Below are 57,671 nucleotides of genomic sequence, written 5' to 3'. Positions count from 1 at the left end.
GCGCAGGCGTAGTACCGGCTCTTGTAGACGCGCAGTTCACCGGTGGCGAACTTGACGGTCTTCAGGGGCCGGCCGGCGCAGTTGGACGCCACGGCCTCGGCCCGTGGCGTGCCCGGTCCGACGAGGGTGAGGGCCGCCACGGCCATGAGCAGGGCGAGGCCGTGCAGGAGCAGCCGCCGCCGATGTCGTTTGTTCCCCGCCCCACCGAACACTTTCGCACCCCTTCGCCACTGGCCCGTACATGCGTACGACGCAGTCGGCGTGAGAATGGTTGCGGCTCCCACGAATCCGCTCTCCGCAGGAGTCCGTACGGGCCCTGCGTCATACTGCGGCGGGCTCGTCCTCCCCTATGAAGGTGCGCCAGAGCGTGGCATAGGTGCCGCCCCGGGCCAGCAGCTCGTCATGGGTCCCGTCCTCCGCCACCCGGCCCGCGTCCATCACGACCACCCTGTCGGCGCGCGCCGCCGTGGTCAGCCGGTGGGCGACCACCAGTGTGGTGCGGCGGCCGGTCAGCCGGTCCGTGGCCTGGTTGACCTGGGCCTCGGTGGCCAGATCGAGGGCCGCTGTGGCCTCGTCGAGCAGCAGGATGTCCGGGTCTACGAGCTCGGCGCGCGCCAGGGCGATCAACTGGCGCTGCCCCGCGGAGAGGTTGCGGCCGCGCTCGGCCACCTCGTGCATATAGCCGCCGTCGAGAGTGGCGATCATGTCGTGGGCGCCGACGGCGCGGGCCGCGGCCTCCACCTCGGCGTCGCTCGCGCCGGGACGCCCGTAGGCGATGGCGTCGCGGACGGTGCCCGCGAAGAGGTACGCCTCCTGGGGGACGACGCCGAGCCGGTGCCGGTACGCCGTCAGATCCAGCTCGCGCAGGTCGGTGCCGTCGGCCGTGACCCGGCCGCTCGTCGGGTCGTAGAACCGTGCGACCAGTTTGACCAGCGTCGACTTGCCCGCGCCGGTCTCGCCGACGAAGGCGACGGTCTGGCCGGCCGGGATGCGCAGATCGATGGAGTTCAGGGCCGCTTCGGGTTCGTCGGCGGCCCCGTACGCGAAGTCGACGTTCTCGAAGGCGATCTCGCCGCGCAGTGAGAGCACATCGAGGGGTTCGCGCGCGGAGGCGGTCGAGGTCGGCTCCTGGAGCAGCTCCTGGATGCGCCCCAGGGACACCGTCGCCTGCTGATAGCCGTCGAAGACCTGGGACAGCTGCTGCACGGGTGCGAAGAACAGATCGATGTAGAGGAGATAGGCGACCAGCGCGCCGGTGGTGAGGGTGCCCGCCTCGACGCGGCCCGCGCCGACGATCAGTACGGCGGCCGCGGCCACCGAGGACAGCAGCTGGACGAAGGGGAAGTAGACCGAGATCAGCCACTGGCCGCGCACCCGGGCCTTGCGGTAGTTGTCGCTGCGGGCGGCGAAGCGGCCCGCGCCGTCGCGCTCGCGGCGGAAGGCCTGGACGATCCGCAGCCCGGACACGGACTCCTGGAGGTCGGCGTTGACGACGCTGATGCGCTCGCGGGCCAGCTCGTACGCCTTCACGCTCTTCCTGCGGAAGAAGTACGTGCCCACAATCAGCACCGGCAGGGTCGCGAAGACGACCAGCGCCAGCTGTACGTCGATGACGAGCAGGGCGACCATGATGCCGAAGAAGGTGACCACCGAGACGAACGCGGTGACCAGGCCGGTCTGCAGGAACGTGGACAGGGCGTCCACGTCCGTCGTCATCCGGGTCATGATCCGGCCGGTCAGCTCGCGCTCGTAGTAGTCGAGTCCGAGCCGCTGGAGCTGGGCGAAGATCTTCAGACGCAGGGAGTAGAGGACCCGCTCGCCGGTGCGGCCGGTCATCCGGGTCTCGCCGGTCTGCGCGGCCCACTGCACGACCACGGTGATCAGCGCGAGCACGGAGGCCGCCCACACGGCGCCGAGCGCCATCTGCGTGACGCCCTTGTCGATGCCGTGCCTGATCAGGATGGGAAGCAGCAGGCTCATGCCGGCGTCGACGGCCACCAGCAGCAGGCTGATCAGCAGCGGGAGTCCGAAGCCGCGCAGCAGCCGGCGCAGTCCGTACGACTCCTCGGGCCGCACGGCCCGTGCCTCGTCGATGTGGGGGATGTCGGTCGCCGGCGGCAGGGCCTCGACCTGGGCGAGCAGTTCGGGGGGTGCGCCGGGGGCCGCAGACTCCTCGGCGTTCTCCTCGCGCTCCCACAGGCGGGGCGTGATGCCGCGGTTGGCGTCGAACTCTGCCTCGAGCTCGTCGCGTACGGTGCGGTCCTCCTCGGGTTCGGCGGCCGGCGGCGGGGTGTGTCCGGGCGAGATCGCGCCGAGTTCGTCCGGGTCGGTCAGCAGCCTCCGGTACAGAGCCGAGCGACGCGTCAGCTCCTCGTGCGTGCCGATGTCGGCGAGCCGTCCGCCGTCCAGCACGGCGATGCGGTCGGCGAGACCGAGGGTGGAGCGGCGGTGGGCGATGAGCAGGGTCGTACGCCCGGCCATGACGGAGCGCAGGGCCTCGTGGATCTCGTGCTCGACGCGGGCGTCGACGGCGGAGGTGGCGTCGTCGAGGAGCAGCAGCCGAGGGTCGGTGAGGATCGCGCGGGCGAGCGCGATGCGCTGGCGCTGACCGCCGGAGAGGGTGAGGCCGTGCTCGCCGACCTTGGTGTCGTAGCCGCCGGGAAGCTCGGCGATGAAGCGGTCGGCCTGGGCGGCGCGTGCGGCGGTGTCGATCTCTTCCTGGGTCGCGTCCGGCTTTCCGTACGCGATGTTGGCGCGCACGGTGTCGGAGAAGAGGAAGCTGTCCTCCGGCACCAGCCCGATGGCGGCGCGGAGCGAGTCGAGGGTCAGCTCGCGCACATCGTGGCCGCCGACGAGGACCGCGCCGTGCGTCACGTCGTAGAAGCGTGGCAGCAGGAGGGAGACGGTGGACTTGCCGCTGCCGGAGGAGCCGACGACGGCAACGGTCTCGCCGGGCCTGATCTCCAGCGAGAAGCCGTCGAGAACGGGCCGTCCCTTGTCGTAGCCGAAGGTGACGTCGTCGAATTCGACGGTGGCGGGCGCGTCGGCCGGGAGCTCCTTGGTGCCGTCCTTCATCGTCGGCTCGGTGTCGATGAGTTCGAGTACGCGCTCCACGCCGGCCCGTGCCTGCTGTCCGACGGTCAGCACCACGGCGAGCATCCGGACCGGGCCGACGAGCTGCGCCAGATAGGTCGAGAAAGCGACAAACGTACCGAGGGTGATCTGGCCGCGGGCGGCCAGCCAGCCGCCGAGGGCCAGCATCGCGACCTGCCCGAGCGCGGGGACGGCCTGAAGAGCCGGGGTGTACTTCGAATTGAGTCTGACGGTCCGCAGCCGGCCCGCGAAGAGCTTCCTGCTGACCTCGCGCAGCTTGCCGGTCTCCTGGTCCTCCTGGCCGAAGCCCTTGACGACGCGTACGCCGGAGACGGCGCCGTCGACGACGCCCGCGACGGCGGCCGCCTGGCTCTGGGCATACCAGGTGGCGGGGTGCAGGCGGGTGCGGCTGCGCTTGGCGATGTACCAGAGGGCGGGGGCGACGGCCACGGCGATCAGGGTGAGCGGCAGCGACAGCCACGCCATGATCACGAGGGAGATGAGGAAGAGGAGGACGTTCCCGATGGTCATCGGGAGCATGAAGAGCAGGCCCTGGATGAGCTGGAGGTCGCTGGTGGCGCGGCCGACGACCTGGCCGGTGGAGAGCTCGTCCTGGCGTCGTCCGTCGAGGCGGGTGATGGTTCCGTACATCTCGGTACGCAGATCGTGCTGGACGTCGAGGGCGAGTCGGCCGCCGTAATAGCGACGGATATATGTCAGGACATATACGACGACGGCCGCGGCGATCAGCAGCCCGGTCCAGACGGCGAGGGGCTTCGTGCTGTCCCCGATCACATCGTCGATGACGACCTTGGTGATCAGCGGAACGAGCGCCATGACGGCCATACCAGCCAGGGAGGACCCGAGCGCGAGCAGCACATTGCGCCGGTACCGCCAGGCGTATCCGGACAGCCGCCGTGCCCAGCCCTGCTCTGCCGACGCCGCCACGTGGTGCCTCCCGATTGTTTTGATCCGCCGGAAGGCACCAACGCCGCGAGCAGCGGATTTCATCCCGCCGCAACAATTTGGGCCGCAACCGTTCGACGGGTTCAGCGGGTGGCGGGGACCGCGTCCCTCGGGGCCGTCTCCGGGGTGCCCGGCAGGGCCTCCTGCGGGACGGCGGGGGGCGTGAAGACCTCGGCCGTCGCGGTGGCGGCGGGGGCGAGGTGCTTGTGGACCGCGCGGGCGACCCGCTGGATGGTGTCGACGCCGTACTGCATGGTGCTGTTGTCGTGCGTCAGCACGGAGATCGTGTAGCTGTGACCGCCGCTGGTGAAGGCTCCGACGCTGTGGACGCGCCAGCCGTGGGTGGCCCGGGAGAGCCAGCCGTTCTTGATCTGGACGCGGGCCGTGCTGGGGGCGCCGGCCGAGACGCCCCAGCGCTGCGAGGCCACGACCTTGTACATCAGGCCGAGGGTGTAGCCGCGCGAGGCGTCGGTGAGGACGGTGTTCTTCAGGGCCAGCAGATTCAGCAGCAGCATCTGGTCGCCGGCGCTGATCTGGGTGAGGCCCCAGTAGCCGCCCGAGCCGGGGATCGTGCGGGACATCTTGGCGGCGTTGAGAAAGCCCTGGATCTTGGTGACGCCGAGCTGCTTCCACAGCGCGCTGGTCGCGGCGTTGTCCGACTTGGTGATCATGTCGGAGGCGAGCTGCTTCTCGCGGTCGGTCAGCTGACGACCGGTCTTCTGCGCGTCCCACAGGAGCGTCGTCAGGACGGTGACCTTGACGACGCTGGCGGAGTCGTAACGGTCGCCGATCCGCAGCCCGCAGGTGGTGTTGGTGGTGTTGTCGCGCACGGCGACGGCGGCCGTGGACGCGCGGCCCGCGAGCGACGCGGTGATGTCCTGGGTCAGCTTGGCCGCGAGTCCCGACTTGCCGGAGGTGCAGCCGACCGTCGGCGTGACGGCGGCCGCGGGCGTGGCGCCGGCGGCGAGCGGCACGAGCGTCGCGGCGGCGAGAACCGCGGCGGCGGCGCGGGCGCGACCGCTTATTCGGTGGTGAGTCATGGAGGCTTTCCCCGTCCCCTGTGTGCCCGGTGCGGGCGCGCCCTTTCCGGCGCGCCCGCCACTCATGACTCACGACTGGCCGAAAAGTTGTACGGATCAGTGGTGTGGCAACTGAATCGTCATCCGGTAGAGCCGGGTGATCTGGGCGGCGTTCTGGTTGTCGTCACTGGCGAGCAGGACGTGCAGCCGGCCGCCCGGACCTCGCGAAGTGACAGCCAGGGCCTCGATGTTGTCGAGCAGAGGATTGAGCTGGGGCTGCTTGGCGGGCGCGCCGAGGGAAGGGCAGTCGACGAGGTCGGCGAGCAGTGTCTTGCGTACGAGCCGGACGCCTTCCTGCCCCGGCTTCCCTGTGACGTATTCGACATCGCTGACGTCGGTGGCATGCCGCAGGTCGGCGAGGTAGAGCCGGACGGTGTTGCCGACCCCGGGGTTGAACCCGCGCTCGAGCACGAGCAGGCGCCCGTCGCCGGTCGCGGTGGTGTCGCTGATCCCGAGCGTGGCATCGGCTTGGTACGCGTACTGCGCGGAGAGCCGGAAGTCGTGTTGCCGGGTGGCTCGCCGCCAGGTCTGCATCCGTACGATCCCCGTGCCGTCTCCGGCGATCCGGCCTTCCATGGAGGCGACGAGAGTGCGGCCGCCGGGCTGCAGGGTCAGCCCCTCGAAGGTGAGGTTCCGGGCGGCCCGCCCGGCCGGAGCGACCTTGAGGGCATCGGGCACGGGCAGCCTGCCGAGAAGGGTCCCGTCCCGTCCGTACCGGCGTACGGACGGCTCGGTCTCCGAGGTGACGAGCCGACTCCCGTCGCGCTCGACGACGAGCCCTTCGGAGTCGAGCTGCCCGCCGGTCTCGTCGGCGAGGGGGACGACGGTGCGGGGCGCGTAGGTACGGGCGTCCAGCGTGAACAGTTCGGACCGGTCGGAGAGCGCGGCGATGCGACCGTCCCGGTCGACGGCGAGAGCGGAGAGGTTACCGACGAAGGCGTCCTGGAACTGGGTCTTGTCGAGCACGTCGGAGTAGCTGTCGATGCCGACGCGGGCCGAGCAACTGCCGGACGGGGGCTGCCCCTTGCCCGAGGGGGCGGCGGCCACAGAGCCGACGACGGCCAGCACGGCACTGACGGCGGCGAGTACGTTTCGCAGACGCATGCCGCCACGTTAGGCGACGCGGATTGAGCCTGGGCGGAACTCCCCATGAACGTCCGGCCGCACGGTCCGCACTCGCCGCAGCGAACGGCGTCAGCCGCGTACTACTGCTGCGCGGCGGCGAGTTCGCGCACCGTCGCCATGTCGCTGAAAGGAAGCAGCTGTTCGCCGACGATCTGGAACGGCTCGCTGCCCTTCCCCGCGACCAGGACGATGTCGTCCCGCTCCGCGGCGGACAGCGCGTAGGCGATCGCCCGGCGGCGGTCGGAGAACCGCTCGAACCGGGTGCCGGTCGCCGAGAGACCCGGCGTGATCTGGTCCAGGATCGTCTCGGGGTCTTCGTTGCGCGGGTTGTCCGAGGTGAGGACGACAAGATCGGAGAGGGTCCCAGCGATCTCGCCCATCCGCGCGCGCTTGGTGATGTCCCGGTCGCCTCCGCAGCCGAAGACGGTGATGACCCGGCCGGTGGCGAAGTCCCGGATGGCGCTGAGCACCTTGTCCAGGGAGTCGGGAGAGTGTGCGTAGTCCACGATCACGGACGTGCCGCGTGGAGTCTCGAAGCGTTCGAACCGCCCAGGGACCGGAGGCATCCGGTCGAGTGCCGCGACCAGCCCTGCCAGGTCGTGCCCCAGGAGATGGCAGGCCGCCACGGTGGCCAGCGCGTTCGCCACCGAGAACCGGCCGGGGACGCGGATCGCCGCCGGGTACTTGCGTCCGGCGTGGTGGAGGATGAAGCGCGAACCGAGGGCGCTCATGCTGAGGTCACTCGCCCGGTAGTCGGCCTCGGCGTCGAGCGCGTATGTGGTGACCGCACCGGGCATCATCGCCCGGATGCCGGCTCCCACCGGGTCGTCCGCATTGACCACCGCGCGCCGGCACAGCCCCTGGAACAGGCGCAGCTTGGCATCCCGGTAGTTCTCCATGGTGCCGTGGTCGTCCAAGTGGTCCTGGGTGAGGTTGGTGAAGATCCCCACGTCGAGGAACGCGTGGTCCACGCGGTGGGTAAGCAGACCCATGGACGTCGCCTCCAGGACCACGGTGCCCACCTCGCGGTCGCGCATGTGCCCCAGCAGGTACTGGAAGTCCGGCGACTCCGGTGTGGTCAGCACTGATCGCGGCATCGGGATCAGTTCGTCGCCGATCCGGCTACCGGCCGTCCCGATCACCCCCACCCGTGCGCCCTCGGCGATGCGCAGCACGGACTCGACCATGTACGACACCGATGTCTTCCCGTTGGTGCCGGTGACGGCCACCATGTCCATCTCCCGCCCGGGGTCGCCGTAGTAGCGGGAGGTGACGACCGCAGCGGCCTGCCGCGTGTCCGGCACCCGTACCACACACACTCCGGCGGCCGACGCCCACACGGCCGCCGGAAGATCGGGTACCGCCTCGTCGACGAGCACCGCCACCGCGCCACGCGCCAGAGCCGGTCCGACGAGCTCGGGGCCACCCTCACAGTGACCGGGCACCGCGATGAACAGCGAACCCGGCGAGACGCGGTGGGCGTCGAAGCATGTTCCCGCGGTGATCCTCGTCTCCGGATCGCCCAGAAGCACCTCATGGTCGTGCCCGGCCAGCAACTCGCTCAACTTCACAGGGGTCCTCTCGAGGGTGCGGCTCAGCCGGTCGCCGACCGTCGCCGAGGGCGATGCCGACGGCACGCCGAGAAGCCGCGGGGGTGGTGCTCAGAAAAGTGGTGCGGTGGTCCGCAAACCGGATGGAGACCCCGGCTGCGAGGAGGAAGCTCCAAGGGCGGGGCAGAAGCCGGGCAGGGCCCGTCGGGAACTGATCAGCCGTGGCCGTGCAACGCGCGGCAGCGGGCCCCGGGGCCGGTGGCGCACAGCGCGCGAGGTGCCTGTCGCAGGCCCTGCCTCACCGCATATGTGCAACCCATGGGTGGAGTGTACGTCCCACCGAGCGGTCGGGGCTCCGCCCCGCTGTCGCCCACGAGCGGACGGGGACAGTACGGCACTTCACCGTTTGCGTGACCTCAGGGACCTTGCGTCCCGCGGTTGCGCCGTCGATTCGCCCGACTACTAGCGGGCTCTGGCGCTGTACGAAGAGGCGGTGACGGGCCTGCGGACGGCCATGCGCAGGGACATCGGCAGCGCGCCTTCCGCCTGGCTCGCAGTCCGCCGAACAGCGCGGGGCTGCGAGGCGGCAGCCACCTTACAGCGCGGCGGGCCGCGCCACCCACATCGTGGGCTGATTGGTCGCTCTGGCCACGGTCTCGAAGTCGGCGTCGTAGTGGAGCACGGTGAGTCCGGACAGCTCCGCGGTGGCTGCCACGAGCAGGTCCACCGGTCCGGCGCTGCGATGTTCGCCCCGCTGCATCATCATCCGTTGCACGGTACGGGCCCGCCGGTATACGTCATCGGGTACGGGGACCCAGTTGAAGAGCTCGGCGAGGAGCTCCTCCTTGGCGATCCGGTCGCCCAGCGACTGCGCGGAGTAGAGCATCTCCATCTCGGTGATGTCACACAGGCCGATCACACCCTCGGCCAGATGCTCGCTCCAGCGCTCCCGCACCGCCTTGTTGGTCAGAATCCTGGCAGCGGCCGATGTGTCGATGAGGTGGGTGAGCGGACTCATCGACGGTAATTGCTCTTGTCCAGCAGGACGTCGAAGTCGCCTCGCTCACCCATCCCGGCGAGCTCCTCGAGCGCGTTCAGCCGCCGTCGGCGCTTCGCCACTTCGAGCAGGGCGGCGTTGACGGTGTCCTTCTTCGTTGTGGTGCCCAGTATCGACGCGGCCTCGCTCAGTGCGTCGTCGTCGACTTCCACGTAGAGATTCGACACGGCATATCCTCCATAGGTCATCAACATATGAAGCATGTATCGGTCACCCTATAAGGACAAAGGCCTGGCCCCGCTGCCCAGGGGGATGGGGCAGCGGGGCCAGGGATTCAGAGGGACGGCTCAGGCGTGCGTCGCGGCGAACATTCGCAGGAGTGCCGGGAGTACGACCACCGACGGGCCCGGCTCCATCAGCGCCTTGCCCAGGTCTTCCGTCAGGGACTCCGGGGTCGTACGAACCGCCGGCACCCCGAAGGACTCCGCCAGTGCCACGAAGTCCGGGCGGGACAGCTCCGTCGCCGTCGCCTCGCCGAACGCGTCCTCCATGTACTCGCGCAGGATGCCGTAGCCGCCGTCGTCCACGATCAGCCAGGTGACCGGGAGGTCGTACTGGCGGGCCGTCGCCAGCTCCGCGATCGAGTACATCGCGCCGCCGTCGCCCGAGACCGCGAGGACCGGGCGGGTGCGGTCCGCCGCCGCCGCGCCCAGGGCCGCCGGGAAGCCGTAGCCGAGGCCGCCCGCACCCTGGGCCGAGTGCATGGTGTTCGGGTGGCGGGCGTCGAAGGCCGACCAGGCCCAGTAGGCCAGGATCGTCATGTCCCAGAAGCTCGGCGAATCGTCGGGCAGGGCCTCCCGGACGGACGCGAGCACCTGCTGTTCCAGGGTGAGGGACTGGGAGTCGATGCGGGCACGGACCCCGGACAGGACCGTGCGGACCCGCTCCACCGCCGACTCGTCGGAGCGCTCCTCCACCGTCTCCAGCAGCGCCGACAGCGCGAGCCGCGCATCCGCGTGGATGCCGAGGCCCGGGTGGTTGGACTCCAGTTTGCCCGCGTCCGCCTCGATCTGGATGACCCGGCCGCGCGGCGCGAACGTGTGGTAGTTCGAGGACAGTTCGCCCAGGCCCGAGCCGACGACCAGCAGTACGTCCGCGGACTCCAGGAAGTCCGTGGTGTGGCGGTCCTCCAGCCAGGACTGGAGTGAGAGCGGGTGCTCCCACGGGAACGCGCCCTTACCGCCGAAGGTCGTGACGACCGGGGCGTGAAGTTTCTCGGCCAGCGCGAGCAGCTTGCCGGACGCGTCGGAGCGTACGACTCCGCCGCCCGCGATGATCGCCGGACGGGTGGCCCGGGACAGCAAGTCGGCCGCCACCGCGGTCAGTTCGGGGCGCGGTACGACCTCGTGCGGGGTCGCGTCCACCGCCGTGACGACCGGCAGTGTCGTCTCCGCCAGGAGGACGTCCTGAGGGATCTCCACCCACACCGGCCCGTGCGGAGCCGTCAGTGCCGACTGCCACGCCGCCGCGATCGCCGACGGGATCTGGGACTGCGTACGGGCCGTGTGGACCGACTTCACCACATCCCTGAACGACGCCTGCTGGTCGCGCAGTTCGTGAAGGTAGCCGTGGCGGCCGCCGCCGAGACCGGCGGTCGGAACCTGGCTGCCGATCGCGAGCACGGGCGCCGAGGCCGCGGCCGACTCCTGGAGCGCGGCGAGCGACATCAGCGCACCCGGGCCCGTGGAGAGCAGCAGCGGGGCCACTTCACCGGTCACTCGGCCGTACGCGTCGGCCGCGAAGCCCGCGTTGTTCTCGACGCGCAGTCCGATGTACTCCAGCTCCGAGCGGCGCAGCGCGTCGAACATGCCGAGCGCGTGCTGGCCGGGGAGGCCGAACACCGTGGTGGCACCCAGGCCGGCCAGGGTCTCGACGACGAGATCGCCGCCGTTGCGGCCGGGCGGAGGGGTCAGCGCGGCCGCCGTCTGTGCCTCGGTCGGGCGCAGTACGAGGTCGTGGTCGTGCGTCACTTGGCGCGGCCCTCCGCAATCTGGCGGGACATGATCGTCGTCAGCTCGTACGCCGTGTGCGACGCCGCGACCGAGGTGATCTCGGCGTGGTCGTACGCCGGCGCGACCTCGACGACGTCCGCCGAGACCAGGTTGCAGGAGGCCAGACCGCGCAGAATCTCCAGCAGTTCGCGGGAGGTCATGCCGCCCGCCTCGGGGGTGCCGGTGCCGGGGGCGTGGGCCGGGTCGAGACAGTCGATGTCGATGGAGATGTAGAGCGGGCGGTCACCGATGCGCTGGCGCAGCTGGTCGGCGACCTCGTCGGCGCCCCGGCGGTAGACGTCGGAGGAGGTGACGATGCCGAAGCCCATCTTCTCGTCGTCGGTCAGGTCCTGCTTGCCGTACAGCGGGCCGCGGATGCCCACATGGGACAGGGCGGAGGTGTCGAGGATGCCCTCCTCGACGGCCCGCCTGAAGGGAGTTCCATGGGTGTACTCCGCGCCGAAGTACGTGTCCCAGGTGTCCAGGTGCGCGTCGAAGTGCAGCAGCGCGACGGGGCCGTGCTTCTTGGCCACCGAGCGCAGCAGCGGGAGCGCGATGGTGTGGTCGCCGCCGAGCGTCATCATCCGCGCGCCGGTGCCGAGCAGGTCGTCGGCCGCGGCCTCGATCGTCTCGACGGCCTCGTTGATGTTGAACGGGTTCGCGGCGATGTCACCCGCGTCCGCGACCTGCGCGAGCGCGAAAGGCGATGCGTCCTGTGCCGGGTTGTACGGGCGCAGGAGCCTCGACGCCTCGCGGATGGCGTTACCGCCGAAGCGTGCGCCGGGACGGTAGGAGACCCCGGCGTCGAAGGGAACTCCGACGACGGCGACGTCGGCGCGGCCGACCTCGTCGAGCCGGGGCAGCCGGGCGAACGTCGCGGGTCCGGCGTACCGCGGAATACGGGACGAGTCGATCGGGCCGCGCGGCTGCTCGTTGCTGCTCATGTGAATTGCCTTCTTTCGTACGCTTCGTTGCGGTAATTCGACTTTAGCCCGGGACGGCCACTGGTTCGGCCGCGGCCTCTTCGTCCTCGGTGGACCGACCGGCCAGGCGCTCGCGCCAGTTGGCCAGGATCGCGGGGTCCGTCGGCTTGGTCGCGAGAGAGCCGATCACGTACGCCGCCAGCGACAGCAGCAGGCCGTAGTAGACGGGCTCGTTGGCGAGGATCCCGTACGTCGCCATCAGGCCGATGACCGCGAGGCCGCCGACGACCACCGAGGCGAGCGCGCCGTACACGGTGCCGCGCTTCCACAGCAGGCCGCCCAGGATGGGCACCAGCAGACCGCCGACGAGCAGGTTGTACGCAACGGTGAGCGCCTCGATGACGTTGTTGAGCGCGATGGCCGTACAGATCACCCCGACGCCCATGATCAGGATGAAGGCACGGTTGCCCTTCACCTCGTCGTGGTCGTTACCGCGCCGGGAGGCAACGCCGCGCAGTCGCGACCAGATGTCGTTGTTGGCGACGGTGGCGCAGGCGATGAGCGCGCCGGAGGAGGTGGACATGACGGCGGCGAGCGCCGCGGCCAGCACCAGACCGCGCACACCGATGGGCAGTTCGTCCTTGACGATGGTGGCGAAGGCGTCGTCGGCGTTGGGCAGCTTCGGGTAGAGGACCCGGGCGGCGGTGCCGATGACGGCGCCGGCCAGGGCGTAGACGAGGCAGTAGGTGCCGGCGACCGTGCCGCCGTAGCTCGCGACCTTGTCGCTGCGCGCCGTGAACACCCGCTGCCAGATGTCCTGGCCGATCAGCATGCCGAAGGTGTAGATCAGGACGTACGTGAAGATCGTCTCGCCGCCGATGCCCAGGGGAGAGAAGTACTCGGTGGGCAGCTGCGCCTTCATCTCGGCGAAACCGCCCGCCTTGACGACCGCGATCGGCAGCAGGAGCAGGAGCACGCCGACCGTCTTCACGACGAACTGCACCATGTCGGTGAGGGTGATCGACCACATGCCGCCGAGCGTCGAGTACGCGACGACGATGGCGCCGCCGAGGATGATCGAGGCGGTGCGGTTGATGTCGAAGAGGACGTCGAAGATGGTCGCGTACGCGATGGTCGAGGTGACCGCGAGCATCAGCGTGTACGCCCACATCACGACGCCCGAGATGAGGCCCGCCTTGCCGCCGTAGCGCAGGTCGAGCATCTCGGAGACGGTGTACACCTTGAGGCGGGCGATGCGGGCCGAGAAGAAGATGCTCAGCGCCAGCAGGCCGAGGCCGATGGCGAAGACCATCCAGGCACCCGAAAGGCCGTACTTGTAGCCGAGGCCCACGCCGCCGATGGTGGAGGCGCCGCCGAGGACGATGGCGGCCATGGTGCCGGAGTACATCGTGGGGCCGAGGCGGCGGCCCGCGACCAGGAACTCGCTCTTGGACTTGGCGCGGCGCATGCCCCACCAGCCCATGCCGAGCATGCCGGCCAGATAGACAACGATCACTGCGTAGTCGACAGCCATCGGCTTTCCTTCCGTCTCGTCCCCCGGGGTTCTCAGGTCTTGTGTCTGACGACGCTAGGTGGCCGGAAAGAAACGCTGAAGTGTACGTTTCATCCATTGTTGATACCGCCTATGGATGGACTGTCCATGCCGGAGACCGCCGCAGCCCCGCCCACCCCACCGATCCCTCTCGTCGCACTGCTCGGCCGCGAGGAACTGGGCCTGCGGCAGATCGCCGGGCCGGTGGAGGCGGGCGCCGCGGTGCACATGGTGCACACCTCCGAGATGGAGGATCCCTATCCGTATCTGCTCGGCGGGGAGCTGCTGCTGAGCGCGGGCGTGCTGCTGAAGGACCCCGACAGATATGTGTCACGCATCGTGCAGGCGGGCGCGACGGCGCTGGGCTTCGGTCTTGCGCCGGTCTACGACACGGTGCCCGCGGCCCTGATCGAGGCGTGCGACCGGCATGGGCTGCCGCTGCTGGAGGTGCCGCCGCAGACCACGTTCACGGCGGTGGCGCGGGCGGTGTGGCGGCTGATGGCGGAGGCACGCCACCGGGAACTGCGCCGGGTGACCCAGGCCCAGCAGGGCCTCGCCGCGGCGGCGGCCCGCCCGGACCCGGTCCCGGCGGTCCTGCAGCAACTGGCGTCCCGCCTGGAGGGCCGGGCGGTCCTGCTGGGCCCGGACGCCGCGGAACTGTCCTCGGCGGGCCGCGCGCCCGTCCCGGAGGCGGCGGCGGCGCTGACGCGCCTGGCGCGCGTGGTGAACCCGCCGTCGGGCGGCACGGAAGGGCCCGCGCCCGCGTCCGCCAGTGACAGCATCCCGGGCGCGCATCTCGCCGCATACGCCCTCGGGGGCAGCCAGGGGTTCACCCTCGGGCTTGCCACCCCCGCGCGGGAGGCCGGGGATCACACCGTCGCCGGGGTCGCCGTCGTGCTGCTCTCGTTGCTGACCGCGCCCCACCAGGGCACCAACGGCAGCGGGCGCAGTGCCGCACTCGTACGGCTGCTGCTCGGCGCCGGGCCCGCCGAGGCCGCGCGGCTACTGGGGGCCGAGCGGTGGACCGTCGTGCACGCGCGTGGCGGCCGCGGCACCCGCCTGGACGCGTCCGCGCTCGGCGCCGCCCTCGGCAGCGCACTCGTCGACCCCGCCGACGACGGGACCGTACGCATCCTGCTCCCCGCCGACCACGAGGTCACCCCGCAGCCGGGCTGGATCCTCGGCGTCAGCGCCCCCGTGAGCCCGCAGGAACTTCCCGCCGCCGACACCCAGGCGGCCAGAGCGGTGCACCGCGCCGCGGCCACCCGTACCGACCTGGTCAGACACCGCGGGACCTCGCTGTCCGCGCTGCTCTCCCCGGAGGAGGCCGCTGCCCACGCCCGCCTGCGGCTCGCCCCTCTCGCGGACTCCCCCGCCCTGCTCGACACCCTGCGCAACTGGCTTTCACTGCACGGCAGCTGGGACCGCACCGCCGCCGCGATGGAGGTCCACCGCAACACCGTCCGCCAGCGCATCGCCCGCTGCGCGACGCTGCTGGAGGAGGACCTGGACGATCCGGACGTACGGATGGAGTTGTGGTTCGCGCTGCGCTCGCTGTGACGCGGATGACCACTCGCGCCCCTGGACAGCCCTTGCGACTGCCCGGTAACTTAGAGCTGAGCAAGCGCTTAGACAGCGCAGCGTACCCACATAGTCACGAGGAGGCGTCCGTGCGCCGTACCGTTTTCAACGAGGACCACGAGGCGTTCCGCGAGACCATACGCGCCTTCATCGAGGCCGAGGTCGTTCCCGTCTACGACGAGTGGTTCGCGGCCGGCCAGGCGCCCCGCGACTTCTACTACAAGCTCGGTGAGCTGGGCATCTTCGGCATCAACGTCCCCGAGGAATTCGGTGGCGCAGGGCTGGACACGCACAAGTTCGAGGCCGTGCTCTACGAGGAGACCTCGCGCGCGGGCGTCAACTTCGGCGGCTCCGGCGTACACGTGCTGCTCGCTCTCCCCTACATCAAGCTGCTCGCCACCGACGAGCAGAAGAAGAACTACCTGCCGAAGTTCGTCACCGGCGAGGAGATGTGGGCGCTGGCGATGACCGAGCCGGGCACCGGCTCCGACGTCGCGGGCATGAAGACCACCGCCAAGCTCTCCGAGGACGGCACGCACTACGTCCTCAACGGCGCCAAGACCTTCATCACCGGTGGTGTGCACGCCGACCGCGTGATCGTGTGCGCGCGTACCTCCGCCCCGCGCGAGGACGACCGCCGCTTCGGCATCTCGCTGTTCGCGGTGGACACCAAGTCGGAGGGCTACTCGGTCGGCCGCAAGCTGGACAAGCTCGGCCTGCGCACCTCCGACACCGCCGAACTGGCCTTCGTCGACGTCAAGGTCCCGGTCGAGGACCTGCTCGGCGAGGAGAACAAGGGCTTCTACTACCTCGGCCAGAACCTGCCGTCCGAGCGCTGGGGAATCGCGTTCGGCGCGTACGGGCAGGCCAAGGCCGCCGTCCGGTTCGCCCAGCAGTACGTGCAGGAGCGCACGGTCTTCGGCAAGCCGGTCGCGTCGTTCCAGAACACCAAGTTCGAGCTGGCCGCCTGCCAGGCCGAGGTGGACGCCGCCGAGGCCGTCGCCGACCGTGCCCTGGAGGCGCTGGACGCGGGCGAGCTGTCCGCCGCCGAGGCCGCGTCCGCGAAGCTGTTCTGCACCGAGGTCGCCCACCGCGTCATCGACAAGTGCCTCCAGCTGCACGGCGGTTACGGCTACATGAACGAGTACCCCATAGCCCGGCTGTACGCCGACAACCGTGTCAACCGCATCTACGGCGGCACCAGCGAGGTCATGAAGTCGATCATCGCGAAGTCCATGGGCCTGTAAGGCAGTTGCGTAAGCATTCAACTACCTTCACTCCATGAGCTCAGCACTTGACGCCCTGCTCGATCTGCTCGACCTCGAGCGGATCGAGCAGGACATCTTCCGGGGGCGGTCGCGCTCCGCCCTCGTACCGCGCGTCTTCGGTGGCCAGGTCGCCGCGCAGGCGCTGGTCGCCGCGGGCCGCACCGTCCCCGAGGACCGCACGGCCCACTCCCTGCACGCGTACTTCCTTCGCATGGGCGACCCCGGGGCGCCGATCGTCTACACGGTCGACCGCATCCGCGACGGCCGCTCGTTCACCACACGCCGGGTCGTCGCCGTCCAGCACGGCCAGCCGATCTTCCATCTCTCGGCGTCCTTCCAGACGTACGAGGAGGGCCTGGAGCACCAGACGGCGATGCCGTCCGCGCCGGCTCCGGAGACGCTGCCGACCGCGGCGGAGATGCTGCCCCGCCATCTGCCACCGGACGTCGCCAAGCGGCTGGTGGAGGCGCGGGCCGCGGTGGATCTGCGCTATGCCGACGTGCCCCCGTGGGGCAGCGTCGGACAGCCGCGGGAGCCGCGCTCGCAGGTGTGGTTCCGTACGAACGGCAAGCTTGCCGACGACCCCCTGCTGCACGTCTGCCTCGCCACATACGTCTCGGACATGACGCTGCTCGACTCGGTGCTGCTGGCGCACGGGCGCGGCGGCTGGGCCCTCGGCGACGTGGTGGGCGCGTCGCTGGACCACGCGATGTGGTTCCACCGGCCTTTCAGGGCGGACGAATGGCTGCTGTACGACCAGGAGTCGCCCTCGACGTCCGGCGGCCGGGGCCTGGGGCAGGCCCGGATCTACACGCAGGACGGGCGTCTTGCGATCACGGTCATCCAGGAGGGCCTGGTGCGCGTCCCCCGCTGACGGGTCGGCGCGTCCCCCGCCGATGGGTCAGGCGAGTCCCGCCTCGCCCAGCAGATAGGCGGTCAGGGGGTCGTAGTAGCGCGGGTCGGTGACATGGTCGTCGAGCGGCACGGTCACCTGGATGGTCCCTTCGGCCTCGCCGATGAACAGCGCCGGGTCGTTGCTGTCCGCGTACCCGACCGAGTCCAGGCCGCGCTGCCCCGCGCAGCCGGCCCAGCCGTGGTCGGCGACCACGAGGTCGGGCTGGGGTCTGCCGTCCCGCTCCAGGCCGTCCAGGATCGCGGCCATGGGCGCCGGGGAGTGCGTGTGCCACAGGGTCGCGCCGCGCTCCAGCATCGCGACGTCCGCGAACTGGAAGACCATGCCCTCGTCCGCCGTGAGCCCGCCCGGAATCCTTACGATCTCGCACCCGGCCGCCCGCAGCGCGTCAGCCGTCTGCCGGTGCACGTCCAGCAGCCCGCCCGGATGCCCGGTCGCGAACAGCACCCGCTCCTGAGCGGCGGCCGCCTTGCGCAGCCGCGCGGCGAGCCGTTCCAGCGCGTCGACGGTCAGCTCCGGGTCGATGGTGTCCTGCCCGCTCCGGTGCTCGGGGTCGTCGCTGACACCGCACCGCTCGGCCATCACTGCCAGTACGTCCTGCTCATCGGTCCAGCGGTCCCCGAGCTCCAGGCCGAGCCAGTAGTGGCGGTCGCCGTTGGCGAGCTTGCGGTAGTGGGAGAGGTTGTTGTCGCGGGGGGTGGCGACGTCTCCGGCGATACGTGAGCGGACGAGATGATCGACGAGGGCGGCACGGCTGGATATCGGCATGCAGCCCATTGTGCCGTCAGGTGCCCGCCCGGCACCCGGCGTCCCGAACCCTGGACGTGTCGCGCGCGGACCTGCGGCGCGCCACGGGTGGAACCCGCCGTCAGCCCGTGAGCGAGGCGAAGGCACCGTGCGCCAGACGGCGCAGCAGCATCTCCGTCGCCGCGCGGCCCGGCAGTCCGCTGCCGTACGAGCCCAGGTGGGGCGTCGAGTTGAGCAGGCCGAAGACCGCGTGGACCGCCGCGCGGGCTTCCGATTCCGCGACCTCCGGGTGCACCTCACGGACCGCCGTGACCCACAGTTCGACGTACTGCCGCTGAAGCTGACGCACCAGCTTGCGGTCGGTGTCCCGCAGGCGGTCCAGCTCCCGGTCGTGCAGGGTGATCAGTGGACGGTCGTCGAGCGCGAAGTCGATGTGACCGTCGATGAGGGAGGCCAGCAGCACCTCGGGGTCGGCCGCCGCCTCCTCGACCCGCAGCCGGCCGCCGCTCAGCAGGCGCTCGCTGATGCCCACGAGCAGTTCCGCGAGCATCGCGTCCTTGCCCGGGAAATGGCGGTACAGACCCGGGCCGCTGATACCGACCGCGGCTCCTATCTCGTCGACCCCCACGCCGTGGAAGCCGCGCTCGGCGAAGAGGCGCGCGGCCTCCTTGAGGATCTGCTCGCGTCGCGTCGGTGCCGCGGTCCTGGTGCTCATGAGAATTCATTCTAGACAGAGGTGTTAGCGGTCGTTAACCTAGATGAAACACGTTAACGCTCATTAACCGAGCAAGGGAGCTCGAGCGATGCAGCAGGCACCTGTGCTGGCGAGCGCGGCAGATCCCGCCTCCCCGGCCTGGCAGGCCAATGAGGCGGCGCACCAGGAGCTGGCCGACGCCCTGCGCGCCAGGCTCGCCGCGGCCCGCGAGGGCGGTGGCGAGAAGGCCCGCGCGCGCCACACCGCGCGCGGAAAGCTGCTGCCGCGCGACCGCGTGGACACCCTCCTCGACCCGGGCTCGCCCTTCCTGGAGCTGGCGCCCCTCGCGGCCGAGGGGATGTACGGGGGCCAGGCCCCGGCGGCAGGCGTCATCGCGGGCATCGGCCGGGTCAGCGGCCGCGAGGTCGTCGTCGTCGCCAATGACGCCACCGTCAAGGGCGGCACGTACTACCCGATGACGGTCAAGAAGCATCTGCGCGCCCAGGAGGTGGCGCTGGAGAACCGCCTGCCGTGCGTCTATCTCGTCGACTCCGGCGGAGCCTTCCTGCCCATGCAGGACGAGGTCTTCCCCGACCGCGAGCACTTCGGACGGATCTTCTACAACCAGGCCCGGATGTCCGGCGCCGGCATCCCCCAGATCGCCGCGGTCCTCGGCTCCTGCACGGCCGGCGGGGCGTACGTCCCGGCGATGAGCGACGAGGCCGTCATCGTGCGCAACCAGGGCACGATCTTCCTCGGCGGCCCGCCCCTCGTGAAGGCCGCGACCGGCGAGGTCGTCACGGCCGAGGAACTCGGCGGCGGCGAGGTCCACTCCCGCGTCTCCGGCGTCACCGACCATCTCGCCGAGGACGACGCCCACGCGCTGCGGATCGTACGGAACATCGTGGCGACGCTCCCCGGGCGCGGCCCGCTGCCCTGGTCGGTCGAGCCGGCCGAGGAGCCCAAGGTCGACCCCGCCGGGCTGTACGGCGCGGTGCCGGTGGACTCCCGCACCCCCTATGACGTACGCGAAGTGATCGCCCGGGTCGTCGACGCCTCCCGGTTCCAGGAGTTCAAGGCCGAGTTCGGACAGACCCTCATCACCGGCTTCGCCCGCATCCACGGCCACCCCGTCGGCATCGTCGCCAACAACGGCATTCTGTTCTCCGAATCCGCCCAGAAGGGCGCGCACTTCATCGAACTGTGCGACCAGCGCGGCATCCCCCTGCTCTTCCTGCAGAACATCTCGGGCTTCATGGTCGGCCGGGACTACGAGGCGGGCGGCATCGCCAAGCACGGAGCCAAGATGGTCACGGCGGTGGCCTGCACGCGCGTGCCGAAGCTGACGGTCGTCATCGGCGGTTCGTACGGCGCGGGGAACTACTCGATGTGCGGCCGGGCGTACTCCCCGCGCTTCCTGTGGATGTGGCCCAACGCCAAGATCTCGGTGATGGGCGGCGAGCAGGCCGCCTCGGTGCTGGCCACGGTGAAGCGCGACCAGCTGGAGGGCCGCGGCGATCAGTGGTCCGCGGAGGACGAAGAGGCCTTCAAGAGCCCGATCCGGGCCCAGTACGAGACCCAGGGCAATGCGTACTACGCGACGGCCCGGCTCTGGGACGACGGTGTGATCGATCCGATGGAGACCCGCCAGGTGCTTGGTCTCGCGCTCACGGCCTGCGCCAATGCCCCGTTGACCGACCCCGCCTTCGGCGTCTTCCGGATGTGAGACGGACCATGACGATGTTCAGCACAGTACTGGTCGCCAACCGGGGCGAGATCGCGGTGCGCGTCATCCGCACTCTGCGCGCGATGGGCGTCCGCTCGGTCGCCGTCTTCAGCGACGCGGACGCGGATGCCCGGCATGTACGGGAGGCGGACACCGCGGTCCGCATCGGCCCCGCACCCGCGGCCGAGAGCTATCTCTCGGTGGAACGCCTGCTGGAGGCGGCGGCCCGCACGGGCGCGGAAGCGGTCCACCCGGGCTACGGCTTCCTCGCGGAGAACGCGGGCTTCGCGCAGGCCTGCGCGGATGCGGGCCTGGTCTTCATCGGCCCGTCCGCCGAAGCCATCTCCCTGATGGGCGACAAGATCCGCGCGAAGGAGACGGTGCGGGCCGCGGGGGTGCCGGTGGTGCCCGGCTCCTCGGGATCGGGCCTGACCGACGATCAACTGGCCGATGCCGCACGGGAGATCGGCATGCCGGTGCTGCTGAAGCCCTCGGCGGGCGGCGGCGGCAAGGGCATGCGGCTCACCCGGGTCGAATCGGCGCTGCTCGAGGAGATCGCGGCCGCCCGCCGCGAGGCGCGCGCCTCGTTCGGCGACGACACGCTGCTCGTGGAGCGGTGGATCGACCGGCCCCGGCACATCGAGATCCAGGTCCTGGCGGACGGCCATGGCCATGTGGTCCATCTCGGCGAGCGCGAATGCTCCTTGCAGCGCCGCCACCAGAAGATCATCGAGGAGGCGCCGTCCGTTCTGCTCGACGAGAAGACCCGCGCCGCGATGGGCGAGGCGGCGGTCCAGGCCGCCCGCTCGTGCGGCTACCGGGGCGTGGGCACGGTCGAGTTCATCGTCCCGGGCAATGACCCGTCCGCGTACTACTTCATGGAGATGAACACCCGCCTCCAGGTCGAGCACCCGGTGACGGAGCTCATCACCGGCCTTGACCTGGTGGAGTGGCAGCTCCGGGTCGCGGCGGGCGAGCAACTGCCGTTCGCCCAGGAGGACATCACGCTCACGGGCCATGCGATCGAGGCCCGTATCTGCGCGGAGGACCCGGCGCGGGGCTTCCTGCCCTCCGGCGGCACGGTGCTCGCGCTGCACGAGCCGCAAGGTGACGGTGTGCGCACCGACTCGGGCCTCACCGAGGGCACGGAGGTCGGCAGCCTCTACGACCCGATGCTTTCGAAGGTCATCGCGTACGGCCCGGACCGCGCGACGGCGCTGCGCCGGCTGCGGGCGGCCCTCGCGGACACGGTGACGCTCGGCGTCCCGACGAACGCGGGCTTCCTGCGGCGGCTGCTCGCCCATCCGGCCGTGGTCGCGGGCGACTTGGACACGGGGCTGGTGGAGCGGGAGGGGCCGGGCCTGGTGCCGGAGGGGGTGCCCGACGAGGTGTACGCGACGGCGGCGCTGCTGGCGCAGGGGGAGTTCCCCCACCACCCTGCCGGGGGCTGGACGGACCCCTTCGGCGTGGCCAACGGCTGGCGCCTGGGCGGCGTCCCCGCCTGGACGGTCCACGACTTCCGGGTACCGGGCCACGACCCGGTGACGATTCGCGTGCGCGGCAAAGCGACGGCCGCGGAACTCCTGCCCGGCGCGCCCGGCGGGGCGGAGGCAGCGCCCGGCGGGGCGGAGGCGGCAGTCTCCGCTGCCCCCCTTCCGGGGGGCCATGGGGCAGCGCCCCGGTCCGCGGCCGGCGGCGAAGCCGCACCGGACCGGGGGGCCGCGGGCCTGTCCCCGGTTCAAGGAGGGAGCGGGGTGGGGGAAGAAGTCCCCGCCCGCACCCGGCTCGTCCACGCCGCCCAGGGCCACGTCACCGTCGAACTCGACGGCGTCACCCACACCTTCACCCACGCCCCCTCCCCGGAGGGGACCTGGCTCGGGCGGGACGGCGACACCTGGCACGTCCTGGACCACGACCCCGTCGAGGCGAGCCTCACCGGCGCCGCCCGGGCCGGTGCGGACACGCTCGCCGCGCCCATGCCCGGCACCGTCACCGTCGTCAAGGTCGCCGTCGGGGACGAGGTCGACGCGGGCCAGAGCCTGCTTGTCGTCGAGGCGATGAAGATGGAGCACGTCATCTCCGCCCCGCACGCCGGCACCGTCACCGAGCTCGATGTCGCACCCGGCACGACCGTGGCCATGGACCAGGTCCTGGCGGTTGTCACCCCGAGGGAGGAGGAGGCATGACCGACGGGCTGCCCATGGAGGTCCCCGCGGGGGATCTGCCGCCCCGCGTCCGTATCCACGAGGTCGGCGCCCGCGACGGGCTGCAGAACGAGCAGTCGGTGGTCCCCACCGAGGTCAAGGCGGAGTTCATCCACCGGCTCGCCGACGCCGGGCTGACCACGATCGAGGCCACCAGCTTTGTGCACCCCAAGTGGGTGCCCCAACTCGCGGACGCCGAGCAGCTGTTCCCCCTCCTCGGCGACATCGGCGGCGTCGCCCTGCCCGTCCTCGTGCCGAACGAACGCGGCCTGGAGCGGGCCACCGCCCTCGGTGCGCGCCGGATCGCCGTGTTCGGATCCGCGACCGAGACCTTCGCGCGGCGCAATCTCAACCGCAGCGTCGACGAGTCGCTCGCCATGTTCGAGCCGGTCGTCGCCAAGGCGCGCGACGACAAGATCCATGTCCGCGGCTATCTCTCGATGTGCTTCGGCGACCCGTGGGAGGGCCCGGTCCCGGTCCACCAGGTCGTGCGGGTGGCCAGAGCGCTCATGGATCTCGGCTGCGACGAGCTGAGCCTCGGCGACACCATCGGTGTGGCCACGCCCGGCCATGTGCTGGCCCTCCTGGCGCAGCTCAACGAGGAGGGCGTGCCCACCAGCGCCATCGGTGTGCACTTCCACGACACCTACGGCCAGGCCCTCGCCAACACCCTCGCCGCACTCCAGCACGGAGTGAGAACCGTGGACGCCTCCGCGGGCGGCCTCGGCGGCTGCCCGTACGCGAGGAGCGCGACCGGAAACCTCGCCACCGAAGACCTCGTGTGGATGCTCCACGGCCTCGGCATCGAGACCGGGGTCGACCTTGGCCGGCTCACCGCCACCAGCGTGTGGATGGCCGAACAGCTGGGTCGTCCCAGCCCCTCCCGCACCGTGCGTGCCCTCTCCCACAAGGAGTCGTAGCAATGTCGCTCGACCATCGCCTCACCCCTGAACACGAGGAACTGCGCCGCACCGTCGAGGCGTTCGCGCACGACGTCGTCGCGCCGAAGATCGGCGACTTCTACGAGCGCCATGAGTTCCCGTACGAGATCGTCCGCGAGATGGGCCGCATGGGCCTGTTCGGACTGCCCTTCCCCGAGGAGTACGGCGGCATGGGCGGCGACTATCTCGCCCTCGGCATCGCCCTGGAGGAGCTGGCCCGCGTCGACTCGTCCGTCGCGATCACCCTGGAGGCGGGTGTCTCGCTGGGCGCGATGCCCGTGTACCGCTTCGGCACCGAGGAGCAGAAGCAGGAGTGGCTGCCCCGGCTCTGCTCCGGCGAGCTGCTCGGCGCGTTCGGGCTGACCGAGCCCGGCGCCGGCTCGGACGCGGGCGGCACGCGGACGACGGCCGTCCGCGACGGCGACGAGTGGGTGATCAACGGCTCGAAGTGCTTCATCACCAACTCCGGCACGGACATCACCGGACTGGTCACGGTCACCGCGGTCACCGGTCGCACGCCCGAGGGCAAGCCGCTGATCTCCTCGATCATCGTCCCGTCCGGCACTCCCGGCTTCACGGTCGCGGCCCCGTACTCCAAGGTCGGGTGGAATGCCTCGGACACGCGGGAGCTGTCCTTCGACGACGTCCGGGTACCGCTGGCCAATCTGCTGGGCGAAGAGGGCCGTGGATACGCCCAGTTCCTGCGCATCCTCGACGAGGGCCGGATCGCCATCTCGGCGCTGGCGACCGGGCTCGCGCAGGGCTGTGTGGACGAGTCCGTGAAGTACGCCAAGGAGCGGCACGCGTTCGGACGGCCGATCGGTGACAACCAGGCCATCCAGTTCAAGATCGCCGACATGGAGATGCGGGCGCACATGGCCCGGGTCGGCTGGCGGGACGCGGCCTCGCGTCTGGTGCTGGGCGAGCCGTTCAAGAAGGAGGCGGCGCTCGCCAAGCTGTACTCCTCCACGGTCGCGGTGGACAACGCCCGGGAGGCCACCCAGATCCACGGCGGCTACGGCTTCATGAATGAGTACCCGGTGGCCAGGATGTGGCGCGACTCGAAGATTCTGGAGATCGGCGAGGGCACCAGCGAGGTGCAACGGATGCTGATCGCCAGGGAGTTGGGCCTGACCGGCTGAGGCCGTCAGGTAGGGGGACGGCCGGCTTCGGGTCGTCCCCGGTGCGGTCTTGGGCCCCCCGACCACCGGACGTGCCTGGTTTCCGGCTACCCACTGGACAGGAGATAAGGTTAGGCTAACCTAGCTTCGAACTGCCAGTGGCCGAACCGGCACGTACGAAAGCGGACATCATCATGCCCAACGCCCGCCCCTCCCATCTCACCCGTCGCGGCCTGCTCGCCGTCGGCAGCGCTCTTGGGCTCGGCGCCGCGCTGGCCGCCTGCGGCAGCGGGGACACAAAGGACGGCACGGGCAAGGCCGCCGACAAGTCCGGCCCCTGGTCCTTCAAGGACGACCGCGGCACGGATGTGAAGCTGAAGTCCACGCCGAAGAACATCGTCGCCTTCACCGGCACCGCCGCCGCGCTCCACGACTACGGCGTCGAGGTCAAGGGCGTGTTCGGCCCGACCAAGACCAAGGACGACAAGCCCGACGTCCAGGCCGGCGACCTCGACATCACCAAGGTCGAGATCCTCGGCAACGTCTACGGCAAATTCAACATCGAGCAGTACGCGGCGCTCAACCCCGAGCTGCTCATCACCAACATGTGGGCCAAGAACGACCCGTGGTACGTCCCGCCGCAGTCCAAGGACAAGATCATGAAGCTGGCCCCCAGCGTTCTGCTGTGGGCGGCCGAGACCACCATGGCCAAGGCCCTGCAGCGCCACGCCGAGCTCGCCGAGTCGCTCGGCGGTGACGTCAGGGGCAAGAAGGCGACCGATGCCAAGGCCCGTTTCGAGAAGGCCGCGGCCCGGCTGCGCGCCGCCGCCAAGGCCCGGCCGGACATCAAGGTCCTGATCGGATCCGGCAGCCAGGACCTGCTCTATGTCTCCGTGCCGAAGATGTCCGCCGACACCCTGTACTTCCAGGAGCTGGGCGTGAAGTTCGTCGAGCCCAAGCCGAACGCACAGGGCTTCTTCGAGGAGCTCAGCTGGGAGAACGCCGGCAAGTACGGCGCCGATCTCATCATCCTGGACAACCGCACCGGAACCCTGCAGGCCGAGTCGCTGAAGAGCAAGCCGACCTGGGCCGGGCTGCCCGCCGTCAAGGCCGGTCAGGTCATCCCGCGCGTCACCGAGCCGATCTACTCCTACGACAAGTGCGCGCCGATCCTCGAGGACCTGGCCAAGGCCGTCGAGACCGCGAAGAAGGTCGCCTGACCATGACGACAACGGCCGAGCTCGCCCCGTTCCGCTTCTTCGACCTGCGGGTTGTACGGACCAGGCGGCTCGGCCCGTCCATGGTCCGCATCACGTTCGCGGGAGAGGACCTCAAGGACTTCGCCGCCGGAGGCCGCGACCAGTCCCTCTCGCTGTTTCTGCCGCACCCGGGCCAGCAGGCCCCGGTCGTGCCCGTGGACGCGGGCGACGGCAGTGCGATATTCGCGGCCTGGCGCGCGCTGCCCGACGACGTACGGGCCGTGATGCGCTCGTACACGGTGCGGGAGCAGCGCCGGGACCCCGATGAGGTCGACATCGACTTCGCCCTCCACACGGTGACATCCGCCGCTGACGCGGAGGGCGTCGGGCCCGCCTGCCGCTGGGCCCAACAGGCCGCGCCCGGGCACCGCGTGATGGTGCTCGGCCCCGCGATCGCCGAGAACACCGCCGTACGCTTCCGGCCGCCAAAGGACACCGACTGGGTGCTGATCTGGGCCGACGAGACGGCCCTGCCGGCCGCCGCGGCGATCCTGGAGTGGCTGCCCGCCGGGACGAAGGCCCGGGTCTGGCTGGAGGTGCCGCACTCCGAGGACCGCCAGGATCTGAAGACGGCGGCGGACGCCCGCATCACCTGGCTGGTACGGGAGGAGGGCGCGCCCTCCGCCCTGGAGGCGGTCAGCGGGGCCGAGTTGCCCGAGGGCACTCCGTACGCCTGGATCGCGGGCGAGTCGGGCAGCGTGAAGGCGCTGCGCCGTCATCTGGTGCGTGAGCGTGAACTCGACCGCCGCCGCGTGACGTTCGTCGGCTACTGGCGGCGCGGTGTGAGCGAGGACGGCCTGCGCGAGGAAGCCACGGCACAAGAGTCCTCCGACATGTGAACCACGGCGAGCAAGCCGTGCCCCGAGGGGGGCAGGCCCACTGGTGAAGTAACTTAGGTTAGGCTAACCTAAGTTCACATTCAGCCTTCGCCCCCCTCGCTTGTCCGGAGGACATTTGCCATGCGCTCGCACCTGCTCAATGACGTAACGGCGGAGAGTTACCGGCGCTCCGTGACCGAAGGAGTCGAGCGGGTGGCGAACCGACTCGCCACAACCCGGCGGCCGTTCACCGGCGTGAGTGCCGACGATCTCGCTCCGGTGATCTCCGCGGTCGACCTCGACCAGCCGCTCGGCGACGCCTCCGCCGCGCTCGACGAGCTGGAGCGGGTCTATCTGCAGGACGCCGTCTACTTCCACCACCCCCGCTACCTCGGCCACCTCAACTGCCCGGTCGTCATCCCGGCCGTCCTCGGCGAGGCCGTGCTCTCCGCGGTCAACTCCTCGCTGGACACCTGGGACCAGAGCGCCGGCGGCACCCTCATCGAGCGCCGCCTCATCGACTGGACCGCGCAGCGCATCGGCCTCGGTGCCGCCGCCGACGGGGTCTTCACCAGCGGCGGAACCCAGTCCAACCTCCAGGCGCTGCTGCTCGCCCGCGAGGAGGCCAAGACGGCGGACCTCGCGAGACTGCGCATCTTCACCTCCGAGTGCAGCCATTTCAGCGTGCAGAAGTCGGCCACGCTCCTGGGCCTCGGCCGTGAGGCCGTCGTGTCGATCCCGGTCGACCGCAACAAGCGGATGCAGACCGTCGCACTCGCCGCCGAGCTGGCCCGCTGCTCGCGCGAGGGCCTGGTCCCGATGGCAGTTGTGGCGACCGCCGGTACCACCGACTTCGGCTCCATCGACCCGCTGCCCGAGATCGCCGAGCTGGCGCAGGAGTACGGGGCCTGGATGCATGTGGACGCCGCGTACGGCTGCGGGCTGCTGGTCTCCCCCAGCCGCCGCCATCTCCTGGACGGCATCGAGCACGCCGACTCGGTCACCGTCGACTACCACAAGTCCTTCTTCCAGCCGGTGAGTTCGTCCGCCGTGCTGGTGCGGGACGCGGCCACGCTCGGCCATGCCACGTACCACGCGGACTACCTCAACCCGCGGCGCACCGCCGAGGAGGGCATCCCCAACCAGGTCGACAAGTCCCTGCAGACCACGCGCCGCTTCGACGCGCTGAAGCTGTGGATGACGCTGCGCGTGATGGGCGCGGACGGCGTCGGGCAGCTCTTCGACGAGGTCTGCGAGCTGGCCGGGGCGGGCTGGGAGCTGCTGGCCGCCGACCCGCGCTACGAGGTGGTCGTCCAACCGCAGCTGTCGACGCTGGTCTACCGCTACATCCCCGAGGCCGTCACCAGCCCCACGCTGATCGACCGGGCCAATCTGTACGCCCGCAAGGCGCTGTTCGCGTCCGGTGAGGCGGTGGTGGCCGGGACGAAGGTCGGCGGCCGCCAGTACCTGAAGTTCACCTTGCTCAACCCCGAGACGACGACCCAAGACATCGCCGCCGTACTCGATCTGATCGCCGGCCATGCCGAGCAGTACCTGGGAGAGAACCTTGTCCACGCCTCTTGAGTCCCATGAGTCTCTTGAGCCCCTCGATTTCATCGGCATCGGGCTCGGGCCCTTCAACCTCGGCCTCGCCTGCCTGACCGAGCCGATCGGCGAACTGGACGGCCTCTTCCTGGAGTCCAAGCCGGACTTCGAATGGCACTCGGGCATGTTCCTGGAAGGCGCCCACCTCCAGACTCCGTTCATGTCGGACCTGGTCACCCTCGCCGACCCCACGTCCCCGTACTCCTTCCTCAACTATCTGAAGGAATCGGGACGGCTGTACTCCTTCTACATCCGCGAGAACTTCTATCCGCTGCGGACCGAGTACAACGACTACTGCCGCTGGGCCGCCGCCAAGCTGAGCTCCGTGCGCTTCAGCACGACGGTCGAACGGGTCGAGTACGAGAACGAGCTGTACGTCGTCCACACCACGGCCGGCGAGCGGTTCCGCGCCCGCCGCCTCGTCCTGGGCACCGGCACCCCGCCGTACATACCCGAGTCCTGCCAGGGACTCGACGGCGACTTCCTGCACAACTCGCGCTACCTCGACCACAAGGAGGCGCTGCAGCAGAAGGAGTCGATCACCCTCGTCGGCAGCGGGCAGAGCGCCGCGGAGATCTACTACGACCTGCTCTCCGAGATCGACGTGCACGGCTACCGGCTCAACTGGGTCACCCGCTCCCCGCGGTTCTTCCCGCTGGAGTACACCAAGCTGACGCTGGAGATGACGTCTCCGGAGTACATCGACTACTTCCACGCGCTGCCCCAGGCCACCCGCTACCGCCTGGAGTCGCAGCAGAAGGGCCTGTTCAAGGGCATCGACGGGGAGCTGATCGACTCGATCTTCGATCTGCTCTACCAGAAGAACCTCAAGGGTCCGGTGCCCACCAGACTGCTCACCAACTCCGCTCTGCACAGTGCGAGTTACGGCGAGGACGGGATGTACACCCTGGGACTGCGCCAGGAGGAGCAGGGCAAGGACTTCGAGCTGCGAACCTCCGGCCTGATCCTGGCCACCGGCTACCGATACGTCACCCCGCAGTTCCTTCAGCCGGTGCGCGACCGGATCCGCTGGGACGGCCAGGGGCGCTTCGACGTCGCCCGCAACTACGCGATCGACACGGCCGGACGCGAGATCTTCCTGCAGAACGCGGGCGTGCACACGCACTCCATCACCTCGCCCGATCTGGGCATGGGTGCGTACCGCAACGCCTACATCATCGGCGAGCTGCTGGGGTCCGAGTACTACCCCGTCGAAAAGTCCATCGCGTTCCAGGAGTTCTCGGTATGACCTTCACCGTCCGCCCCCTCGACCCTTCCCCCGACTTCGTCGGTGAGACCTCTGTTTCCGACTGCGAGCTGGTCCACGGGTGGGTCACCCACCCCAAGGCCGCCTTCTGGCTGATGCAGGACGCGAAACTTGAGGACGTCGAGCGCGAGTACATGGCGATCACCGCCCATGAGCACCACGACGCATTCATCGGGCTGAAGGACGGTGTGCCCGTCTTCCTGATGGAGCGCTACAACCCGGCGGAGGTGGAGCTGAAGGGCCTGTACGACGCCCGGCCCGGCGATGTCGGGATGCACTTCCTGGTCGCGCCGACCGACACCCCCGTGCACGGCTTCACCCGCGCCGTGATCACCGCGGTGATGGAGACGCTGTTCGCCGACCCGGCCACCGAGCGTGTCGTCGTCGAACCGGACGTGCGCAACAAAGCCGTGCACGCGCTCAACGAGGCCGTCGGCTTCGTACCCGCACGAGAGATCAAAAAGCCGGAGAAGGACGCCCTGCTGAGCTTCTGCACCCGCACCCAGTTCGAGACAGCTCGAGGAGTGACGGCATGAACCTGTCCCAGGCCGTATCGCACCTGACCCCCGAGCTGTGGGAGAAGGCCAACCGGCAGCTCATACGCAAGGCGCTGGCGGAGTTCTCGCACGAGCGGCTGCTGACCCCGGAGTCTCTTGGCGAGGACCGCTACCGGGTCCTCAGCGACGACTCCGCCACCGAATACCGTTTCACCGCCCGCCGGTTCGCGCTCGACCACTGGCAGGTACTCGCCGACTCCATCACCCGGCACCGGGACGGCGCGTACCAGCCCCTGGACGCGCTGGAGTTCTTCATCGAGCTGCGCACCTCGCTCGGCCTGAGCGATGCGGTACTGCCGGTCTATCTGGAGGAGATCTCCTCCACGCTCTCCGGCACCGCGTACAAACTGGCCAAGAAGCCGGTGACCTCCGCCGAGCTGGCCAGGTCCGGGTTCCAGGCCATCGAGACCGGCATGACCGAGGGCCATCCCTGCTTCGTCGCCAACAACGGCAGGCTCGGCTTCGGGGTGCACGAATACCTCTCGTACGCTCCCGAGACGGCCGCCGAGGTGCGCCTGGTCTGGCTCGCCGCCCACCGCGACCGGGCCACCTTCACCTCGGGCGCCGGACTGGACTACGAGTCGTTGGTGCGCGCCGAACTCGGCGAGGCGGCCCTGGCCCGCTTCGGCGGGCAGCTGAACGCGCTGGGCCTCGACCTCGCCGACTACTTCCTGCTGCCCGTCCACCCCTGGCAGTGGTGGAACAAGATCTCCGTCACCTTCGCCGCCGAGGTCGCCCAGCAGCGCCTGGTCTGCCTCGGCACGGGCGACGACGAGTATCTGGCGCAGCAGTCGATCCGCACCTTCTTCAATGCGAGCGCCCCGGCGAAGCACTACGTAAAGACCGCGTTGTCCGTTCTCAACATGGGCTTCATGCGGGGCCTTTCCGCCGCGTACATGGAGGCGACCCCGGCGATCAACGACTGGCTCGCGGGCCTGATCGAGCGCGACGACGTCTTCAGGGCGGCCCGCTTCTCGATCATCAAGGAGCGGGCGGCGATCGGCTACCACCACCGCCAGTACGAGCGGGCGACCGACCGCTACTCCCCGTACCGCAAAATGCTCGCCGCGCTCTGGCGGGAGAGCCCGGTGCCCCAGCTGCTGGAGGGCGAGCGGCTGGCGACCATGGCGTCGCTGCTGCATGTGGACCACGAGGGCGCGTCGTTCGCGGGCGCGCTGATCGACGAGTCGGGCGTGGGCCCTGTCGACTGGCTGCGCGGCTATCTGGACGCGTACCTCACGCCCGTACTGCACAGCTTCTACGCGTACGACCTGGTCTTCATGCCGCACGGCGAGAACGTCATCCTCGTCATCGGCGAGGACGGCACGGTCCAGCGGGCGATCTTCAAGGACATCGCCGAGGAGATAGTGGTGATGGACCCGGACGCGGTGCTGCCTCCTGCGGTCGAACGGATCCGCGCGGACGTGCCCGAGGACATGAGGCTGCTGTCGATCCTCACGGATGTCTTCGACTGTTTCTTCCGCTTCCTGGGGGCGGTGCTGGTGACGGAGGAGCGGCTGGACGAGGAGACGTTCTGGCGGACGGTGGCGGAGAGCGTCCGCGGGTACCAGGAGTCGGTGCCGCATCTCGCGGACAGGTTCAGTGAGTACGACATGTTCGCGGGCGAGTTCGCGCTCTCCTGCCTGAACCGGCTCCAGCTGCGGAACAACGAGCAGATGGTGGACCTCGCGGATCCGTCGGGCGCGCTGCAACTGGTCGGCGCGCTGGAGAACCCGATCGCGCGGTTCGCGCACTGAGCGGGGGCGGGCGCGCCGGTGACTACGGTCCCTCGCCGGCGCGCCCGCTCCTTGTGAAGCCGGGCCGGGCGCCCTGCCCGCGCATCATCCGGAGCTGGATCCGAGTCCGCCGCCGAGCTCGCGGCTCAGACTGCGTGTCTCGTCCTCGATCCGGCGAATGAGGCTGACCGCGCCGTCACCGTCGCCGAGGCCGTTGTCCGACAGATGGGCCGCCAGGGCATTGAGGTAGTTGGTGGCGGCCAGCACATGGCTCACGGCGTCCGTCGCCATTCCCATGCGCAGCTGTTCGATCAGCCGTCCCGCGTCGTCCGACACCCGTTCCACCTGGACCGAGATCTCGTAGGCGGTGTCGGCAGGAAGGCTGGAACGAACCAGCTGCCGTTTGATGCGCTCGCAGGAGTACACCAGCGACTCGACCAGAGAGAAGTCCCGCCCCTGCACGGCGGCGTTGGCCGATCCGATCTGCGAGCCCCTGACCACGACGACGCTGGAACGCTGGTCGCCGGTGATGAAGCTCGTCTGGCGCATGACATAGGGGTGCAGCTCGGTGGAGCTGAGCGCGTTGAGCGCCGGACGGAAGCACGGATGGATGTGAAACTCGCTCTCGTGCGGCTGGACCGGGACCTGGGCCCCTCCCGTGTACACCACCTCGCTGCCCCGGCGTACCCCGAGGAAGTTCACGCCGAAGAGCACATCGATGATCCCGTCCACGGTGAGCGTGTCGGCGTACTCGGTGTACCGTCCGCGCAGCGCATCGCCGTACGTCTCGATCCGGCTCTCCAGCGCGGCCCTCATCACCACGTATCCCGTGTTCTGGAAGATTGCGAGAACCCTGCTCAGGAACGGAAAGTTCACCAGGTACTCGCGGGCGAGATCCTGCAGCTTCCACTCCGAGAACTGCCGGGTCGCCCCCGTGACATCGTCCTCGGTGATCGTCGCATGGCCGCGCTCCGCCGCCCGGTCCCGGCACAGATTCAGGAACTGAATGGCGTCCCTCGGCCGGGCGAGCGAGCGCGAAAAGAGATACTCCGCCGTCGGCCGGCCCTCCACCCGCCGGGGGAACAACTGCTCCCACAGCTCCACCGGGGTCAGCCGGCGCCCCAGCGAGACCGAGGCACGGGTGAGCGCCAGCTCCTTGAGCCCATCGGCGGTCCATTCGATGCGGACCTCGTCGCCGCGGTACTTGTCGCCCTCGCTGAACTCCAGCGCGTCGTAGATGTCCGCGCGCAGGAACAGCACACAGCGCATCGCCTTGCCGTACTCCCCCGCCACATGCTTTCCCGCCAGCAGCAGCCCGGTGACCATGGCCATGCTCTCCGGGTCGTTGGACCACACCTGCTCCAGCTGATCGACCAGCACCAGCAGCGGCCCATGGGTCTCGGCGCAGTCGAGCTCGCCCAGTGCGCGGGCGACGCCGCCCTCCAGGATGTCGAGCTGCCCGGCCGCCCTGGCTCCCTCCGAGGTTCCGCTCATGTCCAGCGACGCCTTGACCCCGAACGCCTCGAGCGACAGCGAGGTCTGCAGTCCGCGGGTGCCGCTCGCCAGCCGGTCGTACAGCCGCGCCTCCCCGGCTTCGCCGTTGGCCTTCAGAAACTTCTCCAGGGCACGTACGGAGGCCGGAAGCCGCCGCCCGTGCTGCTCCCTGGCATGCGCGATGACATGGCGGGCCGCATGGACAGCGATGACATAGCGCCAGATCAGCGACTTGGCGGTACGCCCGGTGAGCCCCTGCAGCTCGAACCGGCGGATCTCGTCACCCGCCGCGTCGTCCGGGGTGAGCAGGACCGTACCGCCGTGGCGCTCTCCGCCCATCGTCAGCCGCATGCAGATCGCGCTCTTGCCGACGCCTTTGCGCCCAATGACAAGGATCTTCCGCCCGGAGAGCACGGACTCGTACGCCGTGGTCGGCAGAAAGCCCTCGCGCAGCAGTCCGTCGGCCATGTCGTGCTCGGCGTCGTCGCGGCCGAAGTACAGCTTCTCGATGGTGTTGTTCGATCGGGCCATGCGTCTCAACTGCCCCCCGGCGACGGTGTGTCCGACGCTCCAACGGTAGTGGGCCGGAGGGCATTTGTAAGCCGTACGGATACGTTCGAGGACACTGAGTGATCGCTCGTTCGGCTCCCACCGAGGTCGAGTCGTGGCCGGAGCGGGACCGATTGGTGCTGTGGGACATTGACCGGCACCGGATTCTCGCTCCTGACCATGAATCACCCTCCGTCTTCGTACAGTTGACTTGCCGTCACTGACAAAGGGGGATTCGTGAGTTCAGCTGCCAATGCGTCCGAAGTAACGGCCTTGTCCTTCTGGGTTTCGTACGACGATCAAGATGGTCAACTCGACGACGGCGGCGACACCATGGGCCTGTTCGGCGGTGGGGACGGTGAGGTGCGACTGAGGAGCGTACCTCTGGGGGCCTTGCGCAAGAACCTCGCCGAGGCCGTTGACGCGTTGCAGCAGGTGTTCACCGAGGCCGCCGCCCGAGGCGGACCGCTGCCGTTGCGGGAGGCACACCTGTCCTTCCAGGTGACGGCGAGCGGGGGTGTGCAGTTCGTCGGTTCTGCGCAGATGCAGCGCAGCCACGGCATCACACTGGTCTTCAAGCAGTGACCGGCGTGTGATGGTACGTCACAGAGCCCTCCTCATCGGGGCCAGCGCCTACGAGATGCCCGGTGTCCCGCCCCTCCCCTTCATTCCGGCCGACCTCGCCCGGCTCGGATCGGCGCTCGAGGACCGTGGTTTCGACGACGTGCAGGTCCTGGCCGGGCGCGAAGGCGGCAAGCAGGTTTCGGCGAACTACGTGAACGCCCGGGTGGTCGGCTTCCTCAGGCGCGCCCGCCCGGGCGACACCTTGCTCATCCTGCTGAGCGGGCACGGCGTGCATGCCAAGGGTCGCGACTACCTCGTACCTGAGGACATCGACGAGGACACGCATCCCTTCGAGTCGGGGTGCGTGGCGATCGACTGGCGTGAGCACATCGACGAGACGCCTGCCGAGCACGTCGTCTTCCTGATCGACGCCTGCCGGGAGGGCATCGAGCAGGACTCGATGGGCGTCGCGAGTGTCAAGCAGTGGAGCCGGCAGAAGATCAGCGCCGCGCTGCGTCGCAAGGTGGCGTACGTGTACGCCTGCTCGCCGGGACAATACGCGCTGTTCGTGCGCCCGCACGACTCCCCCGTCAACCCTGTCACCGGGGTCCGGCTCGGCGATTCGTTCAGCATCTTCTCCCGGTCGGTGTCCGACGTCATCGCCGCGCATCCCGGTGCCGCCACACTCCCCCTCGGTCGGTTCCAGGACGCCGTCCAGGACCGGATGACCGAGTTGCACCGCGGGTACCGCAAGAGCGGGCAGCCGCAGTCCCTGCGGGTCATAACCGACATCCCGGCCGACGGTTTTCTCTTCCTGCCGTCGCCGAGCGGGCGGTCGGGGCGTGTCCGTGAGCCCTCCGCCGTGATCCGTGAGCCCTCCACAGCGGGAAGGGACGCCGATACGACGGCGTATGAGAGCGCCGGGATGGGTGTCGAGGCCGGCACTCCCCGACCGGCGTATCCGCAGCACGGCGTTCGGCTGGGCCGACGAGTGTTCTTCGCGCTGACCCTGCTCGGCCTGCTCGGCGTCGCGGCCTGGGCCGCGGCCACCTACAACGGCGATGGCAAGGGAGGCGACGCGAAGTCGAACGAGCCCGGATCGGAGACCTCGCTCACGCCCAGCTCCTCCGGGGCGCGGCCTTCCAGCACGAACAGCAGGAACGACAAGGACAGTTCAGGATCAGGAAAGACCAGCGCGTCCAGCATGTCCGCGCTGCCCGACTGCACTCCAAGCGCTGCGGAGTTGACCGTGCGCAGCCTTCACAACGCATACGGACCCGATGACATCCCCACCCTGCTGCTGACCGCGAAGAACATCACCGGCAGCGACTGCAAGGTCGATCTCGGGCCCAAGAAGACGGTACTGACCCTCACGCCGGTCAACAGCGCCGACGTCTATTGGTCCTCGGCCGACTGCCCCACAGGCTCTGGCAGTCGGCTCTTCCTGGCGCCCGCCCACGGCGACACCACGTACACCGTGAAGTGGGACCGCAAGCCAAGTGCTCCGCAGTGTGGAACGTCTCCGGAAGGGTACGCAGGCTTCGGCACCTTTCTGGCGGAGGCGACAGCACCGGGCTTTGGCAAGGCGCAGACATCATTCGTGCTGTCCAAGTACTGAACACACCCCCCGTGGAGAGGCTTTGGAGAGGGGTGCGTCTCTTCTGTAGGGATCTTTGACGTGCGCGGTTGCTGACCGCACGACACCACCCCTTGGTGTGCGTGACCTCCGACAGCGACGGCCGTTGATCGGATCATGATGAACCCAGTCGGATAGACCGGACGGTGAGGCGCGACGAGAAGACGGCTCACCAGCGTCGCCGGCGCTGTGAGGGCAGTCTGGGCCCCCGACCTGTTTTCGCAGGTCAGGGGCTGACCGTTCAGGGTGAGTAACGGGACTCGAACCCGCGATATCCGCGAGGTCAGCCCGAAGGCCACGGCACCTGCGGGCTGCGGTAGAAGTCGATGCCCAGCGCCGACATCCGCGGACCCTGCGCCGCCAACCGCACTCGATAACCCTCCCAGCCATGCGCCGAGGCAGGCGACCAGCCCAGCTCCGCCACCCCCACCACCCGCGGGAACGCCATGAACTCGATGTGGTCGCTCGTCGAGATCGTCTCCGACCACAGCGGCGCCTCGACTCCTGCCACCGCGGACGCCGGCGCGCCCGGCAGATACGTCCCCGGGTCCCAGTCGTAGGACCGCCGCACCTCCACGAATCCGGCCCAGTCCAGGCCCAGCGGGGTGTCCTTGTTGTACTTCATGTCGAGGTAGATCCGGTCCGCGGGCGAAAGGATCAGTCCGGTGCCGTTCCGCGCGGCCCTGGCGACCTGTGCCTTCTCCGCGTCGCTGGTGTCGTCCAGACCCCAGTACTGGGCGAGCGCGCCCTTCGTTGGGGTCGCGCCGGTCAGCTGGTGCCAGCCGACCACCGTCTTCCCGTACTTGGCGACGATCGGCTGCACCCTGTCCATGAACGCCACATAGTCCGCGTGGCCGGTGGAGTGCGCCTCGTCGCCGCCGATGTGGAGGTATCTGCCGGGGGTGAGCGCGGCGAGCTCCCGTACGACGTCGTCCACGAAGTCGTACGTCACGGCCTTCGGCACACACAGCGAGCTGAAGCCGACGTCCGTGCCGGTGTAGAGGGGCGGCGCGACGCCGGTGCAGTTCAGCTGGGCGTACGAGGCGAGCGCGGCGTTGGTGTGCCCCGGCATGTCGATCTCGGGGACGACCTCCAGATAGCGGGATGCGGCGTGGCGCAGGATCTCCTTGTACTGGGCCTTGGTGTAGTACCCGCCGCGTCCGCCGCCGACCTGGGTGGAGCCGCCGTATGTGGCCAGGCGCGGCCAGGAGTCGACGGCGATGCGCCAGCCCTGGTCGTCGGAGAGATGCAGATGCAGCTTGTTGATCTTGTAGAGCGCGAGTTGGTCGATATAGCGCTTGACCTGGTCGACGGCGAAGAAGTGCCGGGAGACGTCGAGCATCGCGCCGCGGTAGGCGTACCGCGGGGTGTCGGTGATGGTGCCGCCGGCGACCTGCCAGGGGCCGAGCTGCCGGGTGTCCTTCTCGACCGCGGCGGGCAGCAGCTGGCGCAGTGTCTGCACGGCGTGGAAGAGCCCTGCGGGCCCCCGGGCGGTGAGGGTGAGCGAGCCGGGGGACGACTCCAGCCGGTAGCCCTCGTCGCCGAGGGCGCGCTCGTGGGAGTTCAGCCGCAGCCGGATGCCGCCGGGTCCGCGGTCGTGGGTGACGGGCAGACGGTAGCCGGTGGAGGGCCGCAGCAGCCGGCCCAGATAGCTGCCGATCCGCCGCGCTTCACGGGAGTGGCGCTCGACCTCAATCCGGGTCAGGGGAGTGAGGGTGTACGGGGCTCCGCCGGGGCGGACGGAAGCGGGCGCGGGGACGATCCGGCCGAGCTGCCGCGGGGCGGCGGACTGGGTGGGTGCGGTTCCGGCGCCGATTCCGGCGATACCCGCGGCGACGAGCAGCAGCGAGCCGAACAGGCGGGGTAACGCTCCGGGCTGTCTCACAGGCTGGGTCCCTTCGACGGGCGTCGCAACTGTGGCAGTCATCATGCGTACCGCGCGCCCCAGTTGAGGTCAAGGTGTAGACCAACTCCTCAATCCGCAGGTGAAAGAATCCCCGCATGGCGGAAATCATCCAGAAGGACGGCACCTGGACCTTCGACGGCGACACAGTGCGCATCGTGCCCGGCAACGACAAGAGCGTGAGCCTGCTGCGCAAGACCCTCGGTGAAGTCGCCGTACCACTGGGCGCGTTGGCCGGGATCTCCTTCGAGCCGGGCAAGAAGTCCGGACGGCTGCGGCTGCGCCTGCGCAACGGCGCCGACCCGCTCCTCCAGATCACCGGCGGCAAGCTGGAGGACGGCTCCGACCCCTACCGGCTGACCGTCGAGAACGACCGCACCGGGGTCGCCGAGTATGTCGTCGACGAGGTCCGCAACGCCCTGCTCCTCGAGCAGGTGGGGACAGGACCCGTCGACAGCTATCTCCTGCCGGGCCCGGCCCTGCCGATCACCGTCGGCGCGGGCGACGGCACCGCCACCTTCGACGGGGAGCGGATCCGCCTGGAGTGGAACTGGAAGACCGAGGAGTCCAAATCCTCCGGCGGCGCCCGCACCCTCGCCCTGGAGGATGTGGATTCCGTCGAGTGGCTGCCCTCGGCCGGTCTGGAGAACGGTTACCTCCGCTTCGCCGTCTCCAAGGCCCCGACCAAGGCCCCGCCCAAGTACGACCCGCACGCCGTCGAGCTCTGGGGCTTCCGCAAGGACCCCCTGATGGCACTGGTCGGGGCTGCCGTGGTGGCCCGCATGCCGCACCCGTACGCCCCGGCCCGGACCGCTCCCGCCGAGGCCGGGCCCGCCGGAACCGCCCCCGCGCCGCGCGGCGACGATCATGACGTGCTGCTGCGCCGACTGCGTGAGCTCGGCGAGCTGCATCAGGCCGGGATACTGACGGACGAGGAGTTCACCACCGCCAAGCAGGCCGTTCTCAAGCGCCTGTAGGGCTCTCGTGACCGACTACTGCCCGCAATCGGGCAGGATTCTTGCAATCACGGGCGGCGACCCCTCAATATCTACGGGTGCTCGAATATCGCCAGTCGGGGCGCTCGTCCCACGACGATCTCATCGACCACCTGGTGCGCAGCACCGCGCTCCCGCGCGGTGAGGCGGCCCGGGTGGTACTCGACGTGCTGGCGTACTTCGACGAGAAGACCGAGGAATTCGTCCGCCGCCGCCACCGTGAGCTGCAGTCCGGTGGTCTGGCGAACGCGGAGATCTTCGAGCGGATCGCGGCCGAGCTGCCGCACCGCGCCGTGGCGCCGCCGGAGCTCTCGCTCCGCCAGCTGCGCCGCATCGTCTACGGCTGACCGGCCGGGCACACAGCTGATCCACAGAGGGGTAGAACTTTATGTGCGGAATTGTCGGATACATCGGCAAGCGTGATGTGGCACCGCTGCTGCTGGAAGGCCTGCAGCGGCTGGAGTACCGGGGTTACGACTCCGCGGGCATCGTGATCACGAGTCCCAAGGCCGCCGGCCTGAAGATGGTCAAGGCCAAGGGCCGGGTCCGTGACCTGGAGGCCCGGGTTCCCAAGCGCTTCGCCGGCACCACCGGCATCGCACACACGCGCTGGGCCACGCACGGCGCGCCCAGCGACGCGAACGCCCACCCGCACCTGGACGCCGACAACAAGGTCGCGGTCGTCCACAACGGCATCATCGACAACGCCTCCGAGCTGCGCGCCAAGCTCGTCGCCGACGGCGTCGTCTTCCTCTCCGAGACGGACACCGAGGTGCTCGTCCACCTCATCGCCCGCTCCCAGGCCGACACCCTGGAGGAGAAGGTCCGCCAGGCGCTGAAGCTGGTCGAGGGCACGTACGGCGTCGCCGTCATGCACGCCGACTTCAGCGACCGCATCGTCGTCGCCCGCAACGGCTCCCCGGTCGTCCTCGGCATCGGCGAGAAGGAGATGTTCGTCGCCTCCGACGTCGCCGCACTGGTCACCCACACGCGCCAGATCGTCACCCTCGACGACGGCGAGATGGCCACCCTCAAGGCCGACGACTTCCGTACGTACACCACCGAGGGCTCGCGTACGACCGCCACTCCGACCACCGTCGAGTGGGAGGCCGAGTCGTACGACATGGGCGGCCACGACACCTACATGCACAAGGAGATCTCCGAGCAGGCCGACGCCGTGGACCGCGTGCTGCGCGGCCGCATCGACGACCGGTTCTCCACCGTGCACCTGGGCGGTCTGAACCTGGACGCACGCGAGGCCCGTGGCATCCGCCGCGTGAAGATCCTCGGCTGCGGCACCTCGTACCACGCGGGCATGATCGGCGCGGGTCTCATCGAGAACCTGGCCCGGATCCCCGCGGACTCCGAGCCGGCCTCCGAGTTCCGCTACCGCAACCCGGTCGTGGACCCCGACACCCTCTACATCGCGGTCTCCCAGTCGGGTGAGACGTACGACGTGCTCGCCGCGGTGCAGGAGCTCAAGCGCAAGGGCGCGCGCGTCCTGGGCGTGGTCAACGTGGTCGGTTCCGCGATCGCCCGCGAGGCCGACGGCGGTGTGTACGTCCACGCGGGACCCGAGGTCTGCGTCGTCTCCACCAAGTGCTTCACCAACACGGTGGTCGCCTTCGCGCTGCTCGCCCTGCACCTGGGCCGCATCCGCGACCTGTCGGTCTCCGAGGGCAAGCGGATCATCGAGGGCCTGCGCAGGCTGCCCGCGCAGATCAGCGAGATCCTCGAGTCCGAGGCCGAGATCAAGAAGCTGGCCGAGGAGTACGCGGGCGCCCAGTCGATGATGTTCATCGGGCGCGTGCGCGGCTACCCGGTGGCCCTGGAGGCCTCCCTGAAGCTCAAGGAGATCTCCTACATCCACGCCGAGGCCTACCCCGCCTCCGAGCTCAAGCACGGCCCGCTGGCGCTCATCGAGCCCGCGCTGCCGACGGTCGCGATCGTCCCCGACGACGACCTGCTGGAGAAGAACCGCGCGGCCCTGGAGGAGATCAAGGCCCGCAGCGGCAGGATCCTCGCGGTCGCGCACCGTGAGCAGGAGAAGGCCGACCACACGATCGTGGTGCCGAAGAACGAGCACGAGCTGGACCCGATCCTGATGGGCATCCCGCTGCAGCTCTTCGCGTACCACACGGCGCTGGCCATGGGCCGGGACATCGACAAGCCGCGCAACCTGGCGAAGTCCGTCACCGTCGAGTAGGCCCCCTCTTTGCGGCTGAACCGCCGCCGCTCTCGCGGGGGTGGTCACTCGCCCTCGGGGTTGCTCAGTTGAAGTGCGGTACGACCGCAAAAGGGGCGGTCCCCCTGCGCGTTGCCACCGTGGCGCGCGGGGGGACCGCCCTTTCGCCAGCCGGCGCCGCCCAAGCGCCGGCTTGCGGCTGCCTCAGCCGGTGGCCGTCACTCCCCGGCCGGCAGCGCGTCCGGAGAAGGTCGGCCATTTGGCGAGGGCCGCCGTCGCGCCGTACCAGGCCGCGAGGCCCGCGACCGCGCCGGCCCAGCCGCCCGCCTTGGCCAGCCCGTCGTTCTCCGCGAACGATGCGATGCCGAGCAACAGCAGCGAGACGAACAAGAGCCCGTACACGACCTGTCCGAACAGTCCGCTGCCCGCGGACGCGGCGGTCAGGGTCAGCGCCAGCAGCGCCCACAGCAGCAGGAAGAGACCTGCCGCCTCTGCCGACACCTCGGTGCCGGCCCCGGTCCCCCAGGTGAACCAGAAGGCGCCGAGCCCCGAAAAGGCCGTGCCCGTACCGGCGTTGCCCGCGCGGAACTCGAGCAGTCCGGCGACGAACAGTGCGACGCCGCCGACCCAGGTCGCGAGTCCGGCCGCGTCCGCCGCCGCCACATTGTCGATCACACCGGTGTTGCCGACGCCGAACGCCAGCAGGGTCAGTCCGAGCGCGAGGTGGCCGAGAGTCGAGGTGCCGGCGCTTCCCGCAGAGACTTCATTGTCCACGGCGGGCTCCCTTCATGTCCTGTGCAGTTGTTCTGAATCGCTGTTCCCCAGCCACCGTTAAGTACCCTTCACAAGCGCACAATCCACCTCTACGCGTGGGTAGATTTCCGTGCGCACAAGGGGAGTTGACCCCGCCCGACCTGGGCGGAAAGCACAAGTGGAAGCGCGATTACGGGTTCGCTACGGGATGACAACGACGGGCCGCTGCGCGCGCCGCGCGAGCCGTCCCGCCACTGAGCCGAAGATGCGCCCGACGATTCCGTGGGTGGAGCCGACCACGATCGCGTCGGCCGAATACTCCCGGCCGACCTCCTCCAACTCGTGGCAGATGTCGCCACCGCGCTCGACCAGGATCCACGGCACCTCGGTGAGATAGTCCGCGCAGGCCAGCTCCAGACCGAGCACCTCGGTGCGGTGGTCGGGGACGTCCACGAAGACCGGGGGCTCGCAGCCCGCCCAGACGGTGGTCGGCAGCCGGTTGGCGACATGCACGATGATCAGGCCGGAGCCGGACCGCCTGGCCATGCCGATGGCGTACGCGAGCGCCCGCTCACTGGAGGTCGATCCGTCGAAGCCGACGACGACTCCGTGCCGGAAGGCCGGATCGCAGGAATGACATGTCTCTTCCGCCGCCTGCAGGTCCGACAGAGGGTCGGCTACCTGCTTGCGGTCCGCGGGTTCGGGGATTTCGTGACCGGCCATCGGTGTCTCGGCGAAGAAGTCCTCTGAGGGAGGGATCGTCTCGGGGAGGGTGGTTCGATTGCCCCGGCTGGCAGGACAGGGAGCCGTGTCCGGGAATCATCTTCCCTGGCCCATACCCCCAAGGGTACGGCCACACTCCTCTCCTGCCCAGAGCGTGCTGCCCCATGCCGTGGCGTTCCAGGGAGCATGCCCGAGCCCGCCCCGTATGGCAATGCCGCTTGGCGTCTACAGCGGTCTGGACACCGCCTCCTGGCCCGTCGGGAGGCGTCGTCCCCCGTCCGGAGGCGGAGCCCTGCCCTCAGGCGCGCCCCTGGGTGACCGATCCGCTCCGCTCCTCGTTGCACCTCGGTCATCCCACTGCCTCCAGGGAGCTTTTGTGCCCGCACGACCGCCCGGCCCGCCCCCTGTACCCTCGCCGGTCCCGCGGCGCGGCCGACGCAGGGCACCGCGCCGGGCGCAGGAGACGGCGGCCCGGCCCAAGCACTCCCCGGGCCCGTCCGCCGACTCGGCGAGCGACGTGGTGCGCTGGGCGGCGTTCAGCTGTGTGCTCGTCCCGGTGGTCCTGGTCGTGTACGGGACGTCGGTGGGCGGGGCGGCCGCCGCGGCCCTCGGCCTCGCCGCAGTGACGGCCGCCTGCCGGGTACTGCTGCGCAAGTCCGAGCGCGAGGCGGCCAGGGCGCGCGCGGCCGGGTCGGTGCCGGCCCGCGGACGGCGCGCGCGAGCCGCTCCAAAGACGCGCCGGGGCGGTCGGCACGGGTAGGGGAGTACCCCTGGCGACTGACCGTTTCGCACACCCGCACCCATATGTTTTCAGCCAACTTCACGCCACTGGCCCTCCCTTGGCGAAATGGCCTGCCAACCCCCTTGCCACCAGGGAAGAAAGGACCATTCGCGGCGCGTGCACCCTACGTGGACGGGCCATGCGCGTGACGCGCACTTCCCTGGGCGGCCCCCGAGTGGAACGCTTCGTGATCGAATGCTTCGCGCCAAGTTGCCATGTCGACATAGCGGGGCATGCCGAACTTGTCACGTCGGCGCCACGGGACACAGTAGATTCGATCATGAGTATCGAAGTCTCGGGACTCGTGCAAAACCGAGGGGAAACGTGCAGGAGCGAAAGGCCCGAAACGAACGGGGAGACGCGAACACCGAGGGGGGCTTAGCGTCATGAGTCAGGACTCCGCCGCACCGGAGGCAGCACGGAAGCTCTCCGGCCGCCGGCGAAGGGAAGTCGTCGCGGTGCTGCTGTTCAGCGGTGGCCCCATCTTTGAGAGTTCCATCCCACTCTCGGTGTTCGGAATTGACCGTCAGGACGCCGGAGTTCCCCGCTATCGACTGCTCGTCTGCGGTGGCGAGGAGGGCCCGCTGCGGACCACCGGCGGGCTCGAACTGACCGCGCCGTACGGCCTGGAGGCCATCGGCAGGGCAGGCACCGTCGTCGTACCGGCCTGGCGGTCGATCACGTCACCGCCACCGCCGGAGGCGCTCGACGCGCTGCGTCGCGCACATGAGGAGGGGGCCCGGATCGTCGGACTGTGCACGGGTGCGTTCGTGCTCGCCGCGGCCGGACTGCTGGACGGCCGCCCGGCCACCACCCACTGGATGTACGCGCCGACACTGGCCAAGAGATACCCGTCCGTCCATGTCGATCCGCGCGAGCTGTTCGTCGACGACGGCGATGTGCTCACCTCCGCGGGAACGGCGGCCGGAATCGATCTCTGCCTCCACATCGTGCGCACCGACCACGGCACCGAGGCCGCCGGGGCGCTCGCCCGCAGGCTGGTCGTGCCGCCACGCCGCAGTGGAGGGCAGGAACGCTATCTGGACAGGTCTTTACCAGAGGAAATCGGGTCGGACCCGCTGGCCGAGGTCGTCTCGTGGGCGCTGGAGCATCTTCATGAGCAGTTCGACGTGGAGACTCTGGCCGCACGTGCGTACATGAGCCGGCGCACCTTCGACCGGCGATTCCGTTCACTGACCGGCAGCGCGCCGCTGCAGTGGCTGATCACCCAGCGGGTGCTGCAGGCCCAGCGACTGCTCGAGACCTCCGACTACTCGGTCGACGAGGTGGCGGGCCGCTGCGGCTTCCGCTCGCCGGTGGCGCTGCGTGGCCACTTCCGGCGCCAGCTGGGGTCTTCTCCGGCCGCCTACCGGGCCGCGTACCGGGTCCGGCGTCCGCAGAGCGACCCGGCCCCGGCCACGGTGGCGGAGCCGGTCGTACCCGCCCAGACCAGACGCGCCGCGGCGGCGTCCGGCCCGTCGGGACCGGCCGCGACCACGGCAGCTCCGCCGGAGCTCGGCAAGCCTCCGTCCGAGGCGTATGCGGCAGGTCACGGCCGCCCGAGCCTGCCCGGCCAGCGGAGTGCGCCATAGACCGACCGACCGCCGGTCGGCCTAAGGTAGGACGCATGAACGATCGCATGGTGTGGATCGACTGCGAGATGACCGGGCTCTCGCTGACGGACGACGCACTCATCGAGGTGGCCGCACTGGTCACCGACTCGGAACTGAACGTGCTCGGCGAAGGGGTGGACATCGTGATCCGCCCGCCGGACGCGGCGCTGGAAACGATGCCCGAGGTGGTGCGGCAGATGCACACCACCTCGGGTCTCCTCGACGAGCTGGCGGGCGGCACCACGCTCGCAGACGCGGAGGAGCAGGTCCTGGCGTACGTACGCGAGCACGTCAAGGAGCCCGGCAAGGCCCCGCTGTGCGGAAACTCGGTCGGCACCGACCGCGGCTTTCTGCTGCGCGACATGCCGAAGGTGGAGCAGTACCTCCACTACCGGATCGTCGATGTCTCCTCGGTCAAGGAACTGGCCCGGCGCTGGTACCCGAGGGCGTACTTCAACAGTCCGGAGAAGAACGGCAACCACCGGGCACTGGCGGACATCCGCGAATCCATCGCGGAGCTGCGCTACTACCGGGAGGCGGTCTTCGTGCCGCAGCCCGGACCGGACTCGGACACGGCGAAGACGATCGCCGCGAAGTACGTCCTGCCTGCGGAGTAGAGCCCGCTCCCTGGGGGCCGTAAACCCGGGAGCGAGCACCCTCCCCGACCCTGTACACTTTTTCTCGGCCGGTCGGGAAAGAGACCGGTCGTGGTGGGTATAGCTCAGCTGGTAGAGCACCTGGTTGTGGTCCAGGATGTCGCGGGTTCGAGTCCCGTTACTCACCCTGAACGATCAAGGGCCCCGGTCTTCGGACCGGGGCCCTTGATCGTTTTCTTGCTGATCATCTCCGCCGTCCGAGACTACGACGACTCTCGTACGACCGGCTCCGTCGGAGGCTTCAGCGCGCGACCGGCATCACGTACGGCGGGCGCTTGATGTCCTCGTCCCTGGTCCCCGCGACAGCGTCGTCGTAGAGGGCCCGGGCATCCTTGCCGTAGACCGGCGCGTAGCTGATCCAGTCGACGTTCTGGTCGTTGCCGCCGCCGTTGTAGCCGCCCGTGTTTCCGATGACCTTCCCGGTACGGGTGCTGGGGTTGTAGCCCGTGATCCAGGGGCCGCCGGAGACCCCGCCGTAGAAGCCGCCGCAGGTCATCCGCATCTGGCGGAAGTTGGTCAGGCGCGAGGTGGCGACGTTGCAGCGGAGCGCCTGGTGGTTCTTGTTGACGCTCTCGCCGCTGGGGTAGCCGATCACGGTCGCGTTGTGGCGGTAGCCGTAGGCCTGGGTGAAGGTGAGCGCTCCGCTGACGTCCTCGGCCTTGCCCTTGGCGTTGGGGGCGACTCGCACGAACGCGAAGTCCAGGTCGGAGACGGGTTTCTTGGTGTTCTGCTCGTACCTCGGGTCCACGAAGACCCTCTGCACCTCGAAGACGCCGCTGGGCTGGCCTGCGACGGAGGCTCCGTGGCGGTACTGCGGTACGAAGATGCGCTGCGTGGCCGCCTTGAGGCCGTTGCCGCAGTGACCGGCGGTCAGGACCAGGTCCTTGGTGCCGCTGTGGACGACGCTGCCCGTGCAGGATGTCGCCTTGCCGCCGAACGGTCTCGCCTTGTAGAAGAACGTGCCCACCATCGGCAGGCCGCCGAAGTACTCACCCTTCTTGGTGCCGGGGGGCGCGCTCCTTCTGGTGCCAGGGGAAGCGTTCCGCGGACCGGCCGCACGGGCCGAGGCCTTCGACGGCGCCCTGTCCCTCGCGGAGTCGACCGGCACGGCCTCCGCCATGCGCTCGCCCGTCCAGAACTCCTCCTCGGCCACGGCCGGGGCGGGGGCGGGCGGGCGGGTCGCCGCCGTGGCGGGACAGGTGCCGAGTGCTCCCGCGAGAAGAACGAGCGCAAGACCAGGCAACCGATGTGAGCGCAACACACTGTCTCTCTCATAGAGGATCAACGTCCGTATCGCAGCGACACTTGCACACTTGTACGGTTCAATGGGTGCAAACGTCACAAAACCGGGGCCGCCATGAGTCACCTCCGTGCCGCAGCCGCCGCACTGCTGTCCCTCGGGTGCGTGCTGGGCACGGCGGCTCCCGCCCTCGCGGCCGACCCGCTGCCGTACGGGCCCAAGAACACCCGCCCCGTCCGGCCCGGCGATGTCCTCACGGTGGACCTCCGCGCGGGTGAGGTCGCAAACGGGCTCACGGTCCGTTCGAAGGCCTTCCTCTCCGCCGGCATCCTGCGGATGGACGCGCCACGGCTGACCGCGACCGTCGCCGTCAAGTGCGACGCACAACCCGGCACATACCCCGTCCTTCTCGGCGACGACGGCTCGCTCTTCACGAAGGTACGGGTCGAGAAGGCTGACGCGGCCGCGCTGCAGAAGTGCCGGACGAAGCTGAAGAACCTGCCGCCCACGTCGAAGGAAGAGCACTGGGACGAGGGTGCGCCCTGGCCCCAGACCGAGTGGGACGTACGGGCCGTTCCGGCCGGCGGCCGGATCACGGCCAGCGACAGCACGGCCTCCGACGGGGCGGTCACCCTCAACTCCCCCGCCTTCACCGGGAAACCCGTACTGCGGGGCGGGAAGAACGTCCTCACGGCCACGGCGACGATCGCCTGCGACGCGAAACCCGGTCTGTACGCCGTCTACCGCGACGACAAGAACGACCCGCGGCCGGAGGCCCGGCGCGCGGTCTGGGCGCGGTACCGCGTCGTGTCCGCCACGGGCGGCTGCGACACCGGCAGGAAGCCCCTCGCCCGCGACTCGGCTGATGCCGGCGCGCCCACAGCCGCATGGGCGGGCGGCGGCGCTGTCGCCCTCACCGCGGTGGCCGGCGCTGTGGTTGTGCTCAGGCGGCGCGTCGGCGCTCGATGAGCCCCGGTCCCCGCCGAGCACCGTCCACGTACCCCTACGGCGGGGGTTTTCCCCATCCCATACCGACCGGACAGCGGGATGTCCCCGACGGCGCCGCGGGCCGATCGTGGTGCTACCGGATCGACGACGTAGGGGGAAGGCATGACCATGCAGCGCAGGAGTGGATCGGGCACCATCTGCAGGACCGTAGCGGCAGCCGCGCTGCTGGCCGTCACCGCGGGCATGGCGCTGCCGCTCGCCCCCGCAGCGAGCGCCCAGCCGGCGGCTCCGCCGACCGGCGTGTGGCGGGTGGACGGATACGGTGAGGTGCTGACCCTGGACGCGGGCCACCTGCAGGAGTACCAGGTCACCGGCGTCAGCTGCGTCAAGGGCGTCGCCGCCGAGCGCGCGGGCGGGCAGGGCGGCACGGCGCGGTACACCAACGACGAGGGCTTCGTCTTCACCGTACGGTCCAAGGGGCGGCCGGACCGGGCGGCGTTCCACATCGACGGCTCGCCCGGCGACCGCGGGCTGCGGCGGATCGACGCCCTGCCCGCCGACTGCCTCTCGCCGGCGCCCGGCGGGCCCGTCGCCGCCTTCGACATCTTCTGGCAGACCTTCGAGGAGAACTACCCCTTCTTCGCCACCAAGGGCATCGACTGGCACGCGGTACGGGACCGCTACCGCCCCCGCGTCCACGCGGGCACGACCGACGCCGAACTCTTCGCGGTCTTCCGGGAGATGATCTCGCCCCTGCATGACATGCATGTCGCCGTGTTCGCGGGCAGGACCGGGACCTTCGGCATGGCACGGCCGGGGACGGTCATGCCCACCAAGGAGCTGGACGCGAAGGTCACGTCGTACATCGAGAAGCGGGATCTGTCGGGCGGGAAGCTGCGGCAGTTCGCGAACGGCCGTATCTCGTACGCCGAACTTCCGAGCAGGCAGGGCTACTTGCGGGTGTCCGGATTCGGCGGATACGTCAAGGCCGACGACTTCGCGGCCAACAGCGCCGCACTGGACGAGGCCATGGACGCGATCCTCACCTCCGCGAACACCGCCCGCCTGCGCGGTCTCATCATCGACCTGCGGATCAACGGCGGCGGCTCGGACTCGCTGGGGCTCCAGCTCGCCGGGCGGCTGACCGACCGCCCCTACTTCGCCTACGCCAAGCGGAACAGGAACGACCCCGCCGACCCGACCCGTTTCACCCGCCCGCAGCCGCAGTACGTACGGCCCGCGGCGGCTCCCCGGTACACCGGCCCGGTCGCCGTGCTGACCGGCGGCTCGACGGTCAGCGCCGGGGAGACGTTCACCCAGGCCCTGATGGAGCGGCCCGGCCGGACGGTCAGGATCGGGGAGCACACGCAGGGCGTGTTCTCGGACACGATGATGCGCGCGCTGCCGAACGGCTGGGCCTTCATGCTCCCGAACGAGGAGTTCCTGACCCGTACGGGAGCGACCTTCGACGGTCCGGGCATCCCGCCGCACCTGCGCGAACCGGTCTTCACCGACGAGGAGTTCGAGCACGGCCGGGACTCGGCCTTCGACCGGGCCGTCGCCGTACTCGGCCGGGGCCGGCAGCACGGCGGCTGACGGCGGAAGGCGTCCCGGCCGGATGGGGGGAGTCCGGCCGGGACGCGTTGGGGGGCTGCGTACTCTCCGCGGCCTACTTGAAGGCGCCGAACGCCTTCGTGAAGGCCAGCGGCTCCTGGACGATCGAGCTGCACGTCGCGTCCGCGGTCGGCTTCGCGCCGCCCGCGCACTCCTTGTCACGCCCCGAGGACCACATCGCCAGCCAGCCCAGGTTCTTCGACTTCGCGAAGTCGACCAGCTGGGTGGCGTCGTCGACCTTGAAGATCTCGCTCGCGACGTCGTTGACGCCGATCATCGGGGTGACGGCGACGGCCTTCCACGCGGCGGCGTCCGACAGGCCGAGCACGCCCTTGATCTGCGCCTGGGTCGCGGTCGCCGCCTGGATGGCGTACTCGCCCATGTCACCGCTGTAGGCGGGTCCGTAGTCCATCGCCATGATGTTGACCGCGTCGACCTTCACGCCGTTCTTCTTGGCGTCGGCGACCAGATCCACGCCGGGCTGGGTGAGTCCCTCGGGCATCACGGGCAGCGTGAAGGAGACGTCCAGGCCCGGGTGTGACTTCTGGAGCTGCGCGATCGCCTGCGAGCGGCGGGAGTTGGCGGCGGTGTCCGGCAGGGCCGCGCCCTCGATGTCGAAGTCGACCTTGGTGAGCTTGTACTCGTCGACGACCTTGCCGTAGGCCTTCGCCAGCTCATCGGCGGAGGAGCACTTGAGCGCGAGCTCGGAGCCCGCGGCGCCGCCGAAGGAGACCCGGACGTCGCCGCCCTTGGCGCGCAGCGCGCCTATCTGGGAGGCCACACCGTCGCTGGCGAGGTCGGTGACACCACCCCAGAGGGGGGCGCAGCTGCCGCCGGAGGTGATGAAGGCCAGATTGAACTCCTTGACCCCGGTCTTGGTCGCGGTGTCCACCAGGTCGTACGCCGGGTAGAGGGACGTGTCGACGTACGGCGCGAAGCGCGCGGCGGACCCGGTGCCGGGCGTGGTGGGCGTCGACGTCGGAGTGGGCTCCGAGGTCGGGGGCTTGGTGGGCGTGGCGCTCTCGGTCGGGGTCGGGGTGGGCGTCGGCTGCTCGGTGGGGCGGCCGCTCGGCTGCGGGGTCGCGCCGTCGTCGATCGAGCACTTGACCGTGTTGATGAGACAGGAGGTCGGGTCGGCGGGGGTCGCGCTGCCGCTCGCGGCGGTGACGAAGCCGACGGTCACCGAGGCACCGGGCGCGAGCCGCTTGTTCCAGCTGGCGGGCTTCACGGTGACGTGCTGACCGCTGACGGTGTGCTCGCCGTTCCACAGCGAGCTGATCGTGGTGCCCGCGGGGAGATCGAATTCGAGGGTCCAGTCCGACTCTGCCTTGTCGGTGTCATTGGTGATGACGTACTGGCCGGTGTAACCGCCTGTCCAGGAGCTCGTCTTGGTGTAGGCGGCGCCGACGGACGCGGCCTGTGCGGTGCCCGTGAGAGCGAACGCCGCGCCGCCGATCACCGCGGCCGCGACAATGGCGCCGAGCGCCTTGGTCTTTGCGCTCGCCGTGCGCCGGTGCGTAGTGCTGCCCATTGCGTGCCTGCCTCTGCGTTACGGGGGTGGGGGTGTGGCAGCACGCTAGCGGTCGGCAAACGGACAAATGGCCTGTTCGGGGCGGGGGTTGGACTTCTTAGGACGCCCTTAAGGAGGGCATCGGAGCGGATTAATGGTCGAGACCAGTGCGAGCGCCGGTGAGCCCGATCGAGCCCGCTTCGGGCGGCTTGTGCCCCGGTCTCGGCGCACTACGCCGTCGCACGCCTGCGGCGCCTGACCGTCCCCCGGTGCCCCCGCGTCCGCTCTCCCGGCACCCCTGCGCGCGGGTCGAGCCCGATCCAGATCCGTACCTCCGTGCCGCCGAGCACCGACCTGCCGATCCGTACGTCCCCGCCCGTCGACTCCGCGACCCTGCGCACTATGTCCAGGCCGAGCCCCGTCGAGCCGTCCCTGCCCCCACTGTTGCCGCGGGCCATCGCCGCCTCCGGGTCCTCGATGCCCGGACCCGCGTCCGAGACCAGCACGATGACCGCGTCGTCGCCGTTGTGCAGGTCGACGGAGAAGGCCGTGCCCTCCGGGGTGTGGCGGAAGACATTGCCGAGCAGCGCGTCGAGCGCGGCGGCCAGTTCGGGGCGGGCCACCGGGATGCGTACCGGCGCCTCGACGCCCGCGACCCGCACCTTGCGGCCCTCGTCCTCCGCGAGCGCCGACCAGAAGTCCATCCGCTGCCGGACGACTTCGGCGGCGTCGCAGCCCGCGCCGGGGCCGGTCGCCGCGGTCTGCGGCTTGGCCTCGCGCGCCGTGCGGATGATCGTGTCGACCTCGCGCTCCAGCTGCTCGACGGCCGCCCTGGTCTGGTCGGCTGCGGGTCCTTCGCCGAGCGAGGCGGCGTTGAGGCGCAGCACGGTCAGCGGTGTACGCAGCCGGTGCGAGAGGTCGGCCGCGAGCTCGCGCTCATTGGCGAGGAGCTGGACCACCTGGTCGGCCATGGAGTTGAAGGCGATCGCGGCGGAGCGCAGCTCGGTCGGCCCCTCCTCCGGGACCCGGGCCCCCAGTCTGCCCTCGCCCAGGTCGTGCGCGGCGCCCGCGAGCCGCTGGGCGGGCTGCACCATCCGGATGCCGAGCCGGTCCGCGACCGCGACCGAGCCGACGATCAGCCCGATGCCGACGCCGCCGAGCACCAGCCAGGCGGTGCTGACGCCGTTGGAGACCTCGCCCTCGGGCACGAAGACCTCGACGACCGCGATCTGGCCGGTGCTGATGGCGGTCGGCTGGAGCAGCGCGGAGCCGTCGGTCACCTCCGTGATGGAGGCGCGGCCGAGGCGCTGGGTGGTGGCCAGGTCCTTCTGCGCGGCCCGGCGGGTGCCGATGGTCACCGGCTGGCTGCCCGGCTCGCCGGAGGCCGGGATGTGCACGGCCATCCGCCCGGCCGCGCCGGCCTGCGTGGACATCACGGCCCGCTCGAGCGGATCGCGTTCGGCCGTGATGGAGAGGGTCGGGCCGATGGCCGCGGCCTGCCGCTCGGCGTTGGAGAAGGCCCGGTCGCTGGCCATCTCCTTGATGACGAGCCCGAGCGGGAACGCGAAGGCCAACACGACCATCGCCGTGACGGCAAGGGAGACCTTGACCAGGGCCCATCTCATGGCCGGTGTCCGTTCGACTGGGGTCCGCTCGACCCGTGTCCGTTCGGCGGCTCCAGCTTGACGCCGACTCCGCGCAGGGTGTGAAGGTACCGGGGCCTGGCCGCGGTTTCGCCCAACTTCCGCCGCAGCCACGACAGATGTACGTCAATGGTCTGGTCGTCGCCGTAGCTCTGCTGCCAGACCTCCGCGAGCAGTTCCTTGCGTGGGACGACGACGCCCGGCCGCCCGGCCAGGAACGCCAGCAGGTCGAACTCGCGGCGGGTGAGATCGAGAGCCGCTCCGTCCAGCTCGGCCTGCCGGCGCAACGGGTCGATGGAGAGCCCGCCGACCTGGATGACGCGCGAGGGCGGCGCGTCCGCGGCCGAGGCCCGCGACCGGCGCAGCACTGCGGCCATCCGCGCGGACAGATGCTCCACCGAGAAGGGCTTGATGAGGTAGTCGTCGGCACCGTCGTTGAGCAGCCGTACGATCTCCGCCTCGTCGTCCCGCGCGGTCGCGATGATCACCGGCACGTCGGTGATGCCGCGCAGCATCTTGAGCGCCTCGGACCCGTCCAGATCGGGCAGGCCGAGGTCGAGGATGACCACGTCGAAACGGAAATGGGCCACCTCGCGCAGCGCCTCGAGGGCCGTGCCGACGCTCCGTACCGTGTGGGAGGCCTCGGTCAAGTGCCGGATGAGGGCGGAGCGCACGAACTGGTCGTCCTCGACCACGAGCACACTTGCCATGGGCGGCACCGTACGCCATCCGGAGTACGTCGGTCCTCTGGAAGATCCAAGAGACGACCATGGGGACTGAGGACAGCTGTGGGGCGCGTGGTGCAGTATGGGCCCGATGCGCAGAGGACTCGTACATGCCATGGCGTGGTCGCTGTCCACCGGAGCGGCGGTCACGCTCTCCTGGTGGGGCGTCCACACCGTCATGTCCGGGACCGCGTACGACCGGCCGCGCGCGCTGCCCATCAGCGCTGACCCGGTCACCGCGCAGGGCGCGAAGCCGGTGGCCTCCTCCACACGGCGGCCGCCGAGTTCGTCGCCGTCGCGGTCGGACGCGGCGGACAAGGACCGCAAACCGTCGGCCACACCGCCGCCCGCGAAGCCGTCCAAGAGCACACCGCCGTCCTCGCCGCCCGCCTATTCACCGCCAACGTCCGGAAATGTGAAGGGCTATACGGTCGATGGCGGCCGGATCGTCTTCGACATCGGCAAGACGTCGGCGGAACTGGTCTCGGCGACGCCGGACTCGGGCTGGCAGATGCAGGTCTGGAAGCAGCCGGAGTGGATCCGGGTGACATTCACCCAGAACGGCCGCGAGGTCTCGGTGTTCTGCACCTGGAACGGTCATGCGCCGACGGTCGAGTTCGACGATCGCTAAGGGGCTGCCGGCACTTGGGCCCCAGGGCTCCGGGGTCTAGCGGAACGCCTCCGGCGGCGGCACGGGCGAGGGCTTCGCACTCGCGTCGGTGACCGCGGCCGCGCCGCCCGTGAAGTCGACCAGCGCTCTGCCGTGTTCGACCCGGCCGGGGTGCGGGTCGCTCGCCACCCGCCTGGTCAGTTCGGCGACGGGCAGCGGCAGATCGGAGGCCAGCAGCACCGCATTGCCGAAGCGGCGGCCGCGCAGCACGGTCGGATCGGCCGCGAGCGCGAGTTCGGGGAAGACGGCCGCGGCGGTGGCGACCTGGGCGCGAATATGGGCCAGCGGCGGCCCGTCGGCGAGGTTCGCCGTGTACCGCCCGCCCGGCGCCAGAACCCTGCGCACCTCGGCGAGGAATTCCGTACTGGTCAGATGCGCGGGGGTGCGGGCGCCGCTGAAGACATCGGCTATCAGGAGATCCGCCCAGCCGTCCGGGACCTTGGCGAGCCCGGTGCGGGCATCGGTGGACCGGACCCGTATGCGGGCGCCCGGGTCCAACGGCAGCTGTCTGCGGACCAGTTGGACCAGCGAGGCGTCCAGCTCGACGATCTGCTGAGTGGAACGGGGGCGGGTCGCCGCGATGTAGCGGGCGAGGGTGAAGGCCCCGCCGCCGAGATGCACGACCTGAAGCGGGCGGCCGGGCGGGGCCGCGAGATCGGCGACATGGCCGAGGCGGCGCTGGTACTCGAAGGAGAGATGGGCCGGGTCGTCGAGGTCGACATGGGACTGCGGGGCGCCGTCGACGAGCAGCGTCCAGCCGCGCGGCCGGTCGGGGTCGGGTATCAGCTCTGCGAGCCCGCCGTCGACCTGCTCGACGACGGGCTCAGGGCCCTTTTTGCGCTCGGCTCGCCTCCGGGCGCTCGTACCCCCGCTCGACGCTCCTCGACGCTGCACGCGCTCGTTCCTCGCTCGCTGAGTCCGCGGGTGCCCGGCCCGTCGGCTGCGGGCAGACCGGCCGGGATTCCCTGTTACTCAGCCATTATCGGCTCAGACGCAGTTGTCGGCGGCCTCAATCAGGCGGGCCGCCTCGTCGAGCGCCTCGCGCAGCACCTCCGGGTCGGTGACCGGACCCGCGTCGTCCGGCGGCAGCAGCCAGCCGGAGCCGGTGACCGGGGGCTCGGCGGGGATACGCAGACCGCGTCCCGAGGTCTGCGTACAGGCGCTGCCCGGCATGTCCCAGCCGTTGGCGGTGCCGGGCGGCACCAGGAAGCCGAGGGTGTCGCAGGCGCCGTCGTGGAGTACCGGGCCGACGGCCGGGGTGTCCGAGCCGCGGCGCAGGATGTCCACCGCCTCGAGCCCCTGGCGGGCGGGGACGGTCACCAGGTCGCAGGGCTCGGTGTCGTCATCGGCCGGGGCTCTGTGGGGTGGTGCGCTGCTGTCCGGGGTTGGCCTGTGGCGAGCAGTTGCAGCAGTCGTGCCTGAGCCGGTCGCGTCGCGGTTGGCGCTGGTCTTCATGCCGACCTCCAACAAGGGGATCCCCTCCTCGCTCGAGTGGAGACACCTGTCGGGCCTCCGAAGGGTTCAACGCCTGTACGCGTCAAGGGCTACGGCGGCACGCCGCCGCAAAGGGTGGCAGTTCATGGCAGATCGAGGGGGAGATATCCCTTTTGTAGGCAAACTCTGTGTAAGTGGCCCGTCACAGCGGGTACGTTCTTGCTCCGCCGGAACACGGCTGCATGAAGAGCTGCACCAAGAGAGGGCTCGGCCATGGCGTCGTCATCGTCATCGTCACAGGCAGCACGGGCGGTTCCCAACCTCGCCTTTCGCCGGCTGCGCGGACAGCGCTCGCCCGGGGAGTTCGCCGCGGCCGTACGCAGGGCCGCGCGGGAGATCGGCGAGCAGGTCTCGTGCGACGCCCGCTACATCGGGCGCGTCGAGGCGGGCGAGATCCGCTGTCCGAACTACGCGTACGAGCGGGTGTTCCTGCACATGTTTCCCGGTCTGGCGCTGGGGGACCTGGGGTTCACGGCACGGGAACAGGTGCGGGGCGGGCGGGGTGGCCGGGGTGGCCGGGGCCGCCCGCCGGAACCGGACGGCCCTTGTCTCCGTCCATGTGACAGCCCCACCAGTTCCGGCAGTCCCGTCAGTCCCAACAGTCCCTTTGACAGCAACATCGACGAGGTGAGCGACGTGCTGCGTCGCGCATTCATGACGAGCGGCCCCGCCACGCTGGCGGCCGCATCCCTCGGGCTCGGCCTCGGTCTCGTGCCCGCACAGCGCCGGGTCGGCGACGCGGAGGTGAACGCCGTCGAGGAAGCGGTACGGCGGATCCGGCTGCTCGACGACCGGCACGGCGCGGACGGGCTCTACCAGCGGGCCGCCCAGCCGCTGCGGGCCGCGTACGCGCTACTCGACGCCGGACTGACGGCACGCCGTTCGACCGCGGACCGGCTGCACGCGGGGGCGGGCGAACTCGCCATCTCGGTGGGCTGGCTGGCGCACGACTCGGGCCGCTTCGACGATGCGCGTTCGCACTACGCGGAGGCGCTGGCGACGGCGCGAGTGGCGGGCGACGAGGCACTGGAGGCACACGCCTTCTGCAATACCTCGTTCCTGGCGCGGGACGCGGGCCGGCCCCGGGAGGCCGTGCGCTCGGCCCAGGCGGGCCAGCAGGCGGCCCGCCGGCTGGCCTCACCGCGGCTGCTCTCGCTGCTCTCGCTGCGGGAGGCGGGCGGCTGGGCGGGGCTGGGGGACCGGCCGGGCTGCGAGAAGTCGCTGGCGCGGGCGCATGCCTACTTCGACCGGGGGGCGGCGGAGGCGGATCCGGAGTGGATGTCCTTCTTCGGGGAGCCCGAGCTGGAGGCACTGCAGGCGCAGTGCTGGGCGGCGCTGGGCGAATGGCCACGGGCGGCCCGCCATGCGCGCCGGGCGGCGGCCCTCCAGGACCGCCGCTTCACCCGCAACCTGGCGCTGTACCGCGCGGAACTGGCGGCGGACCTGGCGCGCGGGGGCTTCCCCGACGAGGCGGCGGACGCGGGCCACCAGGTGCTGGACCTGATGGACGGGGTCCAGTCCTCGCGCATCCAGTCGATGCTGTCGGAGACGGCGAATGTGCTGCGGCCGGAGCGGGGGCGGGGGGACGTCGGGTCGTTCCTGGACCGGCTCGCGGAGGCGGTGCGAGGGGTGTGACGAGGTGCGGCGTCCTCGGGGGTCCGCCCCCGAACCCCGGACGCCCCTTCGAGGGATCAGGAAAGGCGCGGTGGGGAAAGAAACCCGCCCCGCGCCGGGGAACTCACCCCTCCATGTGCCCCGTGTCGTTCCACCGCTCCACCGCCGGCTCCGCGTAGGCCCAGCCCAGAACCGACAGCGACGTCGGGTCCAGCCTGATGCGCGCCGCGAACGACGGGTCCTGGTTCAGCCAGCGCGCGCCCAGGACGCGCAGGATGTGGCCGTGCGCGAAGACCAGCACATCGCGGTCCGCCGAGCGCGCCCACTCGATCACCTCGTCCGCCCGCGCGCCGAGTTCCGACAGCGTCTCCCCCTCGGGGACCCCGTCGCGCCAGATGAACCAGTCCGGGCGGTCCGCGTGGATCTCCGCCGCGGTCAGACCCTCGTACGCCCCGTAGTTCCACTCCATCAGCGCGTCCCACGAGGACGCCCGCTCCCCGAACCCGGCCAGCGCGCACGTCTCGCGCGCCCGCAGCAGCGGGCTGGTCCGGACCTCGACGCCCGACAGGCCCGACCACGGCGAGCGGT

The 57,671-nt window shown here is 70.1% G+C and carries 48 protein-coding genes and 1 tRNA gene (2 of these 49 running past the window's edge); 26 read left to right on the top strand and 23 right to left on the bottom strand.

Going from position 1 to position 57,671, the window contains the following annotated elements:
* The 10 genes from ACQEVG_RS04985 to ACQEVG_RS04940 form a co-directional block, all read right to left on the bottom strand.
* On the bottom strand, positions 1–212 hold the 5' portion of the coding sequence (locus ACQEVG_RS04985) for a hypothetical protein (RefSeq protein ID WP_432977577.1). It extends 199 nt beyond the left edge of the window; 212 of the gene's 411 nt are visible here — the first part of the coding sequence; its start codon is at positions 210–212; its stop codon lies off the left edge, out of view.
* A 109-nt stretch (positions 213–321) separates the two neighbouring features.
* Entirely contained in the window at positions 322–4,041 is a 3,720-nt protein-coding gene (locus tag ACQEVG_RS04980; protein ID WP_432977574.1) for an ABC transporter ATP-binding protein, read from the bottom strand.
* Between the two features lie 101 nt (positions 4,042–4,142).
* Complete coding sequence (locus tag ACQEVG_RS04975; protein WP_432977571.1) at positions 4,143–5,099, bottom strand: serine hydrolase; 957 nt, start codon at positions 5,097–5,099, stop codon at positions 4,143–4,145.
* A 96-nt stretch (positions 5,100–5,195) separates the two neighbouring features.
* A complete protein-coding gene (locus ACQEVG_RS04970) occupies positions 5,196–6,242 on the bottom strand; it encodes an esterase-like activity of phytase family protein (protein WP_432977568.1) in 1,047 nt (348 codons plus the stop codon).
* Between the two features lie 101 nt (positions 6,243–6,343).
* Positions 6,344–7,834 carry a UDP-N-acetylmuramoyl-L-alanyl-D-glutamate--2,6-diaminopimelate ligase gene (locus ACQEVG_RS04965; protein WP_432985073.1) on the bottom strand — a complete coding sequence of 497 codons (1,491 nt, stop codon included), beginning with the start codon at positions 7,832–7,834 and terminating at the stop codon, positions 6,344–6,346.
* Between the two features lie 574 nt (positions 7,835–8,408).
* A complete protein-coding gene (locus ACQEVG_RS04960) occupies positions 8,409–8,831 on the bottom strand; it encodes a PIN domain nuclease (protein WP_432977565.1) in 423 nt (140 codons plus the stop codon).
* Positions 8,828–9,037, bottom strand: a complete 210-nt coding sequence (locus tag ACQEVG_RS04955; RefSeq protein WP_432977562.1) for a type II toxin-antitoxin system VapB family antitoxin — start codon at positions 9,035–9,037, stop codon at positions 8,828–8,830. Before ACQEVG_RS04955 ends, ACQEVG_RS04960 begins: the two co-directional genes overlap by 4 nt.
* A 120-nt stretch (positions 9,038–9,157) precedes the next feature.
* Complete coding sequence (locus tag ACQEVG_RS04950; protein WP_432977559.1) at positions 9,158–10,840, bottom strand: thiamine pyrophosphate-binding protein; 1,683 nt, start codon at positions 10,838–10,840, stop codon at positions 9,158–9,160.
* Positions 10,837–11,805, bottom strand: coding sequence for an agmatinase (gene speB / locus ACQEVG_RS04945; protein ID WP_360882833.1), 969 nt, complete (start codon positions 11,803–11,805; stop codon positions 10,837–10,839). Before speB ends, ACQEVG_RS04950 begins: the two co-directional genes overlap by 4 nt.
* Before the next feature lie 43 nt (positions 11,806–11,848).
* Positions 11,849–13,318: a sodium:solute symporter gene (locus ACQEVG_RS04940; RefSeq protein WP_432977555.1), complete on the bottom strand. Its 1,470-nt coding sequence runs from the start codon at positions 13,316–13,318 to the stop codon at positions 11,849–11,851.
* A gap of 126 nt (positions 13,319–13,444) precedes the next feature.
* On the opposite strand from ACQEVG_RS04940, the gene ACQEVG_RS04935 reads away from it, so the two are divergent.
* The 3 genes from ACQEVG_RS04935 (at position 13,445) to ACQEVG_RS04925 (ending at position 17,059) form a co-directional block, all read left to right on the top strand.
* Positions 13,445–14,896, top strand: coding sequence for a PucR family transcriptional regulator (locus ACQEVG_RS04935; RefSeq protein ID WP_432977552.1), 1,452 nt, complete (start codon positions 13,445–13,447; stop codon positions 14,894–14,896).
* Positions 14,897–15,006: 110 nt separating this feature from the next.
* Entirely contained in the window at positions 15,007–16,164 is a 1,158-nt protein-coding gene (locus ACQEVG_RS04930; RefSeq protein ID WP_432977549.1) for an acyl-CoA dehydrogenase family protein, read from the top strand.
* 34 nt (positions 16,165–16,198) lie between these two features.
* Positions 16,199–17,059 (top strand): acyl-CoA thioesterase, encoded by an 861-nt coding sequence (locus tag ACQEVG_RS04925; protein ID WP_432977546.1) that lies wholly within the window; start codon positions 16,199–16,201, stop codon positions 17,057–17,059.
* 27 nt (positions 17,060–17,086) lie between these two features.
* Here the strand turns inward: ACQEVG_RS04925 and ACQEVG_RS04920 are convergent, their stop codons facing one another.
* The gene (locus tag ACQEVG_RS04920; RefSeq protein ID WP_432977543.1) at positions 17,087–17,866 is read right to left on the bottom strand and encodes a phosphatase; all 780 of its coding nucleotides are present in this window, start codon (positions 17,864–17,866) and stop codon (positions 17,087–17,089) included.
* 100 nt (positions 17,867–17,966) lie between these two features.
* Positions 17,967–18,560: an SACE_7040 family transcriptional regulator gene (locus tag ACQEVG_RS04915; RefSeq protein ID WP_432977540.1), complete on the bottom strand. Its 594-nt coding sequence runs from the start codon at positions 18,558–18,560 to the stop codon at positions 17,967–17,969.
* A gap of 88 nt (positions 18,561–18,648) precedes the next feature.
* Here ACQEVG_RS04915 and ACQEVG_RS04910 point away from each other — a divergent pair, with 88 nt between their 5' ends.
* From ACQEVG_RS04910 to ACQEVG_RS04865, 10 genes are all read left to right on the top strand, one after another.
* A complete protein-coding gene (locus ACQEVG_RS04910) occupies positions 18,649–20,265 on the top strand; it encodes a carboxyl transferase domain-containing protein (RefSeq protein ID WP_432977537.1) in 1,617 nt (538 codons plus the stop codon).
* Positions 20,266–20,279: 14 nt separating this feature from the next.
* Positions 20,280–22,451, top strand: coding sequence for an acetyl-CoA carboxylase biotin carboxylase subunit (locus ACQEVG_RS04905; protein ID WP_432977534.1), 2,172 nt, complete (start codon positions 20,280–20,282; stop codon positions 22,449–22,451).
* A complete protein-coding gene (locus tag ACQEVG_RS04900) occupies positions 22,448–23,389 on the top strand; it encodes a hydroxymethylglutaryl-CoA lyase (protein ID WP_432977531.1) in 942 nt (313 codons plus the stop codon). The genes ACQEVG_RS04905 and ACQEVG_RS04900 overlap by 4 nt, the downstream gene beginning before the upstream one ends.
* Before the next feature lie 2 nt (positions 23,390–23,391).
* The gene (locus ACQEVG_RS04895; protein ID WP_432977528.1) at positions 23,392–24,552 is read left to right on the top strand and encodes an acyl-CoA dehydrogenase family protein; all 1,161 of its coding nucleotides are present in this window, start codon (positions 23,392–23,394) and stop codon (positions 24,550–24,552) included.
* Positions 24,553–24,725: 173 nt separating this feature from the next.
* The gene (locus tag ACQEVG_RS04890; protein WP_432985070.1) at positions 24,726–25,751 is read left to right on the top strand and encodes an ABC transporter substrate-binding protein; all 1,026 of its coding nucleotides are present in this window, start codon (positions 24,726–24,728) and stop codon (positions 25,749–25,751) included.
* A gap of 2 nt (positions 25,752–25,753) precedes the next feature.
* Positions 25,754–26,629, top strand: a complete 876-nt coding sequence (locus ACQEVG_RS04885) for a siderophore-interacting protein (protein ID WP_432977525.1) — start codon at positions 25,754–25,756, stop codon at positions 26,627–26,629.
* A gap of 120 nt (positions 26,630–26,749) precedes the next feature.
* Positions 26,750–28,192, top strand: coding sequence for a pyridoxal phosphate-dependent decarboxylase family protein (locus ACQEVG_RS04880; RefSeq protein ID WP_432977522.1), 1,443 nt, complete (start codon positions 26,750–26,752; stop codon positions 28,190–28,192).
* Complete coding sequence (locus ACQEVG_RS04875; protein ID WP_432977519.1) at positions 28,176–29,462, top strand: lysine N(6)-hydroxylase/L-ornithine N(5)-oxygenase family protein; 1,287 nt, start codon at positions 28,176–28,178, stop codon at positions 29,460–29,462. The genes ACQEVG_RS04880 and ACQEVG_RS04875 overlap by 17 nt, the downstream gene beginning before the upstream one ends.
* On the top strand, positions 29,459–30,016 hold the full coding sequence (locus tag ACQEVG_RS04870; RefSeq protein WP_432977516.1) for a GNAT family N-acetyltransferase: 558 nt from the start codon (positions 29,459–29,461) through the stop codon (positions 30,014–30,016). The genes ACQEVG_RS04875 and ACQEVG_RS04870 overlap by 4 nt, the downstream gene beginning before the upstream one ends.
* Entirely contained in the window at positions 30,013–31,794 is a 1,782-nt protein-coding gene (locus tag ACQEVG_RS04865) for an IucA/IucC family protein (RefSeq protein ID WP_432977513.1), read from the top strand. The genes ACQEVG_RS04870 and ACQEVG_RS04865 overlap by 4 nt, the downstream gene beginning before the upstream one ends.
* A gap of 84 nt (positions 31,795–31,878) precedes the next feature.
* Here the strand turns inward: ACQEVG_RS04865 and ACQEVG_RS04860 are convergent, their stop codons facing one another.
* Positions 31,879–33,798 carry a P-loop ATPase, Sll1717 family gene (locus ACQEVG_RS04860; protein WP_432977510.1) on the bottom strand — a complete coding sequence of 640 codons (1,920 nt, stop codon included), beginning with the start codon at positions 33,796–33,798 and terminating at the stop codon, positions 31,879–31,881.
* 255 nt (positions 33,799–34,053) lie between these two features.
* Here ACQEVG_RS04860 and ACQEVG_RS04855 point away from each other — a divergent pair, with 255 nt between their 5' ends.
* Entirely contained in the window at positions 34,054–34,401 is a 348-nt protein-coding gene (locus tag ACQEVG_RS04855) for a Pepco domain-containing protein (protein WP_432977507.1), read from the top strand.
* 10 nt (positions 34,402–34,411) lie between these two features.
* Positions 34,412–35,998, top strand: a complete 1,587-nt coding sequence (locus ACQEVG_RS04850) for a caspase family protein (RefSeq protein ID WP_432977504.1) — start codon at positions 34,412–34,414, stop codon at positions 35,996–35,998.
* A gap of 301 nt (positions 35,999–36,299) precedes the next feature.
* Here the strand turns inward: ACQEVG_RS04850 and ACQEVG_RS04845 are convergent, their stop codons facing one another.
* Positions 36,300–37,943, bottom strand: coding sequence for a beta-N-acetylhexosaminidase (locus tag ACQEVG_RS04845; RefSeq protein ID WP_432977501.1), 1,644 nt, complete (start codon positions 37,941–37,943; stop codon positions 36,300–36,302).
* Between the two features lie 74 nt (positions 37,944–38,017).
* Between ACQEVG_RS04845 and ACQEVG_RS04840 the strand changes: the two genes are divergently transcribed.
* From ACQEVG_RS04840 to glmS, 3 genes are all read left to right on the top strand, one after another.
* Positions 38,018–38,896: a DUF4429 domain-containing protein gene (locus ACQEVG_RS04840; RefSeq protein ID WP_432977498.1), complete on the top strand. Its 879-nt coding sequence runs from the start codon at positions 38,018–38,020 to the stop codon at positions 38,894–38,896.
* A 77-nt stretch (positions 38,897–38,973) separates the two neighbouring features.
* Positions 38,974–39,261 carry a hypothetical protein gene (locus tag ACQEVG_RS04835; RefSeq protein ID WP_432977495.1) on the top strand — a complete coding sequence of 96 codons (288 nt, stop codon included), beginning with the start codon at positions 38,974–38,976 and terminating at the stop codon, positions 39,259–39,261.
* Positions 39,262–39,302: 41 nt separating this feature from the next.
* The gene (gene glmS / locus ACQEVG_RS04830) at positions 39,303–41,120 is read left to right on the top strand and encodes a glutamine--fructose-6-phosphate transaminase (isomerizing) (protein WP_432977492.1); all 1,818 of its coding nucleotides are present in this window, start codon (positions 39,303–39,305) and stop codon (positions 41,118–41,120) included.
* Positions 41,121–41,303: 183 nt separating this feature from the next.
* Here glmS and ACQEVG_RS04825 read toward each other — a convergent pair whose 3' ends face one another.
* Both ACQEVG_RS04825 and ACQEVG_RS04820 read right to left on the bottom strand, forming a co-directional pair.
* Complete coding sequence (locus ACQEVG_RS04825; RefSeq protein ID WP_432977489.1) at positions 41,304–41,873, bottom strand: acetate uptake transporter; 570 nt, start codon at positions 41,871–41,873, stop codon at positions 41,304–41,306.
* Between the two features lie 180 nt (positions 41,874–42,053).
* The gene (locus ACQEVG_RS04820; RefSeq protein WP_215088845.1) at positions 42,054–42,575 is read right to left on the bottom strand and encodes a universal stress protein; all 522 of its coding nucleotides are present in this window, start codon (positions 42,573–42,575) and stop codon (positions 42,054–42,056) included.
* 376 nt (positions 42,576–42,951) lie between these two features.
* Here ACQEVG_RS04820 and ACQEVG_RS04815 point away from each other — a divergent pair, with 376 nt between their 5' ends.
* The 4 genes from ACQEVG_RS04815 (at position 42,952) to ACQEVG_RS04800 (ending at position 45,752) form a co-directional block, all read left to right on the top strand.
* On the top strand, positions 42,952–43,335 hold the full coding sequence (locus ACQEVG_RS04815) for a hypothetical protein (protein WP_432977486.1): 384 nt from the start codon (positions 42,952–42,954) through the stop codon (positions 43,333–43,335).
* Positions 43,336–43,742: 407 nt separating this feature from the next.
* Positions 43,743–44,948: a helix-turn-helix domain-containing protein gene (locus tag ACQEVG_RS04810; protein ID WP_432977482.1), complete on the top strand. Its 1,206-nt coding sequence runs from the start codon at positions 43,743–43,745 to the stop codon at positions 44,946–44,948.
* 35 nt (positions 44,949–44,983) lie between these two features.
* Positions 44,984–45,586, top strand: a complete 603-nt coding sequence (gene orn, locus ACQEVG_RS04805) for an oligoribonuclease (protein ID WP_404723553.1) — start codon at positions 44,984–44,986, stop codon at positions 45,584–45,586.
* A 93-nt stretch (positions 45,587–45,679) separates the two neighbouring features.
* A tRNA-His gene (locus ACQEVG_RS04800) sits at positions 45,680–45,752 on the top strand.
* 114 nt (positions 45,753–45,866) lie between these two features.
* Here the strand turns inward: ACQEVG_RS04800 and ACQEVG_RS04795 are convergent.
* Entirely contained in the window at positions 45,867–46,886 is a 1,020-nt protein-coding gene (locus tag ACQEVG_RS04795) for a trypsin-like serine peptidase (RefSeq protein WP_432977478.1), read from the bottom strand.
* A gap of 96 nt (positions 46,887–46,982) precedes the next feature.
* On the opposite strand from ACQEVG_RS04795, the gene ACQEVG_RS04790 reads away from it, so the two are divergent.
* On the top strand, positions 46,983–47,834 hold the full coding sequence (locus tag ACQEVG_RS04790; protein WP_432977475.1) for a hypothetical protein: 852 nt from the start codon (positions 46,983–46,985) through the stop codon (positions 47,832–47,834).
* A gap of 141 nt (positions 47,835–47,975) precedes the next feature.
* Positions 47,976–49,409: a S41 family peptidase gene (locus ACQEVG_RS04785; RefSeq protein WP_432977472.1), complete on the top strand. Its 1,434-nt coding sequence runs from the start codon at positions 47,976–47,978 to the stop codon at positions 49,407–49,409.
* A 73-nt stretch (positions 49,410–49,482) separates the two neighbouring features.
* Here ACQEVG_RS04785 and ACQEVG_RS04780 read toward each other — a convergent pair whose 3' ends face one another.
* From ACQEVG_RS04780 to ACQEVG_RS04770, 3 genes are all read right to left on the bottom strand, one after another.
* Positions 49,483–50,958, bottom strand: coding sequence for a glycoside hydrolase family 18 protein (locus ACQEVG_RS04780; RefSeq protein ID WP_432977469.1), 1,476 nt, complete (start codon positions 50,956–50,958; stop codon positions 49,483–49,485).
* 209 nt (positions 50,959–51,167) lie between these two features.
* A complete protein-coding gene (locus ACQEVG_RS04775) occupies positions 51,168–52,562 on the bottom strand; it encodes a sensor histidine kinase (RefSeq protein ID WP_432977466.1) in 1,395 nt (464 codons plus the stop codon).
* Complete coding sequence (locus ACQEVG_RS04770) at positions 52,559–53,290, bottom strand: response regulator transcription factor (protein ID WP_432977463.1); 732 nt, start codon at positions 53,288–53,290, stop codon at positions 52,559–52,561. The genes ACQEVG_RS04775 and ACQEVG_RS04770 overlap by 4 nt, the downstream gene beginning before the upstream one ends.
* 97 nt (positions 53,291–53,387) lie before the next feature.
* Between ACQEVG_RS04770 and ACQEVG_RS04765 the strand changes: the two genes are divergently transcribed.
* Positions 53,388–53,936 (top strand): hypothetical protein, encoded by a 549-nt coding sequence (locus tag ACQEVG_RS04765; RefSeq protein WP_432977460.1) that lies wholly within the window; start codon positions 53,388–53,390, stop codon positions 53,934–53,936.
* A 36-nt stretch (positions 53,937–53,972) separates the two neighbouring features.
* On the opposite strand, the gene ACQEVG_RS04760 is transcribed toward ACQEVG_RS04765, so the two are convergent.
* Both ACQEVG_RS04760 and ACQEVG_RS04755 read right to left on the bottom strand, forming a co-directional pair.
* The gene (locus ACQEVG_RS04760) at positions 53,973–54,869 is read right to left on the bottom strand and encodes a spermidine synthase (protein WP_432977457.1); all 897 of its coding nucleotides are present in this window, start codon (positions 54,867–54,869) and stop codon (positions 53,973–53,975) included.
* Between the two features lie 93 nt (positions 54,870–54,962).
* Complete coding sequence (locus tag ACQEVG_RS04755) at positions 54,963–55,430, bottom strand: hypothetical protein (RefSeq protein ID WP_432977454.1); 468 nt, start codon at positions 55,428–55,430, stop codon at positions 54,963–54,965.
* Positions 55,431–55,682: 252 nt separating this feature from the next.
* Here ACQEVG_RS04755 and ACQEVG_RS04750 point away from each other — a divergent pair, with 252 nt between their 5' ends.
* Entirely contained in the window at positions 55,683–57,104 is a 1,422-nt protein-coding gene (locus tag ACQEVG_RS04750; protein ID WP_432977451.1) for a tetratricopeptide repeat protein, read from the top strand.
* Positions 57,105–57,207: 103 nt separating this feature from the next.
* Here the strand turns inward: ACQEVG_RS04750 and ACQEVG_RS04745 are convergent, their stop codons facing one another.
* Positions 57,208–57,671, bottom strand: the 3' portion of a protein-coding gene (locus ACQEVG_RS04745; protein WP_432977448.1) for a histidine phosphatase family protein. It continues 133 nt past the right edge of the window; only the last 464 of its 597 coding nucleotides appear in the window; its start codon lies beyond the right edge, outside the window — the gene reads right to left on this strand; its stop codon occupies positions 57,208–57,210.

The organism is Streptomyces sp. CA-135486 (genome assembly GCF_050936555.1).
In the GTDB taxonomy this organism is placed as follows: domain Bacteria; phylum Actinomycetota; class Actinomycetes; order Streptomycetales; family Streptomycetaceae; genus Streptomyces.
This window is presented reverse-complemented; position numbering and strand designations above follow the sequence as displayed.

Excerpts from the sequence above, each read along its gene's own strand:
- ACQEVG_RS04785 (WP_432977472.1), top strand. The coding sequence starts at position 47,976 with ATGACCATGCAGCGCAGGAGTGGATCGGGCACCATCTGCAGGACCGTA.
- orn (WP_404723553.1), top strand. The coding sequence starts at position 44,984 with ATGAACGATCGCATGGTGTGGATCGACTGCGAGATGACCGGGCTCTCG.
- ACQEVG_RS04895 (WP_432977528.1), top strand. The coding sequence starts at position 23,392 with ATGTCGCTCGACCATCGCCTCACCCCTGAACACGAGGAACTGCGCCGC.
- ACQEVG_RS04765 (WP_432977460.1), top strand. The coding sequence starts at position 53,388 with ATGGGCCCGATGCGCAGAGGACTCGTACATGCCATGGCGTGGTCGCTG.
- ACQEVG_RS04975 (WP_432977571.1), bottom strand. The coding sequence starts at position 5,099 with ATGACTCACCACCGAATAAGCGGTCGCGCCCGCGCCGCCGCCGCGGTT.
- ACQEVG_RS04905 (WP_432977534.1), top strand. The coding sequence starts at position 20,280 with ATGTTCAGCACAGTACTGGTCGCCAACCGGGGCGAGATCGCGGTGCGC.
- ACQEVG_RS04845 (WP_432977501.1), bottom strand. The coding sequence starts at position 37,943 with ATGACTGCCACAGTTGCGACGCCCGTCGAAGGGACCCAGCCTGTGAGA.
- ACQEVG_RS04790 (WP_432977475.1), top strand. The coding sequence starts at position 46,983 with ATGAGTCACCTCCGTGCCGCAGCCGCCGCACTGCTGTCCCTCGGGTGC.
- ACQEVG_RS04865 (WP_432977513.1), top strand. The coding sequence starts at position 30,013 with ATGAACCTGTCCCAGGCCGTATCGCACCTGACCCCCGAGCTGTGGGAG.
- ACQEVG_RS04925 (WP_432977546.1), top strand. The coding sequence starts at position 16,199 with ATGAGCTCAGCACTTGACGCCCTGCTCGATCTGCTCGACCTCGAGCGG.
- ACQEVG_RS04970 (WP_432977568.1), bottom strand. The coding sequence starts at position 6,242 with ATGCGTCTGCGAAACGTACTCGCCGCCGTCAGTGCCGTGCTGGCCGTC.
- ACQEVG_RS04770 (WP_432977463.1), bottom strand. The coding sequence starts at position 53,290 with ATGGCAAGTGTGCTCGTGGTCGAGGACGACCAGTTCGTGCGCTCCGCC.
- speB (WP_360882833.1), bottom strand. The coding sequence starts at position 11,805 with ATGAGCAGCAACGAGCAGCCGCGCGGCCCGATCGACTCGTCCCGTATT.
- ACQEVG_RS04820 (WP_215088845.1), bottom strand. The coding sequence starts at position 42,575 with ATGGCCGGTCACGAAATCCCCGAACCCGCGGACCGCAAGCAGGTAGCC.
- ACQEVG_RS04775 (WP_432977466.1), bottom strand. The coding sequence starts at position 52,562 with ATGAGATGGGCCCTGGTCAAGGTCTCCCTTGCCGTCACGGCGATGGTC.
- ACQEVG_RS04910 (WP_432977537.1), top strand. The coding sequence starts at position 18,649 with ATGCAGCAGGCACCTGTGCTGGCGAGCGCGGCAGATCCCGCCTCCCCG.
- ACQEVG_RS04960 (WP_432977565.1), bottom strand. The coding sequence starts at position 8,831 with ATGAGTCCGCTCACCCACCTCATCGACACATCGGCCGCTGCCAGGATT.
- ACQEVG_RS04870 (WP_432977516.1), top strand. The coding sequence starts at position 29,459 with ATGACCTTCACCGTCCGCCCCCTCGACCCTTCCCCCGACTTCGTCGGT.
- ACQEVG_RS04810 (WP_432977482.1), top strand. The coding sequence starts at position 43,743 with ATGAGTCAGGACTCCGCCGCACCGGAGGCAGCACGGAAGCTCTCCGGC.
- ACQEVG_RS04940 (WP_432977555.1), bottom strand. The coding sequence starts at position 13,318 with ATGGCTGTCGACTACGCAGTGATCGTTGTCTATCTGGCCGGCATGCTC.
- ACQEVG_RS04755 (WP_432977454.1), bottom strand. The coding sequence starts at position 55,430 with ATGAAGACCAGCGCCAACCGCGACGCGACCGGCTCAGGCACGACTGCT.
- ACQEVG_RS04850 (WP_432977504.1), top strand. The coding sequence starts at position 34,412 with ATGGTACGTCACAGAGCCCTCCTCATCGGGGCCAGCGCCTACGAGATG.
- ACQEVG_RS04900 (WP_432977531.1), top strand. The coding sequence starts at position 22,448 with ATGACCGACGGGCTGCCCATGGAGGTCCCCGCGGGGGATCTGCCGCCC.
- ACQEVG_RS04915 (WP_432977540.1), bottom strand. The coding sequence starts at position 18,560 with ATGAGCACCAGGACCGCGGCACCGACGCGACGCGAGCAGATCCTCAAG.
- ACQEVG_RS04920 (WP_432977543.1), bottom strand. The coding sequence starts at position 17,866 with ATGCCGATATCCAGCCGTGCCGCCCTCGTCGATCATCTCGTCCGCTCA.
- ACQEVG_RS04935 (WP_432977552.1), top strand. The coding sequence starts at position 13,445 with ATGCCGGAGACCGCCGCAGCCCCGCCCACCCCACCGATCCCTCTCGTC.
- ACQEVG_RS04880 (WP_432977522.1), top strand. The coding sequence starts at position 26,750 with ATGCGCTCGCACCTGCTCAATGACGTAACGGCGGAGAGTTACCGGCGC.
- ACQEVG_RS04885 (WP_432977525.1), top strand. The coding sequence starts at position 25,754 with ATGACGACAACGGCCGAGCTCGCCCCGTTCCGCTTCTTCGACCTGCGG.
- ACQEVG_RS04750 (WP_432977451.1), top strand. The coding sequence starts at position 55,683 with ATGGCGTCGTCATCGTCATCGTCACAGGCAGCACGGGCGGTTCCCAAC.
- ACQEVG_RS04840 (WP_432977498.1), top strand. The coding sequence starts at position 38,018 with ATGGCGGAAATCATCCAGAAGGACGGCACCTGGACCTTCGACGGCGAC.
- glmS (WP_432977492.1), top strand. The coding sequence starts at position 39,303 with ATGTGCGGAATTGTCGGATACATCGGCAAGCGTGATGTGGCACCGCTG.
- ACQEVG_RS04890 (WP_432985070.1), top strand. The coding sequence starts at position 24,726 with ATGCCCAACGCCCGCCCCTCCCATCTCACCCGTCGCGGCCTGCTCGCC.
- ACQEVG_RS04860 (WP_432977510.1), bottom strand. The coding sequence starts at position 33,798 with ATGGCCCGATCGAACAACACCATCGAGAAGCTGTACTTCGGCCGCGAC.
- ACQEVG_RS04780 (WP_432977469.1), bottom strand. The coding sequence starts at position 50,958 with ATGGGCAGCACTACGCACCGGCGCACGGCGAGCGCAAAGACCAAGGCG.